Source organism: Actinokineospora xionganensis (assembly GCF_014323725.1).
GTDB classification, from domain to species: domain Bacteria; phylum Actinomycetota; class Actinomycetes; order Mycobacteriales; family Pseudonocardiaceae; genus Actinokineospora; species Actinokineospora xionganensis.
The window spans coordinates 1-57671 of the sequence record NZ_JABVED010000018.1 but is presented as its reverse complement, the minus strand read 5'-3'; the positions used below and the strand labels follow the sequence as shown (position 1 = coordinate 57671).

50 protein-coding genes (1 of these 50 running past the window's edge) are annotated in these 57671 nt (G+C 69.9%); 16 read left to right on the top strand and 34 right to left on the bottom strand.

Annotated features, from left to right (window positions below; all coding sequences use genetic code 11):
- From GPZ80_RS26065 to GPZ80_RS26035, 7 genes are all read right to left on the bottom strand, one after another.
- Positions 1-1661, bottom strand: the 5' portion of a protein-coding gene (locus tag GPZ80_RS26065) for a DEAD/DEAH box helicase (protein WP_187223732.1). It extends 1117 nt beyond the left edge of the window; the window shows 1661 of its 2778 coding nt (coding positions 1-1661); it begins with the start codon at positions 1659-1661; its stop codon lies beyond the left edge, outside the window.
- A 65-nt stretch (positions 1662-1726) separates the two neighbouring features.
- Entirely contained in the window at positions 1727-2611 is an 885-nt protein-coding gene (locus GPZ80_RS26060; protein ID WP_187223731.1) for a diacylglycerol/lipid kinase family protein, read from the bottom strand.
- A 34-nt stretch (positions 2612-2645) separates the two neighbouring features.
- On the bottom strand, positions 2646-3605 hold the full coding sequence (tatC, locus tag GPZ80_RS26055) for a twin-arginine translocase subunit TatC (protein ID WP_376771720.1): 960 nt from the start codon (positions 3603-3605) through the stop codon (positions 2646-2648).
- Positions 3606-3625: 20 nt separating this feature from the next.
- Positions 3626-3931: a Sec-independent protein translocase subunit TatA gene (gene tatA / locus GPZ80_RS26050; RefSeq protein ID WP_187223730.1), complete on the bottom strand. Its 306-nt coding sequence runs from the start codon at positions 3929-3931 to the stop codon at positions 3626-3628.
- The gene (locus GPZ80_RS26045; RefSeq protein ID WP_187223729.1) at positions 3922-4176 is read right to left on the bottom strand and encodes a bacteriophage holin; all 255 of its coding nucleotides are present in this window, start codon (positions 4174-4176) and stop codon (positions 3922-3924) included. The genes tatA and GPZ80_RS26045 overlap by 10 nt, the downstream gene beginning before the upstream one ends.
- Before the next feature lie 51 nt (positions 4177-4227).
- Positions 4228-5202 (bottom strand): helix-turn-helix transcriptional regulator, encoded by a 975-nt coding sequence (locus GPZ80_RS26040; protein ID WP_187223728.1) that lies wholly within the window; start codon positions 5200-5202, stop codon positions 4228-4230.
- On the bottom strand, positions 5199-6176 hold the full coding sequence (locus GPZ80_RS26035; protein ID WP_187223727.1) for a helix-turn-helix transcriptional regulator: 978 nt from the start codon (positions 6174-6176) through the stop codon (positions 5199-5201). The genes GPZ80_RS26040 and GPZ80_RS26035 overlap by 4 nt, the downstream gene beginning before the upstream one ends.
- A gap of 207 nt (positions 6177-6383) precedes the next feature.
- Here GPZ80_RS26035 and GPZ80_RS26030 point away from each other — a divergent pair, with 207 nt between their 5' ends.
- Complete coding sequence (locus GPZ80_RS26030) at positions 6384-6839, top strand: carboxymuconolactone decarboxylase family protein (protein WP_187223726.1); 456 nt, start codon at positions 6384-6386, stop codon at positions 6837-6839.
- Positions 6836-7702: an RNA polymerase sigma factor SigJ gene (gene sigJ / locus GPZ80_RS26025; protein WP_187223725.1), complete on the top strand. Its 867-nt coding sequence runs from the start codon at positions 6836-6838 to the stop codon at positions 7700-7702. Before GPZ80_RS26030 ends, sigJ begins: the two co-directional genes overlap by 4 nt.
- Here sigJ and GPZ80_RS26020 read toward each other — a convergent pair.
- From GPZ80_RS26020 to pafA, 3 genes are read right to left on the bottom strand one after another with little or no spacing between them, the layout of a single operon-like run.
- On the bottom strand, positions 7695-8384 hold the full coding sequence (locus GPZ80_RS26020; protein ID WP_187223724.1) for a hypothetical protein: 690 nt from the start codon (positions 8382-8384) through the stop codon (positions 7695-7697). The two genes, sigJ and GPZ80_RS26020, sit on opposite strands and share 8 nt — an antisense overlap.
- 52 nt (positions 8385-8436) lie before the next feature.
- Positions 8437-9018, bottom strand: coding sequence for a GNAT family N-acetyltransferase (locus GPZ80_RS26015; protein WP_312880580.1), 582 nt, complete (start codon positions 9016-9018; stop codon positions 8437-8439).
- Between the two features lie 23 nt (positions 9019-9041).
- The gene (gene pafA / locus GPZ80_RS26010; protein ID WP_187223723.1) at positions 9042-10400 is read right to left on the bottom strand and encodes a Pup--protein ligase; all 1359 of its coding nucleotides are present in this window, start codon (positions 10398-10400) and stop codon (positions 9042-9044) included.
- A gap of 147 nt (positions 10401-10547) precedes the next feature.
- On the opposite strand from pafA, the gene GPZ80_RS26005 reads away from it, so the two are divergent.
- Positions 10548-12035: a bifunctional phosphatase PAP2/diacylglycerol kinase family protein gene (locus tag GPZ80_RS26005; protein ID WP_187223722.1), complete on the top strand. Its 1488-nt coding sequence runs from the start codon at positions 10548-10550 to the stop codon at positions 12033-12035.
- Positions 12036-12045: 10 nt separating this feature from the next.
- Entirely contained in the window at positions 12046-12873 is an 828-nt protein-coding gene (locus GPZ80_RS26000) for an MOSC domain-containing protein (protein ID WP_187223721.1), read from the top strand.
- Between the two features lie 4 nt (positions 12874-12877).
- Here GPZ80_RS26000 and GPZ80_RS25995 read toward each other — a convergent pair whose 3' ends face one another.
- From GPZ80_RS25995 to dop, 6 genes are all read right to left on the bottom strand, one after another.
- Positions 12878-13864, bottom strand: a complete 987-nt coding sequence (locus GPZ80_RS25995) for a LysR family transcriptional regulator (RefSeq protein WP_187223720.1) — start codon at positions 13862-13864, stop codon at positions 12878-12880.
- A gap of 199 nt (positions 13865-14063) precedes the next feature.
- Entirely contained in the window at positions 14064-16988 is a 2925-nt protein-coding gene (locus GPZ80_RS33495; RefSeq protein ID WP_187223719.1) for a S8 family serine peptidase, read from the bottom strand.
- A 702-nt stretch (positions 16989-17690) separates the two neighbouring features.
- The gene (prcA, locus tag GPZ80_RS25985) at positions 17691-18476 is read right to left on the bottom strand and encodes a proteasome subunit alpha (protein WP_187223718.1); all 786 of its coding nucleotides are present in this window, start codon (positions 18474-18476) and stop codon (positions 17691-17693) included.
- Positions 18477-18509: 33 nt separating this feature from the next.
- Positions 18510-19367, bottom strand: coding sequence for a proteasome subunit beta (gene prcB, locus GPZ80_RS25980; protein ID WP_187223717.1), 858 nt, complete (start codon positions 19365-19367; stop codon positions 18510-18512).
- Between the two features lie 67 nt (positions 19368-19434).
- Positions 19435-19629: a ubiquitin-like protein Pup gene (locus GPZ80_RS25975; RefSeq protein WP_091369973.1), complete on the bottom strand. Its 195-nt coding sequence runs from the start codon at positions 19627-19629 to the stop codon at positions 19435-19437.
- 150 nt (positions 19630-19779) lie between these two features.
- Complete coding sequence (gene dop, locus GPZ80_RS25970) at positions 19780-21285, bottom strand: depupylase/deamidase Dop (protein ID WP_187223716.1); 1506 nt, start codon at positions 21283-21285, stop codon at positions 19780-19782.
- A gap of 83 nt (positions 21286-21368) precedes the next feature.
- On the opposite strand from dop, the gene GPZ80_RS25965 reads away from it, so the two are divergent.
- Positions 21369-21878, top strand: a complete 510-nt coding sequence (locus tag GPZ80_RS25965; protein WP_187223715.1) for an NUDIX hydrolase — start codon at positions 21369-21371, stop codon at positions 21876-21878.
- Between the two features lie 142 nt (positions 21879-22020).
- Here GPZ80_RS25965 and GPZ80_RS25960 read toward each other — a convergent pair whose 3' ends face one another.
- From GPZ80_RS25960 to arc, 3 genes are all read right to left on the bottom strand, one after another.
- Positions 22021-22701, bottom strand: coding sequence for a hypothetical protein (locus tag GPZ80_RS25960; RefSeq protein ID WP_187223714.1), 681 nt, complete (start codon positions 22699-22701; stop codon positions 22021-22023).
- Between the two features lie 93 nt (positions 22702-22794).
- A complete protein-coding gene (locus GPZ80_RS25955; protein ID WP_187223713.1) occupies positions 22795-23679 on the bottom strand; it encodes an aldo/keto reductase in 885 nt (294 codons plus the stop codon).
- A 54-nt stretch (positions 23680-23733) separates the two neighbouring features.
- Positions 23734-25572 carry a proteasome ATPase gene (gene arc / locus GPZ80_RS25950; RefSeq protein ID WP_187223712.1) on the bottom strand — a complete coding sequence of 613 codons (1839 nt, stop codon included), beginning with the start codon at positions 25570-25572 and terminating at the stop codon, positions 23734-23736.
- Positions 25573-26025: 453 nt separating this feature from the next.
- Here arc and GPZ80_RS25945 point away from each other — a divergent pair, with 453 nt between their 5' ends.
- Both GPZ80_RS25945 and GPZ80_RS25940 read left to right on the top strand, forming a co-directional pair.
- Positions 26026-26685, top strand: coding sequence for a flagellar basal body-associated FliL family protein (locus tag GPZ80_RS25945; protein WP_187223711.1), 660 nt, complete (start codon positions 26026-26028; stop codon positions 26683-26685).
- Positions 26686-26769: 84 nt separating this feature from the next.
- Positions 26770-27537 (top strand): flagellar basal body-associated FliL family protein, encoded by a 768-nt coding sequence (locus GPZ80_RS25940; RefSeq protein WP_187223710.1) that lies wholly within the window; start codon positions 26770-26772, stop codon positions 27535-27537.
- 58 nt (positions 27538-27595) lie between these two features.
- Here GPZ80_RS25940 and GPZ80_RS25935 read toward each other — a convergent pair whose 3' ends face one another.
- Together GPZ80_RS25935 and GPZ80_RS25930 are read right to left on the bottom strand one after the other, a co-directional pair.
- Positions 27596-28429, bottom strand: a complete 834-nt coding sequence (locus GPZ80_RS25935) for a tRNA (adenine-N1)-methyltransferase (protein ID WP_187223709.1) — start codon at positions 28427-28429, stop codon at positions 27596-27598.
- Positions 28430-28656: 227 nt separating this feature from the next.
- Positions 28657-29781, bottom strand: coding sequence for a site-2 protease family protein (locus tag GPZ80_RS25930; RefSeq protein WP_187223708.1), 1125 nt, complete (start codon positions 29779-29781; stop codon positions 28657-28659).
- A gap of 125 nt (positions 29782-29906) precedes the next feature.
- On the opposite strand from GPZ80_RS25930, the gene GPZ80_RS25925 reads away from it, so the two are divergent.
- From GPZ80_RS25925 to GPZ80_RS25915, 3 genes are all read left to right on the top strand, one after another.
- Positions 29907-30803, top strand: a complete 897-nt coding sequence (locus GPZ80_RS25925; protein ID WP_187223707.1) for a RecB family exonuclease — start codon at positions 29907-29909, stop codon at positions 30801-30803.
- The gene (locus tag GPZ80_RS25920; RefSeq protein ID WP_187223706.1) at positions 30800-31447 is read left to right on the top strand and encodes a class I SAM-dependent DNA methyltransferase; all 648 of its coding nucleotides are present in this window, start codon (positions 30800-30802) and stop codon (positions 31445-31447) included. Before GPZ80_RS25925 ends, GPZ80_RS25920 begins: the two co-directional genes overlap by 4 nt.
- Before the next feature lie 245 nt (positions 31448-31692).
- The gene (locus GPZ80_RS25915; protein WP_187223705.1) at positions 31693-32463 is read left to right on the top strand and encodes a thioesterase family protein; all 771 of its coding nucleotides are present in this window, start codon (positions 31693-31695) and stop codon (positions 32461-32463) included.
- On the opposite strand, the gene hisG is transcribed toward GPZ80_RS25915, so the two are convergent.
- Genes hisG through GPZ80_RS25900 form a run of 3 tightly spaced genes read right to left on the bottom strand, consistent with a single transcriptional unit; the run spans position 32460 to position 34087 of the window.
- On the bottom strand, positions 32460-33305 hold the full coding sequence (hisG, locus tag GPZ80_RS25910; RefSeq protein ID WP_187223704.1) for an ATP phosphoribosyltransferase: 846 nt from the start codon (positions 33303-33305) through the stop codon (positions 32460-32462). The genes GPZ80_RS25915 and hisG overlap by 4 nt on opposite strands.
- Positions 33306-33347: 42 nt before the next feature.
- A complete protein-coding gene (locus GPZ80_RS25905) occupies positions 33348-33611 on the bottom strand; it encodes a phosphoribosyl-ATP diphosphatase (protein ID WP_091370230.1) in 264 nt (87 codons plus the stop codon).
- Between the two features lie 53 nt (positions 33612-33664).
- A complete protein-coding gene (locus GPZ80_RS25900) occupies positions 33665-34087 on the bottom strand; it encodes a DUF3995 domain-containing protein (RefSeq protein WP_187223702.1) in 423 nt (140 codons plus the stop codon).
- Between the two features lie 63 nt (positions 34088-34150).
- Here GPZ80_RS25900 and GPZ80_RS25895 point away from each other — a divergent pair, with 63 nt between their 5' ends.
- Positions 34151-34723 (top strand): TetR/AcrR family transcriptional regulator, encoded by a 573-nt coding sequence (locus GPZ80_RS25895; RefSeq protein ID WP_187223701.1) that lies wholly within the window; start codon positions 34151-34153, stop codon positions 34721-34723.
- On the opposite strand, the gene GPZ80_RS25890 is transcribed toward GPZ80_RS25895, so the two are convergent.
- Together GPZ80_RS25890 and metH are read right to left on the bottom strand one after the other, a co-directional pair.
- Entirely contained in the window at positions 34715-35404 is a 690-nt protein-coding gene (locus tag GPZ80_RS25890) for an HAD family hydrolase (RefSeq protein WP_187223700.1), read from the bottom strand. The genes GPZ80_RS25895 and GPZ80_RS25890 overlap by 9 nt on opposite strands.
- A gap of 35 nt (positions 35405-35439) precedes the next feature.
- Entirely contained in the window at positions 35440-38991 is a 3552-nt protein-coding gene (metH, locus tag GPZ80_RS25885) for a methionine synthase (RefSeq protein WP_187223699.1), read from the bottom strand.
- Between the two features lie 73 nt (positions 38992-39064).
- Between metH and GPZ80_RS25880 the strand changes: the two genes are divergently transcribed.
- A complete protein-coding gene (locus GPZ80_RS25880; RefSeq protein ID WP_187223698.1) occupies positions 39065-39967 on the top strand; it encodes a PAC2 family protein in 903 nt (300 codons plus the stop codon).
- A gap of 217 nt (positions 39968-40184) precedes the next feature.
- Positions 40185-41321: an MFS transporter gene (locus GPZ80_RS25875; RefSeq protein WP_187223697.1), complete on the top strand. Its 1137-nt coding sequence runs from the start codon at positions 40185-40187 to the stop codon at positions 41319-41321.
- A gap of 446 nt (positions 41322-41767) precedes the next feature.
- Here the strand turns inward: GPZ80_RS25875 and mshC are convergent, their stop codons facing one another.
- Positions 41768-43006 carry a cysteine--1-D-myo-inosityl 2-amino-2-deoxy-alpha-D-glucopyranoside ligase gene (gene mshC / locus GPZ80_RS25870; RefSeq protein WP_187223696.1) on the bottom strand — a complete coding sequence of 413 codons (1239 nt, stop codon included), beginning with the start codon at positions 43004-43006 and terminating at the stop codon, positions 41768-41770.
- A gap of 151 nt (positions 43007-43157) precedes the next feature.
- Between mshC and GPZ80_RS25865 the strand changes: the two genes are divergently transcribed.
- Positions 43158-44345, top strand: a complete 1188-nt coding sequence (locus tag GPZ80_RS25865) for a S8 family peptidase (RefSeq protein WP_187223695.1) — start codon at positions 43158-43160, stop codon at positions 44343-44345.
- Positions 44342-44599, top strand: coding sequence for a hypothetical protein (locus GPZ80_RS25860; protein ID WP_187223694.1), 258 nt, complete (start codon positions 44342-44344; stop codon positions 44597-44599). The genes GPZ80_RS25865 and GPZ80_RS25860 overlap by 4 nt, the downstream gene beginning before the upstream one ends.
- Here the strand turns inward: GPZ80_RS25860 and GPZ80_RS25855 are convergent.
- Positions 44593-45387, bottom strand: coding sequence for an ion transporter (locus GPZ80_RS25855; RefSeq protein ID WP_187223693.1), 795 nt, complete (start codon positions 45385-45387; stop codon positions 44593-44595). The genes GPZ80_RS25860 and GPZ80_RS25855 overlap by 7 nt on opposite strands.
- A gap of 87 nt (positions 45388-45474) precedes the next feature.
- Positions 45475-46179 (bottom strand): flavodoxin family protein, encoded by a 705-nt coding sequence (locus GPZ80_RS25850; RefSeq protein WP_187223692.1) that lies wholly within the window; start codon positions 46177-46179, stop codon positions 45475-45477.
- Between the two features lie 183 nt (positions 46180-46362).
- On the opposite strand from GPZ80_RS25850, the gene GPZ80_RS25845 reads away from it, so the two are divergent.
- Positions 46363-47274: an anti-sigma factor RsbA family regulatory protein gene (locus GPZ80_RS25845; RefSeq protein WP_187223691.1), complete on the top strand. Its 912-nt coding sequence runs from the start codon at positions 46363-46365 to the stop codon at positions 47272-47274.
- 81 nt (positions 47275-47355) lie between these two features.
- Here the strand turns inward: GPZ80_RS25845 and GPZ80_RS25840 are convergent, their stop codons facing one another.
- From GPZ80_RS25840 to hrpA, 5 genes are all read right to left on the bottom strand, one after another.
- Positions 47356-48132, bottom strand: coding sequence for an enoyl-CoA hydratase/isomerase family protein (locus tag GPZ80_RS25840; protein WP_187223690.1), 777 nt, complete (start codon positions 48130-48132; stop codon positions 47356-47358).
- Complete coding sequence (locus tag GPZ80_RS25835; protein WP_187223689.1) at positions 48129-49475, bottom strand: hypothetical protein; 1347 nt, start codon at positions 49473-49475, stop codon at positions 48129-48131. Before GPZ80_RS25835 ends, GPZ80_RS25840 begins: the two co-directional genes overlap by 4 nt.
- A gap of 334 nt (positions 49476-49809) precedes the next feature.
- Entirely contained in the window at positions 49810-51246 is a 1437-nt protein-coding gene (locus tag GPZ80_RS25830) for an nSTAND1 domain-containing NTPase (protein ID WP_246477488.1), read from the bottom strand.
- Positions 51243-53315, bottom strand: a complete 2073-nt coding sequence (locus GPZ80_RS25825) for a CHAT domain-containing protein (protein ID WP_312880578.1) — start codon at positions 53313-53315, stop codon at positions 51243-51245. The genes GPZ80_RS25830 and GPZ80_RS25825 overlap by 4 nt, the downstream gene beginning before the upstream one ends.
- A 124-nt stretch (positions 53316-53439) precedes the next feature.
- Positions 53440-57348: an ATP-dependent RNA helicase HrpA gene (gene hrpA / locus GPZ80_RS25820; RefSeq protein WP_187223688.1), complete on the bottom strand. Its 3909-nt coding sequence runs from the start codon at positions 57346-57348 to the stop codon at positions 53440-53442.
- Positions 57349-57671: the final 323 nt, after the last annotated feature.

The window sequence follows — 57671 nt, the reverse complement described above, 5'->3', positions numbered from 1 at the left end:
GACAGGGCCTTCTCCCGGTCGGAGATCTGCTTGCGCAGCGCCGCGTACTGGGTGAAATCGCCCAGGTGGCACGTCATCGACGCGGCATACCCGGCCAGGGCATCGCGGTTGCGCTCGACTCGCCGCGACAGGCCCACCACCGACCGGTCGGCCTGGAACTGGGCGAACGACTGCTCGAGGATCTCGCGGGCCTGCACCGCGCCCATCCGGTCGACCAGGTTGACCGCCATGTTGTAGCCCGGGCGGAACGACGACTTCAGTGGGTACGTCCGGGTGGAGGCGAGGCCTGCCACCTGCTTCGGGTCGAGACCCGGCTGCCACACGACGACCGCGTGGCCCTCGATGTCGATCCCGCGGCGGCCCGCGCGGCCGGTGAGCTGCGTGTACTCGCCCGGGGTCAGCTCGACATGCGCCTCGCCGTTGTACTTGACCAGCTTCTCCAGCACCACCGTGCGGGCGGGCATGTTGATGCCCAGCGCCAGCGTCTCGGTCGCGAAGACCGCCTTGACCAGGCCGCGCAGGAACAGTTCCTCCACGGTCTCCTTGAACGCGGGCAGCATGCCCGCGTGGTGCCCGGCGAAACCGCGCTCCAACGCCTCTTTCCACTCCCAGAACCCGAGCACCGTCAGGTCGGCGTCGGGCAGGTCACGGGTCTTCGAGTCGACGATCCGCCGCACCTCGGCGATCTCGTCCTCGGAGTTGAGCCGCAGCCCCGACCGCACGCACTGCGACACGGCCGCCTCGCAGCCCGCGCGGCTGAACACGAACACGATCGCGGGCAGCAGACCTTGCGAGTCCAGCCGCTCGACGACCTCGACCCTGGACGGCGGCTTGAACCTTGGCCCCCCGTTGCCGCCCGAACCGCGACCGCCACGCGCGCGCGGCCCGCGCCATGGCGTGTGGAAGCGGCCGATCTCATCGGCTCGGCGCACCAGTTCGGGGTTGATCCGCAGTTCGACGCCGCTGGGCTCGGTGCCCGCGAACAGGTCGAGCATCCGGTTGCCGACCAGCATGTGCTGCCACAGCGGCACCGGGCGGTGCTCGTCGACGACGACGGCTGTGTCGCCGCGCACCGCCACGAGCCACTCGCCGAACTCCTCGGCGTTGGACACCGTGGCCGACAGCGACACCAAGTTCACCCATTCGGGCAGGTGCAGGATCACTTCCTCCCACACCGCCCCGCGGAACCTGTCGGCCAGGTAGTGGACCTCGTCCATCACCACATAGCCGAGCCCCTCCAACGCCCCGGACCGCGCATAGAGCATGTTGCGCAGCACCTCGGTGGTCATCACGACCACCGGCGCGTTGCCGTTCACCGACGTGTCGCCGGTCAGCAGACCGACCGACTTCGGCCCGTAGCGGGCGGTCAGGTCGGCGAACTTCTGGTTCGACAGCGCCTTGATCGGCGTGGTGTAGAAGCATTTGCGGCCCTCGGACAGGGCCAGATGGACCGCGAACTCGCCGACCACCGTCTTGCCCGCGCCCGTGGGGGCGCACAGCAGGACACCGTGGCCCTCCTCCAACGCGGCACACGCGTCGGTCTGGAACGGGTCGAGTTCGAAGGACAGCTCGGCGGCGAACTCAGCCAGTTTCGGGCTGCGCGCGCGACGCCGGGAGGCGGCGAACGCCTCGGCTGGGGTGCGGGATGAGCTTGCGGACACAACGCAAGGCTTTCACATCCCACCGACAGGCGTCGCCCGTTATCCACAGGGCACGCCGCGGGCACTCAGCCGACGATCTCCAGGGCGCCGGGCACGCACTCGACGGCCCGCGGCAGCGGACCAATGCGCTCACCGTCGGCATACGCGACCCAGCCGTTGTCTCCGCCGACGGAAACGCGGCGCGCGCGCAGGATGCGCACCGCCGGGTGCGCCACGTGCTTGCCGGTGCGCAGGCTAGGCAGGATCCGGATGAGGTCGAGGCGCGAGGCCTTCCCCACGATGGTCACGTCCAGCAGCCCGTCCGCCGGGTCGGCGTCGGGGCACACCGGGATCCCGCCGCCGTAGTACGCCGTGTTGCCCACCGCCACCAGCGTCGCTTCCAGCTCGACGCGGCCATCCTCGGTGTCGAGCACCAGCGGCTTGGGCCGCAGCGCCGCCAGTTCGGCCAGGATCGCCAAGTCGTAGCGGCGCGGCCCGTGCGGCCACCGCATCCGGTTGACCCGCTCGTTGACCGCCGAGTCGAACCCGGCGCACAGGACGCTGGCGAACCACTCGTCGCCGACCCGCCCGAGGTCGATCCGCCTGCGCCTGCCCGCGCCGATCGCCTCGACCAGCGCGTCGGCCGCGGAAAGGGACTCCATCGGGAATCCGAGGGCGCGCACGAGGTCGTTGCCGGTTCCCGCGGGCACCACCGCCAGCGGCACGTCGTGCTCGGCGCAGAACTGGACACCCTGGTGCGCGGACCCGTCGCCGCCCAGGACGACGAGCAGGTCCAGACCGGCGTCACGGGCCCGGACCATCAGCGCGCGGGACTCCGCCACCGAGTTCGCCTCGACCATCGTCAGGTGGTCGACCACCGAGCGGAGCTTCTCCGCGACCGCGCTGCAAGCCCGGCCCGCCGCACCATGTCCGGAAGCAGGATGAACCGCCAGCGCCGCCCGAATGCCCACGTGTTCTCCCGCGCCCAAAACCTGGCCCGGGTGGTCAGGTCACGTCGTCGAAGTCCTTGCCCAGCTTCGCCACCGGCGCGCTCGGCTCGACCGGCTCGGGAGCGTAGTTCATCGGCGTTGCCTCGTCGTCGCTCAGGTTCGCCGTCAGGTCGGCGGCTTCGCGCTTCGCCGCGCGCCTGTCGTGGATCCGGGTGATCTGCACGGCGAGTTCGAACAGCAGCCACATCGCCGCGGCCAGCACCACCATCGAGATCGGGTCGGTGCCCGGCGTCGCGAACGCCGCGAAGACGAACAGCCCGAACACGATGCCCCGCCGCCAGCGCCTCAGGTTCGCGTACGGCAGCATCCCGACCTGGTTGAGCATGACGATCAGCAGCGGCAGCTCGAAGCTCACGCCGAAGATCAGCAGCATCACCAGGACGAACGAGATGTACGACCCGGCGTCCAACGCGGTGATGAACGCGGTTCCGCCGAACCCGACGAGCACGTCCAAGCCCTGCGGGATGACGACGAAGGCGAGCACCGCGCCCGCGGCGAACAGGATCGACGCGAAGATCACGAAGGTGAACGCGAACCGGCGTTCCTTCGCGTAGAGGCCCGGGGTGATGAACGCCCACAGCTGGTAGAGCCACAGCGGCGCCGAGACGACCATGCCCGCCGCGATGCCGACCTTGAACCGCACCATGAAGCCCTCGAAGGGCTGGCGCTGGAACAGCTGGCACTGTCCGTTGGGCGAGAACCGGGCGTCCGCGGGCAGCGCGCAGTACGGCTGGAGCAGGATTTTGCTCAGCGACGGGATGGGACCGAGGTGGACATCCCACCAGATGAAGCCGAAGATGCCGCCGACCACGATGAACAACAGGCCGAGACCGAGCCGGTTGCGCAGGTCGTAGAGGTGGTCCTTCAGGGACATGGTGCCGTCGGGGTTGTGCCGACGGTTGCGGATCTTCCGCTTCTCGCGACGGCTTCCCTCCCGGCGGGGCGTATCACGCACCACCGTGCGAACCGATCCTCTCAGCTCGCGTTCTTGTGCGGCTGGCTCTTGTCGAGCTTGCTCTGCAGTTCATCGATCTGCTTCTGGAGCTGCTCGGGAGTCTGCTGAGGCGTGGCGGCGGGCAGCTGCTGCTGCGGCTCCGGCTTCACGTCTGCGGCAGCCGTCGACTCGGCTTCCTTCTCGTCAGCGCGCATGCCCTTGGTCTCCGCCTTGATGATGCGCATCGACTGTCCGAGCGAGCGTGCCATCGCTGGCATCTTCTTCGCACCGAACAGCAGAATGATCACCACAGCGATGATGAGGATTTCCCACGGTCCTAGCGGCACGGCCGTCCTCCTGTCTCACTTCGCCCTGTAGATGCTACGCGCCCGGCGGACCGCTTCCGATCGGCCAAAGCGACGCGCAAGGCAGCCGAACGGGCCCTCAGCAGGCCCGACCCGTCGTCGAACGTCGACTTGGCGGTTCCGATAACGGTCCGCACCCGACCCAGCCCACGGACAACGCGGACCAGAAAGAACCCCAACAGCGCCAGCCCCAGCAGAGCCAGCGCCGCACTAGGCAAGTACGGCACGGGCCAACCCTACCGGGTGGCGAATCGGCGACGGCGCACAACAGCCGGCCATCAGGTGTCCGCCAGGTGATGATCCATCAGCCGCAGGGCCGCCACGGCCCGCGCGCGCAGTTCCTGGGCCAGTTCCGCCGGGCGCTCGACCTTGACCTCGCCACCCAGTCCGAGGAGCAGCCGCACCATCCACGACGTGTCGGCGTAGCGCATCGTGACCCGCAGCCTGCCGCCGTCGAGTTCCTCGATGTCCTCCACCGGGTAGTACTCAGACACCCAGCGCGCGTCCGGTTCCAGCACCAGGCGCGCGACCGACTGGTCGGGGGCCGGGCGGAACAGACCGGTCGAGACGTCCGTCGGCCGCGCGTAGGGCGGCGGGGCGGCGGGCTCGTCGAGGACCTCGACCTCGTCGATGCGGTCGAGCCGGAACAGCCGAACCGCCTCGGCCCGCCTGCACCAGGCCTCCAGGTAGCCGCGACCCTCGACGATCAGCACCCGCATCGGGTCGACGGTGCGCTCGGAGATCTCGTCCTTGGAGGCCGTGTAGTACGTCATGCGCAGCGCGTGGCCCGCCTTGAGAGCGGACTGGACGGTCTCGCGGACCTTGACCGTCTCCGCGGCTTCCCGCACGCCGAGGCCGACCGCGACCCCTGCGGGCTGCGCCTGGCCTGCGGCCATCTCGATCTTCGCGACGGTCCGCCGGATCGCGTCCGCGTCGGCCACGCCCGGGGTGTCGGCGAGCGCGCGCAGGGCCACGAGCAGCGCCGTCGCCTCGGCGCCGGTGAGGCGCAGCGGCCTGCTCATGCCCGCGTCGAAGGTGACGGTGACCGTGTCCTCGTCGAACGAGATGTCGATCAGGTCGCCGGGCCCGTAGCCGGGCAGCCCGCACATCCAGAGGAGTTCGAGGTCTTTGCGCAGCTGCTTAGGCGTCACGTCGAAGTCGGCGGCGGCCTCGTCGATCGGGATGCCCGGGCGCGCGATCAGATACGGCACCAGCGCCAGCAGCCGCGGCAGCCGGTCTTGCGAAGCCGTCACAGCACGTCCCCCTCGGCGACAGCGACCAAGCGCTCCCGCACCGACTTGGCCAGCACTTCGGGTTCGAGCACGAGGACGTCGGCGCCGTACCCGGCGAGCCACCCGGCGGCCGTGTCCGGCCAGCGCAGCTCGAGTTCGAGGATGTCCCCGGCTGTCCCGCGGATGTCCCGCTCCCCCACGACCTTCGCCCGTCGGCGCACACCGGCGGCGCGACCGGAGGCCGCCCAGACCCGCACGGTCGACACCGAGGAGACCTCGCCGCCGGTGGTGGCGACGAACTGCATGAGATCGACGTTCTCGGGCCTGCGGACCTGCCCGGCCTTACCGATCTTGCGCACCTCGCCGACGATCCGGGAGAGGCGGAAGCAGCGGGGCGCGTCGCGGTCGCGGTCATGGCCGACGACGTACCAGCGGCCCCGCCACGAGACGACGCCCCAGGGTTCGAGCGTCCGCTCGCGCAACTCGGCTGGCGAGGGCCTGCGGTAGTCGAAGGACACGACCTGCCCGGCCCGCACCGCCGCCAGCAGCGGGGTGAACGCGGGCTCGGAGGTGCGCACCTTCGACTCGACGATCGCGGGCGCGGCCTGGTCGACGTCGACCCCGGCGGCGCGCAGCTTGAGCAGGGCGCCGTGGGCCGCCCCCGTCAGCTCGGGGGAGTCCCAGAGCCGCACGGCGAGCGCCACGGCGGCGGCCTCGTCGGGCTCCAGGTCGATCTCGCCCAGCTCGTAGTCCCGCCGCGCGATCCGGTAGCCGTCCACAGTGTCGAACACCGAGTTCCGGCCCACCTCCAGCGGGATCCCCAGGTCTCGCAACTCCGTCTTGTCCCGCTCGAAAGTGCGGAAGAACGCGTCGTCGGAAGGCGCGTCGGCGTAGCCGGGGACGATCCCCCGGATCCGCTCGGCGCTGAGGTACTGGCGGGTCGAGAGCAGGCACAGCACCAGGTTGACCAGTCGTTCGGCGCGTGCAACAGACACCCGCGCACCATAACGCGCCCACGGCCAGCGGGTTCACCCAACACACCGAACACCCGTGCGATCGGCTCTGCTACCACTCCCCCGAACGCCCAGGGTCCTCTGCTCCCTCAGCAGCCCCAGTGAACTGGATCACAAGCGGGCTCGGACGGTCACACCGCAGGAGGGCTGTGCCGTCTTCGCGGCGAGAACACCGAGAAAGGACTGCCCATGCAGCGCATCCAGTTGGAGAAGGTCGCGCCCGAGGCTCACCGCAAGGTGGTCGACCTGTTCCTCTACAGCCAGGCGAACATCGAGACCCCACTGCTCAACCTGATCATGCTGCGGGCCTCGGTGGTCAACGGCTGCGCCTACTGCGTCGACATGCACACCCGGGACGCCCTCAAGGCGGGCGAGTCGGTGCAGCGGTTGTTCGCGGTGTCGGTGTGGAAGGAGTCGCCGTTCTTCAGCGAAGTGGAGCGGGCCGCGCTGGCGTTGACCGACGCCGTGACGCTCATCGGCCAGGATGGCGTCTCCGACGAGGTGTGGGACGACGCGCGGGCGATCTGGTCGGAGAAGGGGGTGGCGGATCTCGTGATGGCCATCGTCATGATCAACGCCTTCAACCGGATCGCGGCGAGCACCCGCAAGACGCCGGTTCCAGCCCGACTGACGGGACACGTGTGACCACTTCGCTCGACACAGGATTCGAGCAGCATCGGCCGGTGCTGCTCGGCATCGGCTACCGCATGCTCGGCTCGTTCGCCGACGCCGAGGACGTCGTCCAGGACGCGTGGATCCGGTGGGCGGGAGTCGATCACGAGACGGTCGAGAACCCCCGGCGACTCCTGGTGACCATCGTGTCCCGGCTCGCGATCGACCGGATGCGGCTGGCGCACCGCAAGCGCGAGACCTACGTCGGCCCCTGGCTGCCCGAGCCGGTCCGCACCGACCGCGAGGAACTTGGTCCGGCGGACACCGCCCAGCAGCGCGACACGCTGTCGCTGGCGACGCTGCGGCTGATGGAGCGCCTCTCGGCGCCGGAACGCGCCGTGTTCGTGCTGCGGGAGGCCTTCGAGCTGCCCTACGAGGAGATCGGCGAGGTCCTGCACCTCACCGCCGCGAACGCGCGGCAACTGCACCGGCGCGCGGGCGCGCGGCTCACCGCCGACCGCGAGCGGTTCGCCGCCGACCCGGGCAGCCACCGCGAGTTGGTCGACCGGTTCGTCGAGGCCGCCCGCACCGGCGACCGGGACGCGCTGCAGGAGCTCTTCGCCCAGGACGTGACGCTGTGGACCGACGGCGGCGGCAGGTCCCGCGCCGCGCTGCGCCCGGTGCGCGACGCCGACCGGGTCGCACGTTTCCTCACGGGAGTGCTGGCCAAGTACGACGAGATCGACCTGACGGTCATCGAGGTCAACGGGCTGGCGGCGATGGTGCTGATCCTCGGCGAGTACCGCCAGGTGATCTCCCTGGAGACCGCCGACGGCCTGGTCACCGGGGTGCAGATGGTGAGCAACCCGGACAAGATCCGCCGAGCTCTCAGGTGATGGCCCCACCGTTGTCGCGGAACAGCGGGTTACGTCGGAACGAGAACAGCGCGTAGCCGCACAGCAGGACGAACCCCGCCGTGCCGCCGAACGCGAGCAGGCGCAGACCAGCGGACATCGGTGACGCCGTCGCGGCCAGGACGACCGACAGCACCGTGGTCCCCAGACCCGTGCCACACAACAGTCCGGTGGCCAGGTGGTAGGCGGGTCGGGAATGCAGGTTCCGCTTCCAGCGGTTGCGGCCGCGCACCCAGCTCTCCCAGTGCAGCACGTCCGCCGCAGGCAGGTCCGACTCACCCGCCACGGCGTCGGGTGTACCCAGCTGCGCGTTGATCTTCTTCTCCAGGTCCCAGAGGAACCATCTGGCGCGGCCGAGGCGCTGCACCTCGCCCCACCAGACGAACCAGATGAAGACCAGGACCAGCGGCGCGAGACCCAGGATCCCGGTGCGCAGCGCGATGTTCGACCAACTCGTCAGCAGCCCGGTGTAGATCACCGCGATCGCGGCCAGCCCGTAGTTCATCACCGCCTGCTGGGTCGTCACGGCGGCGACCAGCTCGGAGCGGATCGAGTTGTATTCGTGCTGCATGAAGACCAGCCGCGCCTGGTCCCGCTGCGCGGCCAGGTCCGCCACCACGGGCCCGGGCGGCAGGGCGGGTTTGCGTGGTCGCCAGAACGTCATCTGGGCTCACCGCCTATCCCCATACGATCAACGCTACGGATTCAGCGGCTGGTCATGGCGCGTTTTGGTGAAATTCGTCCCGGGTGAGCCGCCACCGGACGTCCACCCCGTCCTCGCCCGACGTGATCGGCTCCTGGGGCGGCGACGTGCGGGAGATCTCCGTGAACCCCAGCTTGCGCGGGATGGCCTCGCTACGGACGTTGGCCGTGTCGTGGACGATGTCGACGAACTCGATTCCCGGAAGCTCGAACGCCGCCTTGACCAGCAGGGACGTCGACTCGGTCGCGGCGCCGATGCCGACGTGGGCCGGGTGCAGCCAGTAGCCGATCTCCAGGCCGCCCTCGCCGACGCGCGACATCAGGCCGATCCGACCGGCGATCTTGCCGCCGACGGTGATCGCGTAGGTGAACTCGGTGCCCGCCTCCCACTTCGCCTCGGTCTCGGCGACGTGCTCGCGCACGGAGTCGGGGTCGAACTCACCCGCCGCCCAAGCCATCCAAGGCCGCAGGTGGGGTACTGCCTCCTCCACCACGCGCACGAGGGCCTCGACCTCGTCCGGTCGCAGGCGGCGCAGGACTACGACGTCGCCGGTGAGCATGGGCGAGGGGCGGATCATGCCGAAATCGTCCGGCACGATCCGCCCCTCGGCCAAACCATTTACAGCGAGGCGATCAGGCGTTCCACACGTTCGTCGACCGCGCGGAACGGGTCCTTGCACAGCACGGTGCGCTGCGCCTGGTCGTTGAGCTTGAGGTGGACCCAGTCGACGGTGAAGTCGCGGCCCGCCTGCTGGGCGGCGGCGATGAAGTCGCCGCGCAGCTTGGCCCGCGTGGTCTGCGGCGGGGTGTCCTTGGCGGCCTCGATCTCGCCGTCGTCGGTCACCCTGGCCACCAGGTCCTTGCGCTGCAGCAGGTCGAAGATGCCCCGGCCGCGACGAATGTCGTGGTAGGCCAGGTCGAGTTGGGCGATGCGGGCGCTGGACAGGTCGAGGTTGTGCTTGGCCTGGTAGCGCTCGAGCAGCCGGTGCTTGATCGCCCAGTCGATCTCGCGGTCGATCCGGGTGAGGTCCTGGGCCTCGACCGCGTCGAGCACCTTGCCCCACATGTCGACCACGCGCTGCGCCAGCGGGTCCGGCGAGCGGCGGGCGACGTGCTCGACCGCCTTGGAGTAGTACTCGCGCTGGATGTCGAGCGCCGAGGCCTCGCGGCCACCCGCGAGTCGGACCAGCCTGCGGCCGGTGAGGTCGTGGCTGATCTCGCGGATGGCGCGGATCGGGTTGTCGAGGCTGAAGTCCCGGAACTGGACGCCGTCCTCGATCATCTCCAGCACCAGGTTGGCGGTGCCGACCTTGAGCAGCGTGGTCGACTCGGACATGTTGGAGTCGCCGACGATGACGTGCAGGCGCCGGTAGCGCTCGGCGTCGGCGTGCGGCTCGTCGCGGGTGTTGATGATCGGGCGGGACCTGGTGGTGGCGCTGGAGACGCCCTCCCAGATGTGCTCCGCGCGCTGCGAGAGGCAGTACACGGCGCCGCGAGGGGTCTGCAGGACCTTGCCCGCGCCGCAGATCAGCTGGCGGGTGACGAGGAACGGCAGGAGCACGTCGGCGATCCGGGAGAACTCGCCTGCCCGGGTGACCAGGAAGTTCTCGTGGCAACCGTAGGAGTTGCCCGCGGAGTCGGTGTTGTTCTTGAACAGGAAGATGTCGCCGCCGATGCCCTCATCGGCGAGGCGGCGTTCGGCGTCGACGAGCAGGTCCTCGAGGATCCGCTCTCCGGCCTTGTCGTGGGTGACCAGTTGGACCAGGTCGTCGCACTCCGCCGTGGCGTACTCGGGGTGCGAACCGACATCCAGGTAGAGGCGTGACCCATTGCGCAGGAAGACGTTCGAGGAACGGCCCCACGACACCACGCGCCGAAACAAGTACCGCGCGACCTCGTCCGGGGACAGCCTGCGCTGCCCGTGGAACGTACAGGTCACGCCGAATTCGGTCTCGATTCCGAAGATCCGCCGCTGCATTCCCTAAGCCTAGGCGCAAAGACCGACAAGGACCGAGCGCCGTTCGGGGAAGGTCCACAAATTGTGTCGTCGACCTTCGGTAACCCAGTGTTCATCTGAGACGGACCGTCAAGCGGAGCACTGCGCCGTCCTGTTGAATCAAGGATCATGTTGGGACGAATCCGCCACCACTCCGTCCGCGGGGTCAACCAGGTCGACCAGGCGCTGGTCAGGCAAGTCGCGGGGCTGCCGCACACCCGCACCGATGTAGGCCTCAAGCGACTGTCGACCTCGGCGAACCACGGGAAGCTGTGGTTCGCGGTCGCCGCGGTCCTGGCGGTCGCGAAGGGCCCCACGCGGCGGGCCGCGGTGCGCGGCGTCGGCTCGATCGCGTTCGCCAGCGTCTCGGCGAACCTGGTCGCCAAGAACGTCTTCCCCCGCAGGCGGCCCGCCGCCGAGTTGCTCCCGACCTACCGCCGCCTGGTCAAGCGCCCGACCAGCTCGTCCTTCCCGTCCGGGCACGCCGCGTCGGCGGTCGCGTTCACCACGGCCGTCGCGATGGAGAGCCCGCGCACGGCCGTGGCGTTGGCGCCGCTGGCGGGCGCGGTGGCGTACTCGCGGGTGCACACCGGGGTGCACTGGCCCAGCGACATCGTCGCGGGCGCGGCGATCGGGGTCGGCGCGGCGTACGCGGTGCGGCACTGGTGGCCGGTGGCGGAGCAGGGGCCCGCGCACACCGCCCACGAGGCCAAGGTGGAGCCGCTCGGGGACGGCGAGGGGCTGTTGGTTCTGGTCAACCCGCATTCGGGGCTCGGTGAGGACCCGACCGACGAACTGCGCCTGCGCTGGCCGAAGGCCACGGTGGTCAACCCGGTCGCGGGCGCCGATCTCATCGAGGACCTCTCCGACCAGGTCAAGAAGTCGACCGAGGAAGTTCGCGCGCTCGGCGTCGCCGGTGGTGACGGGACCGTCGCCGCTGTCGCCGCGGTCGCCGCGGAGTTCGGTCTGCCGCTGGTGCTGATCCCCTCGGGCACGCTCAACCACTTCGCCCGTGACATCGGCGTGGAGACCGCGGACGACGCAGGGGACGCCGTCCGCGAGGGTCGAGGTGTGGAGATCGACCTCGCCGGGGTCAAGATCATCGAGCGCGGTGGCGGCGAGCGACACCGGTGGTTTGTCAACACCGCGAGTGTCGGCGGCTACCCGGAGATGGTGCGGATCCGGGAGAAGCTCGAAAGCAAGGGCTGGCCGAAGTGGCCCGCGGGCGCGGTGGCGATGGCCCGCACGCTGCGCCGCGCGCAGCCCATCCGGATGGCGCTCGACGGGCGGCCGCACCTGGTGTGGTGGCTGTTCGTGGGCAACGGGACGTACGACCCGAAGGGCTTCGCGCCGACCCGTCGGCCCGCGTTGGACACCGGCCTGCTCGATGTCCGATACCTGCGGGCCGACGTGCCGTTCTCCCGCGCGCGGTTCGTCCTCGCGACGGTGACCCGGACCCTGCACGCCAGCCACGTCTACCGCGAACTCGACGTGCCGCGGCTGCGGGTCGACCTGCTCGACGGCCACCGCCGGGTCGCCACCGACGGCGAGGTCGGCCCGCTGGCGAACCGGTTCGAGTTCGAATCACGACCCCGGGCGCTGTGCGTCTACAGGTAACGTCGCCCCCGTGGCGATCGTGACCGACCTGAAGTGCTTCCCCATCAAGGGATGCGCGGGCGTCCCCCTGGCGGACGCGCTGATGACGTCCGCCGGCCTGGCGCATGACCGGACGTTCATGGTCATCGGCGAGGACGGGGTGTTCCGCAGCCAGCGCCGCTCCCCCAGGCTGGCCGTCATCGAGCCGTCGGTGAGCGCGGCGGGCGACCGGATCACCCTGCGGGCCCCGGGCTTCACGCCGGTCGACGTCGAGGTCGACCTGACCCGACCGCGGCGGGACCTCACCATGTTCGGCGACCCGTACCGGGGCATCGACCTCGGCGGTGAGGCGGCGGCGTGGCTCAGCGAGGTCCTGGGCGAGCGGGTGCGCCTGGTGCGGGTGCCGCCGGAGCACGACCGGGTGACCGACGGCCAGGTCCCCGGCACCTCGGGCTACGCGGACAGCTCCGCCGTGCACCTGCTGAGCCGCTCGACGCTGGCCGAGCTGAACACGCGACTGGTGGCCGCGGGCGCCGACCCGATGCCGCTCGACCGCTTCCGGGCCAACCTCGTCATCGACGGCTGGGCGGAGCCGTCCACCGAGGACCGGGTGCGGCGGGTGCGGATCGGCGACTGCGATCTCGGGTACACCAAGCTCGCGATCCGCTGCGTGGTCACCACCGTGGACCAGGAGGCGGGGACCAAGGCCGGGCCGGAACCCCTGCGGACCCTGGCCGCCTACCGCCGGGCCGCCGCCGGCGGGGTCTCCTTCGGCGCGAAGTTCTCCGTCCTGCGCACCGGCAAACTCTCCGTCGGCGACGCGCTGACCGTCGACACGTGGGGCGAGTCGGAGTTCTGAAGGGTCAGTGGCGGACAGCCCTGGTGGCTCCGTCGGCCGGAGAGTCCTTGTGCTCGGCCCACCAGGCCGCGAACAGCGGGTTGGTGTCGACCAGCTTGGAGTAGGCCTCCAGCAGCGACGTCGGCGCCTGCTCGGCCGCGCCCGCCAGGGTGCTCTCCTCATGCCAGATCAGGACGATCTCATGGCGGAGCGGGGTGCCCGCGATGTTGCGGATCACCAGCCCGTTGCCCTCGCGCGCGACCGGCTTGGCGAGGGTCACCGCGCCTGCCTGGACCAGGGCGCGGGTGGTGGTCGAGTCGGAGACCTGGTGCTTGATCTTCGGGGTGAACCCGCTTCCCGCGCACGCGCGAAGCAGCGCGAGCTGCTCGGGGACCTCGCCGACCGGGGGCAGGACCCAGTTCTCGTCGGCGAGCTCGCGCAGGTCGATGTCGCCGACACCTGCCAGGCGGTGGGTCTCGGACAGGGCCACGAACATGGGCGCGCTGAGCATCACCCGGCTGTGCAGCTGCGCGGGCAGCGGTGTGCGGAAACCGGGGTTCTCCTCCAGCACGGCGAAGTCGAGCTTGCCGTCGAGGACCTTGCGGGCCAGCTCCACCGGGTTGGAATCGATGTCGATGGACGTCTCGGCGTTGCCGAGGCGCTCGGCGATGGCGGTGGCGAACAGCGGGACGATGAGGCCGGGCGGGCCGCCGACGCGGATCATCCCCGCGACCGTCACCGCCTGGGTGCGCTGCTTGATCCCGGCCATGAGCTCGTCGACGTCGGTGAGGACGAGCCGGGCCGCGGACAGGACGTAGCTGCCCAGGTCGGTCGGCACGACGCCGGTGCCCGAGCGGGCGAACAGCAGGCCGCCCACCCGGCGCTCGAGGCGTTGCAGCTGGGCGGTCAGCGCGGGTTGCGAAACCCCGAGTTGAACGGCGGCCTTGGACAGGCTGCCCGCGTCCGCGACAGCGATGATGACTCGAAGATGGCGAAGTTCCAGCTCGTGCACACCAAAGTTATGCCCTCTGGCGCGGCGTTATGCAAATCCCAGACCGCCTGGTGGGAGGGACCCCACAATTCTTGGGAGCGGCGTGTAGAAACAGGTCTGGCGACGTCTACCCAGACGTCGCCAGACCTGTTTATCACTCAACTATTGGTCACCGTGGCACGGCCAGGTAGTGCTGACCGCGCCACGGTCGCTTTTCTCGCTACGACACGGTCACTGCCGTGTCATCCACCGCGAACGTCGTCTGCAGCGTGACGTCCTCGTTCATCAGCCACCTGAGCCGGATCGTCTGCCCCTTGTAGGCCGACAGGTCGTACGTCTTCTGGACGTAGGACGTGCTCTTGTTCAGGTTGGACACGGTGCCGAGGGTGCTCAGCACGCTGCCGGAGCTGTTGAGGACCTGCAGCTGCAACTTGTCGTACGCCGTGTAGGCGGTCGTCTCCGCGGTGTCGATCCGGACCCAGTAGGAGACGCTCGCGCTCGTGGCGGAGGCCGGGATGCTCACCTGCTGGTACAGGTTCTCCGTGGTGGTCCGGCCGTTGCCGCCGAAATACGCCCACCAGGAACCGCCGTGCGTCGGACGCGCGGTGGAAGACGTGATCACGCCCGTGGTTCCGCTCCAGCCGGTGGTGCCGGACTCGAAGCCGGGGTTGGCCAGCAGCTGGTTGGGCTGCGTCGTGGCGGTGACGGTCCAGGTGAAGGCGGTGTTGCCGCTGCCACCCTTGCCGTCGGTGACGGTGACGGTCACGTTGGACGTGCCCGCCACGGTCGGCGTTCCGGCGATGAGGCCGTTGCTCGCGCCGATGCTCAGACCGGTCGGCAGACCCGACGCCGCGTAGGTCAGCGGGTCGTTGTTCGCGTCGGTGGCCTGGATCTGCAGGTTCACCGCGGTGTTGATCTGCGTGGTCTTGTTGCCGGGGTTGGTCACGACCGGGTTGGCGTTGGTGTCGCCGCCGGTGCCGAAGGTGCCGTCGACGACCAGGGCGAACTTCTGCGGCCCGGACGGGACGTTGTGGCCGCGGACCCGAACGGTCCACTCACCCGCGGCGGCGTTCTGGATGAAGACGTTCTCCAGGTTGTTGCGACGGTCCGCGGTGCCGCCGGTGTTCGACCAGCCACCCGCGAAGACGTTGCCCCGGTGGACGGTGCCGGTCGGCGAGACGACCTCGAGGTCGAGGTCGTTGACCAGGGTGACCGCCGCGTTGACGGCCGCTTCCTTGTCGGAGTACGCCATCGTGACCTTCAGCGGCTGACCCGCCTGGACGGTGTACTTGGTCTCGGAGACCCCGCCGGTGGCCAGGCCCGTGGTGGCCTCGTCGACGAACTTCGCGGTACCCGCGGTGGCCTTGTCCAGGTTCACCATGCCCCAGCCCTCGTGCATGTTCGGCACGGGCAGGTCGTTGTCGTTGACGCCGTCCTCGTTCTCGTCGAGGAGGTCGGTCGCGGAGTTGATCAGGGTGCCCTTGACCAGCGCCGCGGTGGCGTTGACCGAGTGCTTCTTGCTGTAGAAGTCGCGGACCACGGTGGCGCCACCGGCGGCCAGCGGGTTCGACATCGACGTGCCGCTGAAGTACTTGTAGTCGTCGTTCAGCGGGAACCCGTAGCCGTCGTTCTGCGGCTTGCCGTTCTTCGGGTTGTTCGCGGCGGCGCCGTCGTACTGCTGCTGGTGCTTGTCCGAGTAACCGGACAGGATCCAGGAGCCGGGTGCCACGATGTCGGGCTTGATCCGGCCGTCGTCGGTCGGGCCGCGGCTGGAGAAGGCGGTCACCTGCTGCGGGTTACCGGTCTGCGAGTCGGACTTGATCGGCTCGGCCGGGTAGTCGTTGGGCCACCAGTCACCCCAGCTGGGAATGACGTTGACGCCGTTGACGTCCTTGCAGGTGCGGTTGTTGAAGGTCGCCTGCTCCTTGGCGGTCTGCGCCTGGTAGGTCAGGGTCGAGTCGCAGGGCGACTGGGCCTTGCCGTTCTCCGAGGCGCCGACCGTCAGGACGTTCTTGGCCGTGGCCGGGGCGCCGATGGAGTCGTTGTCGATGACACCGTCGCTGTTGGCGTCGGTGCCCGAGTTGCCCGCACTGAAGGTGATCAGCATGTCGCGGTGGGTGTTGATGAACTTGTCCGCACCCTGCGAGGTGTCGGTGTAGCTGCCGTTCGCGTCCGAGCCCCACGAGTTGGCGTGGATCCGGGCGCCGTCGTCGTAGGCCTGCTGGAACAGCGTGGTGAGGTCGTCGGGCAGACCCAGCAGGTAGTACCCGTCCGCGTACTGCGCGGCGCAGTTGCCCGTCATGTCGACGTAGTCCTCGACGGCCTGGAAGACCAGCCGGGCGCCGTAGGCGGCGGCCTTGCCGGTGCCGTCGGCCATGCCGTCGCCGACGACGGAGACCGCGACGTGCGTGCCGTGGCCGCTGTCGACGTCGACGGCGCCGTCGGGCTGGACGTCATAGCACCCGATCGCGTCGGCGCCCGCCCAGGCGCGCACGGCCTGGATGCGGGTCGCCGGGATGTCCGGGTGGGCGGTGGCGGCGGTGCCGCCACCAAGGCCGGTGTCGGCGACCGCGACGGTCTGCGAGGAACCGTCGTAACCGCGGGCGTTGGCCTGCGCGCCCCGCATGATGGTGCCCGCGGCGTGCTCGTTGTGCTTCTCGTGGACGCGGAACTTGTCGATGAACGACACGTCCTCGATGCCCGCGATCTGGCTGGCCTGACCGGGCTCGGCCGCGACGAGCAGCGTGCCGTCGGACTGCTTGGTGACGACGGCGCCGGTGCCCTCGGCGGCGCGGCGGACCGCGGTCAGGTCGACACCGTTCTCGGCGCGCACCTTGTAGATGCCTGCCTTGCCCTCGTCGATCTTCGCCTTGGCTTCCTGCGTGACCTTCCACGCCGACTGGAAGCGACCCACGTAGTGCACGCCTGCCAGCTTGCTCGCGCGCTGCGCCTGGCCCGGGTTCATCCGGACCTTGAACGCGTTGTCGGGGATGTACTCGACGATCGTCGCGCCCAGGGCGGTCAGGCCTGCCTTCCAGTCCTCGCGGACCGGGCCCTGGAACTGGACGAGGTAGCTGCCGCGCTCGCTCGTACCGAGCGTCCGGGCCTCAAGTCCATGCGGGACGGCGGCCAGTGAGCTGGTCAAGAACTCACCTGTCACCAGACGGATGGGAGCTTCTGCGGGGGATGCGGCGTTGGCGAGTCCGGGGACTGCGATAGCGGCACCGACCAGCACTGTCGAGACAGCGAGCGTGACGGCCCGTCGTCTCCGTGTGGCACCGAACATGGGTTGTCCTCACGAATGCAGGGGTTGGGACACGACCCTTCCGGCCTGCGGACGCCTAGCCCTCACTTGGCATCCACGATCCTCACGATCGCCGGCCGGAAATTGGTCGTTGAGGGACTATGACTCGCCAAATACCGGTTCGGCCTATCCCGGAAGCCCATAACATGCGCGTGAACAGGGGTTATCGCGTTGGGTTGACGTAGTTGCAACCGGGGGCAACGGGGTGGTGGCGTCCTGATGGATCAGTGTTCACGGGCGGACGGCCCACGCTGGTGCGGCATTGGTCCAACTCGCTCACTGGCTGCGACTCGATGCTCAGGTGCTCGCGGCTTGGGTGCTCGGTGTTCGCGGCTTGATGCCGGGGGTGTCTGCGGCTGCATGCGGGGGTGCCTGTATGGGTGGTGGACGGATCATCCGAGCAGGCCGATCGGTCCGGCCCGCCTGCGTTAGGGACGCCGGGTGATGAGCGGGCTTCAGCGGCAGGGCATTCGGCCTCACCAAAGAGTGCAGCCCGGTGGCGGCCTCTCAGGCCTCCACCGGGCTGCTCCCATTCGCCTGGAGTTATTCGCCCTCAGTGGGCGGTAGTTCGACGTCCTCGATCGGCTTCGCGGGGGATTCCGGGGTGGACTCCGCAGGGCGTTCGTCGGCCGGGAGCAGCGCTGTGAGGGCCGCTCCGGTGATGCGGCGGAAGGCGCGGGTGGGCCTGCCGCGGTCGAGGACCGCCACCTCGAGCTTGTCCAGCGTGGTCTCCCCCGCGGTCTTCGCCGCGCTGTTCGCCGCGCCTGCCGCCAGGGCCTTGAGGGCCAGTCGGACCGCGTCGCTCAGGGGGATGCCGTCCTCGAAGGTTTCCTTGAGGAGGGCGGCGATCGGGTCGGTTTGGCCGCCCATCACCAGGAACTGCGGTTCGTCGACGATGGAGCCGTCGTACGTCAGGCGGTAAAGCTGGTCCTGCCTTGCCGTGGCACCCACCTCGGCGACGCAGATCTCGACCTCCATCGGCTTGACCTGCTCGGTGAAGATCGTGCCGAGGGTCTGGGCGTAGACGTTCGCCAGTTGCCGGGCCGAGACGTCGCGTCGGTCGTAGGAGTAGCCCCACAGGTCGACGTGGCGGATGCCGCCGCGGCGCAGGCTCTCATATTCGCTGTAGCGGCCCGCGGCGGCGAAGCCGATGCGGTCGTAGATCTCCGAGACCTTGTGCAGGGTCGCCGACGGGTTCTCGGCGACGAACAGCACGCCGTCGGCGTACTTCAGCGCGACGACGCTGCGGCCCCGGGCGATACCCTTGCGGGCGTACTCCGAGCGGTCGCGCATCAGCTGCTCGGGCGAGGCGTACAACGGCATCGTCACGGGGCAGGCTCCTTAACTCGGCGGGGATGTCGGTCAGCCGCGGGGGCGTTCGGACCGGTCGTTCACCACGGCTTCGGCCACGGAGGCCGTGTCCGCCTCCGACAGGCGCTGGGCGCCGTCGTCGGCGGTGATGGTGACGATGCTGGGGTAGATCCGGCGGGCCAAGTCCGGTCCGCCGGTGGCGGAGTCGTCGTCGGCGGCGTCGAATAGGGCCTCGACGGCCGCGCGGACGGCGGTCGCCTTGTCGCCCTCGGGGTCGTAGAGCTTCTTGAGTGCGGACTTGGCGAACATCGAGCCGGAGCCGATGGCGTGGAAGCCCGCGCGCTCCTCGTAGCGGCCGCCGGTGACGTCGAAGGACACGATCCGGCCCGCGGTGGCCGGGTCGTCGGCGTCGATGTCGTAGCCGACGAACAGCGGCAGCACCGCGAGGCCCGCCATGGCCACGTCGAGGTTGCCGCGGACCATGCTGGCCAGCTTGTTGGTCTTGCCGTCGAGCGAGAGGCCGACGCCCTCGATCTTCTCGTAGTGGCGCAGTTCGACCGTGTAGAGCCGGACCAGCTCCACCGCGAGGCCCGCGGTGCCCGCGATGCCCACCGACGAGTACTCGTCGGTGACGTAGACCTTCTCGATGTCGCGCTGGGCGATCAGGTTGCCCGCGGTGGCCCGGCGGTCGCCCGCGATGAGCACACCGCCGGCGAAGGTGACCGCCACGATGGTCGTGCCGTGCGGGATGTCCGCGCGGCTCACGGCGGGCGCGTCGGCGACGCGGCGCCCAGGAAGGAGTTCGGGCGCCTGGGAGCGCAGGAAGTCGGTGAACGACGACGAACCGGCTGACAGGTGGGCAGGCGAGAGCGAGGCTCCTCGCGGCCCTCGGGACGAGGTGTGTTCCATGCCTTCTTTCAATTCCTGTTTTCGGCGTCGCCGGGGGGTTGGGCTGGTGACCGCGCGGGCGGGGGGCTTACTCGCCGCCCTTTTGCACGTACGCGCGGACGAAGTCCTCGGCGTTCTCCTCGAGCACGTCGTCGATCTCGTCGAGGATCGCGTCGGTGTCGTCGCCGAGCTTCTCGCGTCGTTCCTGACCCGCCGCGGTGGTGTCCTCGGCGCCGTCGTCGCCGTCACCGCCACCCTGCCGCTGTGTCTGCTCCTGGGACATTGAGACCTCCTGTTCCGCCTCCCCGGAATTTACCCAGTTGTGGCGGTCCGTAGGTAACTTCCGAAAATGCGGTCACCGTGGAGACTGCCGTCACGGTCCCCTTGGGTCACGGTTGGTTGTCGTCTTCACACTACTTGTGATCATTCTAGCTCAGCGTTTCGTGCCGGTGAGCTTGTCCACGAGCTGTTCGGCGGTGTCGGCGGCGTCGAGCAGGTCCCCGACGTGGGCTTTGGTGCCGCGCAGCGGCTCCAGGGTCGGGATGCGCACCAGCGACTCCCGGCCGAGGTCGAAGATGACCGAATCCCACGATGCGGCCGCGATGGAGTTCGGGTAGCGCTCCAGGCAGCGGCCGCGGAAGTAGGCGCGGGTGTCCGACGGCGGGGTGTAGACGGCCGTGCGGACCTCGTCCTCGGTCACCAGGCGCTTCATCGAGCCGCGGGCGACAAGGCGGTTGTAGAGGCCCTTGTCGAGGCGCACGTCGGAGTACTGCAGGTCGACCAGGTGCAGCCGAGGGGAGTTCCAGTTGAGGCCGTCGCGGGCCCGGAAGCCCTCCAGCAGCCGCAGCTTCGCGGGCCAGTCGAGCCGGTCGGCGCACTCCATCGGGTCGCGCGCGAGGGCGTCGAGGATCTCGCCCCAGGTGCGCAGGACGTCGCGGCCGACGGCGTCGGCCTCGATCCGGTCGACGTGCGCGGCGATCATCTCGTGGTAGGCGTTCTGCAGGTCCAAACCGGTGAACTTGCGGCCGTTGGTCAGCTCGACCGTCGCCTTGAGTGTCGGGTCGTGGCTGAGCACGTGCACCGCGCGGACCGGGTCGGCGAGCTTGAGGTGGTCGAACCGGATACCGGACTCGATCATGTCGAGGACCAGGGCGGTGGTGCCGACCTTGAGGTACGTCGAGGTCTCGGCCAGGTTCGCGTCGCCGATGATCACGTGCAGGCGGCGGTACTTGTCGGCGTCGGCGTGCGGCTCGTCGCGGGTGTTGATGATGCCGCGCTTGAGCGTGGTCTCCAGGCCGACCTCGACCTCGATGTAGTCCGAGCGCTGGGAGAGCTGGAAGCCCGCCTCCTCCCCCGCGACGCCGAGGCCGACGCGGCCGGAGCCGCAGACGACCTGGCGCGAGGCGAAGAACGGGGTGAGGCCCGCGATGATCGACGTGAACGGGGTGTTGCGGGCCATCAGGTAGTTCTCGTGGGTGCCGTAGCTGGCGCCCTTGCCGTCGACGTTGTTCTTGTAGAGCTGAAGCCGCGGCTGTCCGGGGACGGTGGCCGCGCGCATCGCGGCCTCCTCCATCACCCGCTCGCCCGCCTTGTCCCAGATGACGGCGTCGCGCGCGTTGGTGACCTCAGGCGCGGAGTACTCGGGGTGGGCGTGGTCGACGTAGAGGCGCGCGCCGTTGGTGAGGATGACGTTGGCCGCGCCCAGGTCCTCCACGTCGGGGTCCGACGGGGCCATGCCGGGCGCCCCCAGGTCGAACCCGCGCGCGTCGCGCAGCGGCGATTCCACCTCGTAGTCCCACCGCGCCCGGCGGGCCCGCGGGATGTCGGCCGCGGCCGCGTACGCCAGGACGACCTGAGTCGATGTCAACACCGGGTTGGCCGTGGGGTCGCCCGGCACGGAGATGCCGTACTCGACCTCGGTTCCCATGATCCGCCGCATGTCTTCCACCCTACGGGTCCGCACCGACGACACGGACGTGAGCCGCGCCGGGCAGTGGGGGGATCTGATGGGACGATCACACCATGGGCGGCGACGAACTGGTGGCGGTGTACTCGGCGGACGGCGAGGTGGTGGGCTCGGCGACCCGCCGCAGGATGCGCGCGGAGGGCCTGTGGCACGCCGCGAGCGCGATCCTGGTCCGCTCCGGCAACCGGGTGTTCGTCCACCGCCGCACGGACGACAAGGACGTCTTCCCGGGCGTGCACGACTGCTGGGCGGGCGGTGTGGTCGGGGCGGGCGAGACGCCGTGGGACTGCGCGGAGCGGGAACTGGCGGAGGAACTCGGCATCACGGGAGTGCCCTTGGTGCCTTTGTTCACCACGAGCGCCGACGTCGACGGCACCCGGATCCACCTCTACGCCTACGAGGCGTGGTGGGACGGCGAGGTCGTCATCCAGGAGTCGGAGATCGCCTCGGGCGGCTGGATGGACCTCGACGAACTGCGCGTGCGGCTGGCGGACCCGGCGTGGCCGTTCGTCCCCGACGGCCGGATCGCCATCGAGGAGTTCTTCCGCCGCGAACTCGACCGTTGAGATCGGCACACGTGCGCGCCGCCGGTGGTAGCGCACGGCAGCTGACCGAGGAACTGATGTACCTGGTGCTCAGAGCCCGGGGTCAGCGGCCTCGGCCGGCCCGGACGTGCCGGTCCCGTCGGTGCTTCGCGGCCGGTGACCGCTAGTCGTTCAGGCTGGTCAGCTTGCCCGCGGCGACCGGGGCCAGCCGTGCGATCGCGGCCTGGGCGCGGGCCAGGGTCGAGGCCTCCACGCTGACGACGCTCAGCACGTCCGCGCTCGCCAGCGCCAGGGTGCAGGTCGAGCGGCGGGGGTTGGTGGCACACCAACTGTGCCCGGCGTCGACGCCGGGAGGGACCGCTGCCTTGGCCGCGCTGTCGATCTCGTAGCGCAGGCCGTCGACGGTGAAGGCGCCGCAGGTGAGGGCCCCCTTGATGGTGTCGACGGCCGCGGCGGCGCCGTGGACGGCCACGTACTGGCGCAGGACGGATCCGCTCGCGTACCGCCAGGTCGACGCCACGGCATCCGTCGCGGACGGCAGCGGGGCGGCGCAGTCGGGCAGGGCCGCGAGGACAGCGGTCGTCGGGGTGCCATCGGGCTGGACCTCTTCGGCCGCGAGGTCGACGGCGCTCAGCGCGGCCGCTGCCGGGTCGGACACGCGCTTGGCGGTAGTGGTCGTGACCCGCGCGGTGGTGGCCGCCGTGGGGCTCGGGGCGACCTGCGTGGTCACCTCCGGCGAAGGGTCGTCGTAGTACGTGTAGAGGTCGTTCGGGCGGTCAGAGCAAGCCGTGGCCAGGAGAACGGGGAGCACGGCGGCGCCTGCCAGCGCCTGCACACGACGCACGAGCGTCCTTTCGGGAAAGGGACCTGTCGATCAAAACCTACCGGCCCATGGCGGGCGGTCCCGTCAAGGGGTTCGGTGCCGCGCGCGGCCCGCTCAGGTCCACGGCAGCCGCGACCGGGTCGCCCAGTACTCGGCGGCGGGTTCGGCGAGGTCGGGCGGGTCCACCGGGTCCAGCGAGGCGGCGCGCAGGTTCGAGGCGAGTTGGGCGCGGGTGACCGGGCCGATCAGGACCGTGTCGGCCCACGGCTGGGCCAGGGCGGCAGCCAAGGCGACCGCGTCGGCGGGTTCGGGCAGCGTGGGCGGCGGTTCGACGGCGAGTCTGCCGTTGGCCAGGGCTTCCTTGATCGCGACGTGGGCGCCCGCCGCGTGGGCTTCAGCCAGGGCTGGGGCCGCCGAGGGTTCCAGGAGGTTCCACGTGGACTGGACGGCGGTGAAGATCGTCACTCCCCCGCGCCGCAGGGCCAGGCCCCGGCGGACGGCGTCGGCCTGGGCGGGACCCGAGGTGGAGAAGCCCAGGCGCTGACCCGAATCCGCCAGTTCGGCGAGAGCGTCGAGGAGCGGCTCGTCGGCGAACAATGGACTGTCCACGGTCAGCGAGTGCACTTGGTAGAGCGCGATCCGCGAGCCGAGCAGGGCGCGGGATTCGGCCCACTGGGCCCGGAAGCGGGGCAGCGTGTGTTCCTTGACCTCGTGCACCGTGGCGTCCACGCGCCAGTCGCCGACGTAGGTGTAGCCCCACTTGGAGGACACGGTGACGTCGTCGTGACCGCGGGCGTCCAGCCAGCCTGCAAGGAACTCCTCGGCCCGGCCATAGGACCGCGCGGTGTCCACCCGCCGCACGCCCGCCGCGTAGGCGGCGTCGAGGATGGCCCAAGTGGTCGATCGAAGGGTCTCGACGCCGCGGTCTTCGGGGAGGTCGCGGCCGAGGTTGAGGTAGGCGGGCCTGCCCAGCGCGGCAAGGCCGAGAGTGAATCGCACCCCCCGAGTATGGATGGGGCCCCGCGTGCGCGCGGGGCCCCACACCGAACTCGACTAGAGGTACTGGCCGGTGTTCGTGGCCGTGTCGATCGCCCGACCCGAATCCTGGTTCTTGCCGGTCACCAGGGTGCGGATGTAGACGATGCGCTCGCCCTTCTTGCCCGAGATCCGTGCCCAGTCGTCCGGGTTGGTCGTGTTGGGCAGGTCCTCGTTCTCGGCGAACTCGTCGACGATCGCGTCGAGCAGGTGCTGCACGCGCAAGCCGCGCTGCTGGGTCTCCAGCACCGACTTGATCGCCGCCTTCTTGGACCGGTCGACGATGTTCTGGATCATCGCGCCGGAGTTGAAGTCGCGGAAGTAGAGCACTTCCTTGTCTCCGTTGGCGTAGGTGACCTCGAGGAAGCGGTTCTCCTCGGTCTCCTCGTACATGCGCTCGACGGTGTGCTGGATCATGGCGTCGAGGCAGGCGCGCTTGTCGCCCGCGAACTCCGCCAGATCCTCTTCGTGGATCGGGAGGCTGGTGGTGAGGTACTTGGAGAAGATGTCCTTCGCCGCCTCCGCGTCCGGCCGCTCGATCTTGATCTTCACGTCGAGCCTGCCGGGTCGCAGGATCGCCGGGTCGATCATGTCCTCGCGGTTGGACGCGCCGATGACGATGACGTTCTCCAGGCCCTCCACACCGTCGATCTCACTGAGCAACTGAGGCACGATCGTGGTCTCCACGTCGGAGGACACACCACTGCCTCGGGTTCGGAAGATCGAGTCCATCTCATCGAAGAACACGATCACCGGGGTGCCTTCGGACGCCTTCTCACGCGCCCGCTGGAAGATCATCCGGATGTGCCGCTCGGTCTCGCCGACGAACTTGTTGAGCAGCTCCGGACCCTTGATGTTCAGGAAGTAGGACTTGGCTTCCGACGGCTGCGGCGCACCCGACGGGTCCTTGCTGGCCCGGGCCGCCGCGACCTGCTTGGCCAGGGAGTTCGCCACCGCTTTCGCGATGAGCGTCTTCCCGCAGCCGGGCGGGCCGTAGAGCAGCACGCCCTTGGGTGGGCGCAGCTCGTACTCGGCGAACAGGTCCTTGTGCAGGAAGGGCAGCTCCACGGCGTCGCGGATCTGCTCGATCTGCCGGAACAGGCCACCGATGTCGGAGTAGTCGACGTCCGGGACCTCCTCGAGCACGAGGTCCTCGACCTCGGCCTTGGGGACCCGTTCGTACGCGTAGCCGGATTTGGTGTCGACCAACAGTGAGTCGCCGGGTTTGAGCGGGGAGTCCATCAGCGGATCGGCGAGCCAGACCACTCGCTCCTCGTCGGCGTGCCCGACGACGAGCGCGCGGCTCGGCTTCTCCTCCTCGAGGCCGGTGAGCAGCTCACGCAGCGTCGAGACCTCGCCGATGCGTTCGTATCCACCGCCCTCGACCACGGTCAGCGCCTCGTTGAGCCGCACTGACTGACCGCGGCGCAGTGTGTCCGCCTCGACCGCGGGCGAGACCGAGACCCGCATCCGCCGACCCGCCGTGAACACGTCGACGGTGCCGTCGTCGTGCACGGTCAGGAACACGCCGTAACCACTGGGTGGCTGGGCTAGTCGATCGACCTCCTCACGCAACGCGAGCAACTGGCTGCGCGCCTCACGCAGCGTGTCGACCAATTTGGCGTTGCGCTCAGTGAGCTGACTCACGCGCTCCGACGCCTCGGCCAACCGTTGCTCGAGCAGCCGCGAATGCCGCGGCGATTCCGTCAGTTTCCGGCGCAGCAGGGAGACTTCCTCTTCAAGGAATCGGATCTGCGCGGCCTCCGAGCGCGACTCGCGCTCCTCTGGCTGGCCGGGCGTGTCACCGTGCTCATCGTCGGCTTCTTCTGGCCGACTGCCGGGACGATCGTGCTGCATGTCGGCACCTCCTCCCGAACTCGTACCTTCTACGGTACCGGCGATCACCGACAACAACAGAGCATCCAGCTGTCGGAACCCGCGTGTCATACCTCAGCAATACCCACTCGGCGGCACTTGATCCACCAAGCCGGGCATCCGGAGGCCTGCCACGGCGCTACGTTGCGTCGGTGTATTACGCCAACCGCGCGCCACGTTGGCAACCCCATTTGGCCACGATGTGGACACTCTCCTGTCGCCACGCGCCCGGGTCCACTCCGGACGGGCCGGGTGGGACTCGGAACCCGTCGGCCCGTCCTGGGTTCCCCGGGGCCGTATACCACCCGCGGGGCCAATAGGGTGGCCATACCACGAAGGTCACCCTCACGGGATACCTTCCGAAGGGAACGAGACGGCTCCCGAGCCGTCCTATGAAACGTTGTCGAAAGCAGCCACGAGGAGTCAGGGGCGAGCATGACCTACCCACCGCAGCAGCCCGGCCCGTTCGGCCCGCAGGGGCCTCAGGGGCCATATGGGCAGCAGCCTGACCCCTTCGCGGCGCAACCCCCGTACCAGGGCCTCGGTGGATACCCCGGCGGCGGCGAACCACCGGCGCCCAAGAACACCGGCAAGATCGTCGCGATCGTCGCCATCGCCGTGCTGGTGCTCGGCGGGGCGGGCGTGGGCGTCTTCTTCCTGACCAAGGGCGGCGACAAGCCCCCGGCGGCCGCTCCGGCGACCTCGGAGGCGAATCCCGACCCGTCGGAGACCGACAAGCCCTCGGGGACGAAGTCGACCAAGCCCGCCGATGGTCCCGCGAGCTCGCCCGGCGACATCGTCGACGCCTACGTCACCGCGTACGAGGAGAAGGACTTCGCGGCGGTCACCGCCCAGGCGTGCGCGCCCTACAAGAACAAGTACGGGACCGACACGAGCACGCTCGAAGAGAAGCTGAGCAAGTACGAGGTCAAGGGCACGGCGAAGGGCGAGCCCGAGGTCAAGGGCTCCGTCGCCACCGCGGAGATCGACCTCACGCTGACCCCGGAGACCGGCGAGGCCAAGGACGCCCACATCCGCATCAAGATCGTCAAGGAAGACGGCGTCTGGCGGTTCTGCGGAGAAGAACCCGCCTGATCACGATCGACCCCGCGGCACCGCCCTTCGGGCGGCGATTGATCAACGAGCGTTCCCACATGAACCGAGGAGTCGGGTCCGGAGATGACCTACCCACCGCAGCAGCCCGGCCCGTACGGCCAAGACCCGCACGGTCAGCCCGACCCCTACGGCCAGCAGCCCTATGGCCAGCCGCCTACGTGGGGGCAGCCGCAGGGCTACGACCAGACCCAGCAGTACGGCCAGGTCCCGCCGGACCCGTACAACGCCCCGGATCCGTACTCCCAGCAGCAGCAACAGCAGTATGGCGGCTACGGGCCCGGCGGTGAGCCGCCCAAGAGCAACACGGGCAAGATCGTGGCGATCGTCGCGATCGCGCTGCTGGTGCTCGGCGGCGCGGGCACCGGCGTGTATTTCCTGAACAAGAGTTCCGACAAGCCCAGCACCACGGCCGGGACGGACCAGTCCACTTCGGCGAAGCCGAGGCCCACGACGACCGAGGACGAGCCCACCGAGACCACCGAGGAAACGACGACGACCACCACCACGAAGAAGGCAGGCGGCGGTGGCGGGGCAGGCACGGCGGACATCGCGGCCTTGGCCGAGAAGTACGCCGACGCCGTCAACGCCAAGGATGAGGCCGCGGCCACGGCGCTGACCTGCTCCGGGACCGACCCCGGCATCCTCTACACGTCGGTGGCCGACGCGGGCGCCGAGGACGTCGAGGTCAAGGCGACGGTGGCGGGCGAGCCCTCGCTCATCGGCGCGGAGAACGCCAAGGTCGACATTGATGTCGTGATCGGGGGCAGCTCGCCGCTCAAGTTCCCGATCGTGTTGGAGAAGCGGCCCAAGGGCTGGTGCGTCTCGATCTGACGTTCCGACGAAACCGGGTGGCCGGGGCGACAGGCCCTGACCACCCGGTTTCTCCGTTCTAGCCTTTGCTGGGACGGCGCTGCGGGCGGGGCGCGACGACGCCGTCGGCGAGCCTGCGCGCGGTCAGCAGGAACGCGGTGTGCCCGATCATCCGGTGCTCGGGGCGCACGGCCAGCCCGACGACGTGCCACGGCCGGATGAGCGTCTCCCAGGCCTGCGGTTCGGTCCAGCAGGTCTGCTCGCGCAGCGCCTCGGTGACCTTTGACAGCTGGGTCGTGGTCGCCACATAGACGACCAGGACGCCCCCGGGGATGAGGTTCTCCGCGACCACGCCGAGTTGCTCCCAGGGAGCCAGCATGTCGAGGATGACCCGGTCGACCTCGCCGGAGTGCTCGGCCAGGTCGGACACGGTCAGCGTCCAGTTCTCGGGGTGCTCCCCGTAGAACTGGACCACGTTGCGCTCGGCGTGGTCGGCGTGGTCCTGGCGGATCTCGTAGGACGTGACGCTGCCCGTGGGGCCGACCGCGCGCAGCAGCGAGCAGGTCAGCGCGCCGGATCCCGCCCCGGCCTCCAGCACGCGCGCCCCCGGGAAGATGTCGCCCTGCATGACGATCTGGGCGGCGTCCTTCGGGTAGATCACTTGGGCGCCGCGCGGCATCGACAGCACGTAGTCCGACAGCAGCGGGCGCAGCGCCAGGTAGGACGTGCCCGCGGCGGAGCTGACCACGGACCCCTCGGGCTGCCCGATGATGTCGTCGTGGGCGAGCGCGCCGCGGTGGGTGTGGTACTTCTCGCCCGTCTCGAGGATCAGGGTGTAGTGCCTGCCCTTGGGGTCGGTGAGCTGTACCCGGTCCCCTGCCTCGAAGGGACCGCTGACCTTGCGTGCCGACACCGACGCCTCGCTTCCGTCCTGCTGTGAACCAACCGGTGGCGCGTGGTCGAGGGTTCGTGCCCGTCCCGGTGATCCACGTGGTTCCTGGCAACGCGGAGGAAGGTCCTCGTACCGGGGTTGTACGTGGGCCTTCCGACAACGCGGCCAGGGGCCGCGTGGGGCGCCGGGACGGGCACGAACCCTCGTCCGCGCGACACTGGATGGTCGCAGAAGGTGAAGTGGGCCGGTCAGTCAACCCCTCGGTCGAGGGCGGCGCGGAGATCGTCGCGGTGCAGAACGCCGCTCGGTCGGCCCTCGTCGTCGACGACGAGGAACTGCCAGGAGGCGGTCTCGTGGACGCGGTCGATGATGTCCTCGCCCGATTCGGCGGCCAGCAGGACCGACTCGGGGCGGATCGGCTCGGCGGCGAGTTCGGCGGGCGCGTGCGGGGAGCGCTCAGCAAGTTCGCGGGCGGCGATCTCGTCGAGCAAGCCCGCGGCGACCCCGTCGGCACGCACGAGCACGACCCCGCGACCCGCCGCGGCGATGAGCGCGTCGGCCACGGGGCTCTCAGCGGGCAGTTGCAGAATGGGACGGACCAGGTCGCTGAGCCGCAGCCCGGCAGGCCAGGTGCGGAGCCGCTCGTGGGCCAGTTCTCCACCCGCGCCCGCGCCGACGAACCAGGCGGTCAGCAGGCACACACCCAGGCGCAGCCAGCGGTCCGGCGCCTCGGTGGCCAGGCCCCACAGCGCCCAGAGGACGAGCAGGGCGGCCACAGCCCAGCCACCCACCACCGCGGCGCGGGTGCCGGTCGCGCGTTTGCCGGTGAGCGCCCAGACCCCCGCGCGCAGCATCCGGCCACCGTCGAGCGGCAGCCCGGGCAGGAGGTTGAAGATCGAGACGGCGGCGTTGGCCAGCGCGCACTCCAGGACCAGCACCCACACCGGACCGGACGCGGGCATCACGGCGGCGGCGAGACCGAACACGGCGGCCAGCAGCACCGACACGGCGGGCCCGGCGACGGCGATGGCGCCTTCGTGGCCGGGCTTGCTGGGGGTGCGGACGATCTCCGACAGCCCGCCGAGCAGGAACAGCCGAAGCCTGCGCACGGGCAGGCCGAGGCGCAGCGCGACAACGCAGTGTCCGAGTTCGTGCGCGAGCACCGAAAGCCCGAGCAGGACGGCGAACGCGGCGGCCAGCAGCACCGAGGTGAGCATGGTCGCGCCGGGCAGCAGCCTGCCGACAAGTGGGGTGTAGAAGACGACCACGGCGGCCGCGCCGAGCCACCACGACGGCGCTAGGACGACCGGGACACCGCTGTAGCGGAACAGGAGCAGGCCGCCGGGCGCGCGGGGTGCCGTGGTGCTCGCCATTGGGACACCTTAGGCCCGGCGGGTGTGACCTCGTTGATCGCCACTGTGATCGCCTTCGTGACGCGCCACAGAACACGCTCGGCGTCCTCACCGGAACTGTCGGTGCCCGACACTATGGTCTGGGCATGTTCTCCGGACCAGGAACGGAACCCGGCTTGACGCCCGACGCGGCGGCGGCGCCGCGGCGACCGGCGCTGTCACCGTCACGCGCGGGCGACTTCAAGCAATGCCCGCTGCTCTACCGGTTCCGCGCGGTGGACCGGCTGCCGGAGACCCCGACGAAGGCACAGGTCCGCGGCACGGTCGTGCACGCGGTTCTGGAGCAGCTCTATGCCCTGCCCGCCGACGAGCGGCAGCCCGACCGGGCCCACGCGATGATCGCGCCGACCTGGGAGCGGCTCTCGACGGAGGAGCCCGGACTGACCGCGATCTTCGACGGTGAGTGCGTCGAGGAGCAGCTGACGGCCTGGCTGGAGTCCGCGGGCGGTCTGGTCGATGGGTACTTCGAGCTGGAGGACCCGCGCAGGCTGCAGCCCGAGGCGTGCGAGTTGCTGGTCGAGACCGAACTCGACTCGGGTGTCCTGCTGCGCGGCTACATCGACCGCCTCGACGTCGCTCCGACCGGCGAGATCCGGGTGGTCGACTACAAGACGGGCGTCGCCCCGCGCGAGATCGGCGAGGCGAAGGCCTTGTTCCAGATGAAGTTCTACGCCTTGGCCCTGTGGCGGTTGCGTGGCGTGGTCCCCCGCCAGCTGCGGCTGATGTACCTGGCCGACCGCCAGTCCCTGGCCTACACCCCGGACGAAGCCGAGCTGTCCCGCTTCGAACGCACCCTCGACGCCATCTGGACGGCGATTCTGCGTGCGGCACCGACAGGTGATTTCCGCCCGAACAAGACGAAACTCTGCGACTGGTGTTCGCACCAGGCGATCTGCCCGGCGTTCGGGGGCACGCCACCGCCGTACCCGGGCTGGCCGGAGCCGGACTCGGGCGACGAGACAATCCTGGAGCGAGCCGATTGACCGAGCCCGCGCACCTGACAGTGACCCGCGCGGCCTACGACACCGTCGCCGCCGACTACGCCATCCAACTGCGCGATTCGCTCGCGGCCAGCCCTTTCGACCGCGCGATGCTCTCCGCGTTCGCCGAACAGGTGGGGACAGGGCCGGTGGCGGATCTCGGCTGCGGACCTGGTCGGATCACCGCGCATCTGCGGTCCCTTGGCGTGGACGCCTTCGGAGTCGACCTGTCGCCTGGGATGATCTCGGTAGCCCGTGCGTCCTACCCGGACATCCGGTTCGACGAGGGGACGATCACCGCGTTGGATCTGCCGTCCGGCGGACTCCGCGGGGTGGTGGCCTGGTACTCGATCATCCACACCCCTCGCCCGCTGTTGCCGGTGGTGTTCGCGGCGTTCCACCGGGTGCTTGCCCCTGGCGGACAGGTGTTGCTCGCGTTCCAGGTCGGAGACGAGCGCAAGACGATCACCTCGGCGTACGGCCACGCGGTGACGTGTGAGGCCTATCGGCTGCCTGTGGATCTTGTCGAGGAGTTGCTGGTGGAGGCTGGGTTCGAGCTGCGGGCTCGGATGATTCGAGAGGCCGCGGGCAAGGAGACGACTCCACAGGCATATCTCTTCGGCCAACGGACGGCCCAGAGGCTGTGAAGACCTGCCCCATTGCCTGAGGCGAGGCAAACACCCCCTGCAGCTTCGGGTGGTCGGGCTTTATTCGGGGCGGAGTTGGCCCTACCCTCGCGGGGGTCGGGGGTTCCCTTTCCCCACCTTCTCGACCGACAGGGCCATCTCACGGGTCCCCGAATCAAGCCCAACCACCCGACGGTGCACCCCCAAGTCCGGGGAACCAGGCGCGAAGCGGGCTGGTAAAACCGAACACGACCGAGGGGGATCAGATGGCGTTCTACATACCGCTGACAGACAACAGCTTCGAGTCCACAGAGCACACCGCGGGCCCATGGTCCCCCGACAGCCAACACTTCGGTCCCCCGACCGCCCTGCTCGGGCGCGCATTGGAAGCCCTTCCCGCAGCGCAGCCGTCGATGATCGCCCGGATCACCGTGGAAATCCTCGGCCCCCTTCCACTCGCGACTGTCCACGTTCACGCGGACGTGGAGCGGCCAGGAAAGTCCGTTGAACTCCTGGCGGCCGAGTTGAGCGCCGAGGGTCGCGTGGTGGCACGGGCGCGGGCATGGCGAATGGCCACATCGGACTCGGGGTCGGTGCGGACCGAGGACGGGGAACCGCTGAAAGCACCGGAGGAAGGCATTCCTCTGAGCAGGCCCGAGGGGTGGGGAGGCGGCTACCTCGACGCCATGCAGATGCGGGCGCTAAGTGGGTCGCTGGCCGAGCCCGGGCCCGCGACGGTGTGGGCGCGGCAGCGGGTGGCGTTGGTCAAGGGTGAGGAGCCCACCGGGCTGCAGCGGCTGCTGGTGCTCGCCGACTCCGGGAACGGTGTCTCAAGCCTGCTCGACCCACGCCGGTGGTACTTCATCAACACCGAGCTGACCGTCCACTTGCGCAGGCAGCCCGAGGGCGAGTGGATCGGGATGGACGCGCACACCGAGGTCGGGGACCACGGCGTCGGGACGGCTTTCACCGTCATGCACGACCGCCGCGGCCCCCTCGCCCGTGGTGCTCAGGCGCTGCTGATCAAACCCCGTTAAAGCCTGCAGGCCCGGATGTCGGACGCGAGGACCGCCTTGGCGCCCAGCGCCGCGAGCCGGTCCATGATCGCGTTGACTTCCTTGCGCGGGACCATCGCGCGCACGGCGACCCAGTCCGCGCTGGCCAGCGGCGCCACGGTGGGCGACTCCAGGCCGGGGGTGATCTCGATGGCCGCTTCGAGCAGCGACCGGTGGCAGTCGTAGTCGAGCATCATGTACTGCTGGGCGAAGACGACACCCTGCAGCCGCGCCGCGAGCTGGTCGCGGGCCGGTGAGGGCTCCGCGGTGGCCCGCTGCACGAGGATGGCCTCGGAGACGCAGATGGCGTCGCCGAAGGCCACCAGGTTGTGCTGGCGCAGCGTGCGGCCTGAGCCGACGACGTCGGCGACCGCGTCGGCCAGGCCGAGCTGGATGGAGATCTCGACCGCCCCGTCGAGGCGGATGACGTCGGCGGTCACGCCGTGCCGGGCGAGGTCGTCGACGACCAGGTTCGGGTACGACGTGGCCAGCCGCTTGCCGTCGAGGTCGCCGACCTTCCAGTCGCGGCCCGCGGGCGCGGCGTAGCGGAAGGTGGAGCCGCCGAAGCCGAGGGCGAGCTTCTCCACCACCGGCGCGCGCGAGTCGAGCGACAGGTCGCGGCCGGTGATGCCGAGGTCGAGCTCGCCGGACCCGACGTAGATCGCGATGTCCTTCGGGCGGAGGAAGAAGAACTCCACCTCGTTGGCCGGGTCGATGACGGTCAGGTCACGGGACTCGTGGCGCTGCCGGTAGCCCGCTTCGGTGAGCATCTCGGACGCGGCGACAGCCAGCGCCCCTTTGTTCGGTACTGCGACGCGCAGCATGGGGGAACTCCTGGGATCGAGGGTGCGGTGACGGCCTACCGGTCACAGATGTCGGTAGACGTCTTCCAGCGTCAGGCCCCGGCCGATCATCAGGACCTGCACCCGGTAGAGGAGTTGCGACACTTCCTCCGCCAGCTCGTCGTCGGTCTCGTGTTCGGCGGCGATCCACACCTCGCCCGCCTCTTCGAGAACCTTCTTGCCTTGCGCGTGCACACCGGCGTCCAGCGCCGCGACCGTTCCCGAGCCCTCAGGCCGGGTCTTCGCCCGTTCGCTGAGTTCGGCGAACAGTTCGTCGAACGTCTTCACGAGCGACGATCCTTCCATCCCGACGCCGGACGCATGCAACAAGGGGACCGAGGTCACCCGGTAGCGCCCACCGCGACGGCCAGACAGGCCCCGCCGAGCACCACGCAGAGCGGTGCGTACACCCGCAGATCCCAGTAGGCGAACTCCGTGTTCTTGCGCGCGGAAGTGACGAAACCGGCCACCCCACGCAGCAAGAGCACGCCGGCGACGATCGCGACGCCCACCGGCACCCCCCACTCCGGCCCCACCACTGCGACAAGTCCGGCACGGGCGGCGACCAGGTAGGCCGCCGCGAACAGCGCGATCGCCACCAGCGCCGTCAGGAATCGGTTCGGCAGGTCGTCGGCCTCCACACCCACCACCTTGCTGGCGAATTCCTCGCGGGTCCGCACCGGCCACGGGCTGAACATCCACACCACGTGCAAGGCCCCCACCAGCACCAACATCGTCGCCGCGAGACCTCCGAGCACCATCATGAGCCACTCCCCTCCGTCGTCCGTACAGCACTGTATGGACGTTCCGTACAGTACTGTACGGGGGTGACGAAGCCCAGACTCGGCCGTGCGGACTGGATCACAGCGGCCCTCGCCGCCCTGGCCAACGGCGGCGTGGCGGCGGTGGCCGTCGACCCCATCGCCACGGCGCTCGGCGTGACCCGGGGCAGCTTCTACTGGCATTTCGAGAACCGCGCCGACCTGCTGAGGGCGGCGCTGGAATGGTGGGAGCAGGAGGGCACCCAGACGGTCATCGACCAGGTGCGCCACATCGCCGACCCCTACGAGCGGCTGCGGTCGCTGTTCCGCATCGCCCTGACCGAAGACCCGACCGAGGGACTCGAACCCGCACTGGTGGCCCACGCGAACGATCCGATCGTGGCCCCGATCCTGAACCGCGTGACCGCCCGCCGGATCGATTTCCTCACCGAGGCGTACACCGAAGCGGGCCTGCCGCGGCAGCGGGCGCGAATGCAGGCCCTGGTCACCTACTCGGCCTACGTCGGCTGGACGGAGTTGCGCCACGCGACGCCGGAGGTCGCCCACGAAACGGTCGACGACCCCGCGGCGCTGACCTACCTGATCGAGACCCTGGTGGAAGCGGGCCGATCAGCCTGACCCGGAGACCAAGGCGCGCAGCACCTCGGGGCCGAGCCCGACCAGCGAGTCCCGCAGGACCCGCCGCTCCCCCGCCGCCACCGGCACGTCACAGGGAACCACGAGAACGAGACAGCCCGCCGCGACCGCCGACGCCGTCCCGGTGGGCGAGTCCTCGATCGCCACACAGTCCGCCGCGTCCACCCCGAGCAGCCTGGCGGCCTTCAGATACGGGTCCGGCAGCGGCTTGTTGAGCCCGCCCACCTCGTCGCCGCACACCGTCACGTCGAAGAAGTCGCGGCCGACGGTGTCGAGGGCGACCTCGGCCAACGCGCGCTCGGTCGAGGTGACCAGCGCCGTCGGCAGCCCGGTCTCACGCACGGCCCGCAGCGCTTCCATCGCCCCCGGACGGAAAGTGGCCTTGGTGGCGAACAACTCCGCCATCCGTGAGTCCACATAGGCCACAGCGTCGAGAACCTGCTCCGGGCTCGGCGAGATCCCCGCCGAGCCGAAGAGCAGGCCCATCGTCGTCGGGATGTTCGTGCCGACCATCGCGCGCCGGGTCTCGACGGACAGAGGCGCGCCGAGCCGTTCGCCGAGTTCGTAGAGCGGGATGTCCCACAGCTTCTCGGAGTCGAGCAAGGTGCCGTCGAGGTCCCAGAGCACGGCGGCGGGCAGGCCGTCCGATTCCACTGAGTCCATTTCACAACCGGACGGGCTGATCACCAGCTCCCCTATCAGGTGTTGAAGTACTTGGCTTCCGGGTGGTGCAGCACGATGGCGTCGGTCGACTGCTCCGGGTGGAGTTGGAACTCCTCCGACAGCTTCACGCCGATCCGCTCCGGGTCGAGCAGGTCGACGATCTTCGCGCGGTCCTCCAGGTTCGGGCAGGCGCCGTAGCCCAGCGAGAACCGAGCGCCGCGGTAGCCCAGGGAGAAGTAGTCGATGATGTCGGCCGGGTCCTCGTCGGCGACGGCCTTGCCGCCCGCGAAGGTCAGCTCCTCGCGGATGCGGCGGTGCCAGTACTCGGCGAGAGCCTCCGCGAGCTGCACACCCAGGCCGTGGACTTCCAGGTAGTCACGGTAGGCGTTCGCGGTGAACAGCTCGTTGGCGAAGTCCGCGATGGGCTGGCCCATCGTCACCAGGCTGAACCCGACGACGTCGACCACACCGGACTCGCGCGGGCGGAAGAAGTCGGCCAGGCAGAGCCTGCGCTCCTTGCGCTGGCGCGGGAAGGTGAACCGGGTGCGCTCCGGCGCGTCGACGCTCGGCTCGGCGAGGATCACCAGGTCGTCGCCCTCGGACACGCACGGGAAGTAGCCGTAGACCACGGCCGCGTGCGCCAGCACGCCCTCGGTGGCGAGACGGTCGAGCCAGTAGCGCAGCCGCGGACGACCCTCGGTCTCCACCAGTTCCTCATAGGACGGCCCCGCGCCGCCGCGCACACCCTTGAGGCCCCACTGGCCCATGAAGGTCGCGCGCTCGTCGAGCATCGCGGAGTAGTCCGCCACCGGGACGCCCTTGATGATCCGGTTGCCCCAGAACGGCGGCGCGGGAACAGGAACGTCAGTGGACACATCGGACCGCGCGGGAAGAACCTCGGACTCGGCCGCAGCATCTTCGCGCGCCTTGCGGGCTTCCGCGATGCGCAGGGACCGCTCGCGGCGGGCCCGCCGCTCGGCGGCCTTGGCCTTCATGTCCTCGTCGACCAGCGGCGACTCGCCCCGCTTCGCGGCCATGATCGCGTCCATCAGCCGCAGGCCCTCGAACGCGTCGCGGGCGTAGCGGACGTCGCCGAGGTACATGTCGGTGAGGTCGTTCTCCACGTAGGCGCGGGTCAGCGCCGCCCCGCCGAGCATCACCGGCCACTTGGCGGCGACGTTGCGGGAGTTCATCTCCTCCAGGTTCTCCTTCATGATCACCGTGGATTTGACGAGCAGCCCGGACATGCCGATGACATCGGCGCGGTGTTCCTCGGCGGCGTCGAGGATGGTGGTGATGGGCTGCTTGATACCCAGGTTCACCACGTCGTAGCCGTTGTTGGACAAGATGATGTCGACGAGGTTCTTGCCGATGTCGTGCACGTCGCCCTTGACCGTGGCGAGCACGATCCGGCCCTTGCCGTCGTCGTCGGACTTCTCCATGTGCGGCTCGAGGTGCGCCACGGCGGCCTTCATCACCTCCGCGGACTGCAGCACGAACGGCAGCTGCATCTGCCCGGACCCGAACAGCTCGCCGACGGTCTTCATCCCGGCCAGCAGGGTGTCGTTGATGATCTGCAGGGCGGGCCGCTCCTTGAGGGCCTCGTCCAGGTCGGCGCCGAGGCCCTTGCGCTCGCCGTCGACGATGCGCCGCTCCAGCCGCTCGAACAGCGGCAGCGCCGCGAGTTCCTGGGCGCGGGTGGCCTTCGAGGAGGCCACGGTGGCGCCCTCGAAGAGCTCCATCAGCTTCTGCAGCGGGTCGTAGCCCTCGCGGCGGCGGTCATAGACCAGGTCCAGCGCCACGGCCCGACGCTCGTCGGGGATGCGGGCCATCGGGACGATCTTCGACGCGTGCACGATCGCGGTGTCGAGGCCCGCCTGCACGCACTCGTGCAGGAACACGCTGTTGAGGACCTGCCGGGCGGCCGCGTTGAGCCCGAAGGACACATTGGACACGCCGAGAGTGGTCTTGACCTCTGGGTAGCGCTGCTTGAGCTGGCGGATGGCCTCGATCGTCTCGATCGCGTCCTTGCGGACCTCCTCCTGCCCTGTGGTGATCGGGAAGGTCAGGCAGTCCACGATGATGTCGCCGACCCGCATGCCCCAGTCGTCGACCAGGGCGTCGATCGTGCGCGCGGCGATGCGGACCTTGTCCGTGGCGGTGCGGGCCTGGCCCTCCTCGTCGATGCACATGACGACGACGGCGGCGCCGTGCTCGCGCACCAGCTCCATCATCCGGTAGTAGCGCGACGTGGGGCCGTCGCCGTCCTCGAAGTTGACCGAGTTGACCGCACAGCGGCCGCCCAGGCGCTCCAGGCCCGCGCGGACGACCTCGGGCTCGGTGGAGTCGAGCATGATCGGCAGCGTCGACGCGGTGGCCAGCCTGCCGGCCAGCTCGGCCATGTCGACGGCGCCGTCGCGGCCGACGTAGTCGACGCACAGGTCGAGCATGTGCGCGCCGTCGCGGGTCTGGGCGCGGGCGATCTCGATGCAGTCGTCGAACTTGCCGTTGAGCATGGCCTCGCGGAACGCCTTCGACCCGTTGGCGTTGGTTCGCTCGCCGATGACCAGGACCGACGCGTCCTGTTGGAACGGCACGGCCTGGTAGAGCGAGGACACGCCCGGCTCGGGGCGGGGCTTGCGCGCGGCGGGGGTCAGGTCGCGCACGGCGGCGACGACCTGGCGGATGTGCTCACCGGTCGTGCCGCAACAGCCGCCCACGAGCCGGGTGCCGAAGTCGGTGACGAACGCGCTCAGCGCCACCGCGAGTTCGTCGGGGTTGAGCGGGTACACCGCGCCGTTCGGGCCCAGCTCGGGCAGGCCGGCGTTGGGCATCACCGACAGCGGGATGCGGGCGTGCTTGGACAGCGTCCGCAGGTGCTCGCTCATCTCCGCGGGCCCGGTGGCGCAGTTCAGGCCGATCAGGTCGATGCCCAGGGGCTCCAGCGCGGTGAGCGCCGCGCCGATCTCCGTGCCGAGCAGCATGGTGCCGGTGGTCTCGACGGTGACCTGGGTGATGATCGGGACGATCCGGCCCTCAGCGGCCATGGCGCGCTTGGCGCCGATGATCGACGCCTTGGTCTGCAGCAGGTCCTGCGAGGTCTCCACGATGACGGCGTCGATCCCGCCGACCAGCATGCCCCGCACCTGCTCCTGGTACGCGTCGCGCAGGGTCGCATAGGGAGCGTGGCCGAGCGTGGGGAGCTTGGTGCCGGGGCCGACCGAACCCAGGACGAACCGGGGGAGCTCGGGGGTGCTGAACTCGTCCGCGACCTCACGGGCCAGGCGCGCGCCCGACTCGGAGAGCTCGAAGATCCTCTCTGGGATGTCGTACTCGGCGAGGTTCGCGAGATTCGCCCCGAACGTGTTGGTCTCGACGGCGTCGGACCCCGCCTCGAAGTACTCGCGGTGCACCTGGCGCACCACGTCGGGTCGGGTCACGTTCAAGATCTCGTTGCAGCCCTCGAGACCCGCGAAATCATCAAGTGTGAGGTCGACACCTTGCAGCATTGTGCCCATGGCCCCGTCAGCGACGAGGACACGGTCGTTGAGGGCTGCGATGAAGGGCGACACGACGCTATCCGGCATGTCGACCAGCCTACGATCTCCGTCCACCCGCACAGGGTCGTAGTCTTGCGCAGTGACAGATCCGGACCCGCACATGACTGCCGACGCAGAGCCCAAGGTCGAGCCGCAGGACCTCGTCGACCCCGTAATGGTGGCGGCGTTCGAGGGCTGGAATGACGCGGGAGACGCCGCCAGCACGGCAATCGAGCATTTGCAGCTCACTTGGGACGCGACGCCGCTGCTCGAGATCGACCCGGACGACTACTACGATTTCCAGGTGACGAGACCCACAGTCCGCATGGTGGAAGGGGTCACTCGTCGGGTGGAATGGCCGACGACACGCCTGTACGTGTGCCGTCCGCCGGGGTCCAACCGGGACGTGGTGCTCGTGCACGGCATCGAGCCGAACATGCGCTGGCGCAAGTTCTGCGCCGAGCTGCTGCAGCACGTCGACGACCTCGGGGTGAGCACCGTGGTGACCCTCGGCGCGCTCCTCGCCGACACACCGCACACCCGGCCGGTCCCCGTGACCGGCACGGCCTACGACGCCAACTCGGCCGCCCAGTTCGGCCTCGAACGGTCTCGCTACGAGGGCCCGACCGGCATCGTCGGGGTGTTGCAGGACGCGTGTGTGCAGGTGGGAGTGCCCGCGATCTCGATCTGGGCGGCGGTTCCGCACTACGTGTCGCAGCCGCCCTCGCCCAAGGCCACGCTGGCGCTGCTGCACCGGGTCGAGGAGGTCCTCGACGTGGAGGTGCCTCTGGGCACGCTGCCGGAGCAGGCCGAGGAGTGGCAGCGGACCGTCAGCGAGATGGCCGAGGAGGACGAGGACGTCCGCAACTACGTCCGGGCGCTGGAGGAACGCGGCGACGCCGAGAACACCCTGAACGAGACCAGCGGCGACGCGATCGCCGCGGAGTTCGAGCGCTACCTGCGCAGGCGCAGGCCGGGCGGTTCGGGACGAGGCAGCTCGGGGCCTGGGCCGACCGGGGTGTGACCCCTCGCGGGCCGGGTGGCGGCGGACCGATTGGGGTCCGCCGCGCCTGGGACGGTCAGGCGGGATCCGTGGGCACCAAAGGCGTTCCGGGCACGCCAAGTGGTCGCAAAGCAGCCGACCTCGGCCGACTCCATCGCTCCATATCGGACAAAACGGGCCGTCCTCGCTGCGTCGCCGATGGGGTGCGGGTTCGCGTCGGAAAGGCCGGCGGCTCACGGTGACCGGACGAGTGCGCGCGGCGGCGCTCTACGCGGGCGGCTTTCTCGGTCCGTTCGCGGGAGCGGTGCCGACCGCGATGTTCCCCGAGCTGGGGCGCGAGTTCGGGGTGGCCGACCACACCGCCTCCCTCTCGCTCACCGCCTACCTCATCCCGTTCGCGGCGCTGATGCTGTTCTCCGGGACGCTCGGCGCCCGGTGGGGCGCCTGCCGCAGTGTGCGGGTCGCCTACCTGGTCTATGTGGTCGCTTCCGCGGCCTGCGTGTTCGCCGGGTCGTTCGAGCTCTTCCTGGTGGCGCGGGCGGTCCAGGGCGGGGCCAACGCGTTCACCACTCCCCTGCTGCTCGCCGCCATCGGCGAGGTCACGCCCCGCGCGCGGCTCGGGCGGGCGCTCGGGCTGTTCGGCGCGCTGCAGGCGGCAGGGACGACAAGCGCGCCGCTGCTCGGCGGGCTGGCGGCCGAAGTGGACTGGGCGTGGGCGTTCGTCGTGGTCGGGGCCACCGCGGGGGTGTTGGCGGTGGTGGGGCTGCCGTCGTCGCTACGCGGACCGTCCGGTGAGTCGCACCGGCTGCGGTCGGTGTGGCGGGCGGACGTTCTGCGGCCCGCCGCGGTGGCGCTCGTGGGCTGGGCGTGCCTGGGCGGGATGGCGTTCATGGTGGCGCTGCGGGCGGTGGACGAGTTCGGCCTGGGCGCCGCGCAGCGTGGCGCGCTGTTGACCGGTTTCGGGGTGTTCGGGCTGCTCAGCGCGCACGCGGTGGGGCGGTCGATCGACCGGCTCGGGCCACGGCGGGCGATCGCGCTCGGGGCGGCGGCGGGCGCGGTGCCGGTGGTGCTGGTCGGGGTGGTGCCGTGGATCCCCATGATGGCGGCCGTGTGGGCGCTGGCCGGGATGACGACCCAGTTCGTCCAGGTGGGACTCAACACCCTGATCCTGTCAGACCCCGGGCCGAACCGGGCGGGCGCGCTGTCGGTGGTGCTTGCGTTCCGCTTCTTCGGCGGCGCGGCGGCCCCGCCCGCGTTCACCCCGATCTACCAGGCCGATCCGGTCGCGGGGTTCGCCATCCCGGCCGCGCTGCTGGTGCTCGTGGTTCCGGTCGCGATGCGCCGCCCACATCAGGCTCACCGAAACACTCTTTAGGGGAATTGTTGATCCCGCATGACCTGGCCTTTCCGGCCGCTCGTCGGCGCCGGTGAACTGGACCTTTTCCTCGGCCTGGCCTACTTGCTTGTTCGACCACGAACTGGCCGACGACCTCGCGGCGGGCCAGGCGCGGGCCCGAGTGGATGTGGGTCGCGCTGCGCGGCGACCGAGTACTCGCGGAGAGTGGGGTGCCGCGGGCCCGGGCTGCTACCGATGTGTGGAATGTTCCGATGGCTCGGGCGTTTGAGCGGGCTGGGTATGTGAACTTCGAGCGGGCGCTTCATATGACCTGGTCGTAGGCCCTTGTCCGCGCCGGCTTCCGCTGGTGGTGCCCGTTCGGGATCGGCCCCTTCGATTCGGGGGTGTTTGAGATGCTCGGGGGGCTCGTTCGTAGCAGCCGGTGGCGAGGCGTGGCGGGCCCACGCGGGGTGGGCCCGCCACGGTCAGAGTGCGATTCCCAGTAGGGCGTCGATCGCGGTCTTCGCCTCGGCGGGGGCGTTGTCCTCGGTACCCTCGCCCAGTCGGGTCCGCTCCGCCCACGCGTCGATCGCGGCGATCGCGGCGGGGGTGTCCAGGTCGTTGGACAGGTGTTCGCGGATTTCGGCGATCAGGGGGGCCACGTCGACGCTCGTGGCCGCGTTGACCGCCTCCCGCCAGCGGGACATGCGGGCGATGGCCTCGTCGAGGACGTTCTGGGTCCAGGTGCGGTCTTCGCGGTAGTGGCCGGAGAGCAGGCCCAGCCGCACCGCCATCATGTCGACGTTGTCGGCGCGCAGTCTGGAGACGAACACCAAGTTCCCGCGGGACTTCGACATCTTCTCCCCGTCCAGGCCGATCATCGCGGCGTGGGCGTAGTGCTGGGCGAAGGGATGCCTGCCGGTCAGGCCCTCCGCGTGGGCCGCGCTGAACTCGTGGTGGGGGAAGATCAGGTCCGACCCGCCGCCCTGCAGGTCGAAACCCATGCCCAGGCGGTTGAGGGCGATGGCGCTGCACTCGATGTGCCAGCCGGGCCTGCCTGCGCCCAGTTCGCTGTCCCAGCTCGGCTCGCCGGGACGGGCGACGCGCCACAGGAGGGCGTCCAGGGGGTGGCGCTTGCCCTTGCGGTCCGGGTCGCCGCCGCGTTCGGCGAAGTACTTGGCCATGGTGGCCTCGTCGTAGCGGGACTCCGCGCCGAACTGGCCGCTGGACTGGTGGTCGAAGTAGATGTCCGGATACTCCGGGTCGTCGGCGTGGTAGGCGGCGCCGTTGGCGAGGAGCTTGGCCACGGCCTCGACGACCTCGGGGATGGACTCGACGGCCCCGATGTACTCGCGCGGCGGCAGCACCCGCAGCGCGGTCATGTCCTCGCGGAACAGCGCCGTCTCCCGCATCCCCAGCACGACCCAGTCGTCCTGGTCACGTTCGGCGCGCTCCAGTAGCGGGTCGTCGATGTCGGTGACGTTCTGGACGTAGTGCACCTGGTGGCCGTTGTCCAGCCACACGCGGTGGACCAGGTCGAACGCGAGGTAGGTCGCCGCGTGCCCGAGGTGCGTGGCGTCGTACGGGGTGATCCCGCAGACGTACATGGTCGCGGTCGGCCCCGGGGTGGTCAGGCGGATCTCGCCCGCGCTGGTGTCATGGAGCCGAAGCGGGCGCGGCGTGCCGGGCACCCGCGGCACCGGATGGGATTGCCAGGTCTGCATGACTCCGACATTAATCGCACCTACTTCGGCGACCGGGTGAATTCAGTGTGTGGGCGGCCCATGCGACCAATTGTGTGACCTCCGTTACATATCCTGGTAGTGGGCCGATCACATAAGCAGGTGGGAGCACGCTGGGAGAGGGGCCGCAACCATGACGGAGCCGCAGGACACACAACATGGCGGGACGACCGGGCGCTATCTGGTGCTGATGGAGGACCACGCGGTCGACGCGGGGACGCGCCAGATGGGCGACGTGGCGGGAATCCGCGCCGCCAGCAACGCCGACACCGAGGACGCGGAAGTCGACTTCCAGGACACCGACGGGCTGGTGCTGCGCGAACTCGGCATCGCCGTCGTCAACGCCGACCCAGACCAACTGGCCGCGCTGGACCGCGCGGTGCACGAGCCGGGCCCGCTGTCGCTGGTGGAGCCCGAGCGGCGGGTGTACGCGATCAGCGCACTGCCCGCCGACGAGCCACTCGCTGTCGACGAGAGCCAGTTCACCTGGGGCATGCAGGCGGTGCGCGCGCAGCTGAGCCAGGCGACCGGCGAGGGCATCCGGGTGGCCGTGCTGGACACCGGTTTTGACGTCAACCATCCCGACTTCGCCGGGCGCTCGGTCACGACCAGCTCGTTCATCCAGGGCGAGGACGTGCAGGACGGCCACGGTCACGGCACGCACTGCATCGGCACCGCCTGCGGCCCACGCGACCCGGCGCAGAAGCCCGGCTACGGCATGGCCTACAAGTCGGAGATCTTCGCGGGCAAGGTGCTGAGCAACCGCGGGTCCGGCACCGACGGCGGCATCCTCGCCGGCATCGCATGGGCGATCACCAACGGCTGCCCGATCGTGTCGATGTCGCTGGGCGCGGCCACGCGCCCGGGCGACCCGTACTCCCGCACCTACGAGAGCGCCGCCAACCGCGCGATGGCCCAGGGCACGCTGATCATCGCGGCCGCGGGCAACGAGTCGCGGCGGCAGAACGGCCGGATCAACCCGGTCGGGCACCCGGCGAACTGCCCGTCGATCATGGCGGTCGGCGCGGTGGACGTGAACATGGCGATGGCGTGGTTCTCGTGCGGCACGGTCGACGAGATCGGCCAGGTCGACATCGTCGGACCGGGCGTGGACGTCTACTCGTCGTGGCCCGCTCCGCTGGGGCACAACAGGATCAGCGGCACCAGCATGGCCACCCCGCACGTCGCGGGCATCGCGGCGCTCATCGCGCAGGCGACCGGGGCGCGGGCGTGGGAACTGTGGGCGCGGCTCTCGCAGATCGCGCGTAGGCTGCCATTGCCGTCGACCGACGTGGGATCGGGGTTGGTGCAGGCGCCATGAACGATATCGATGAACCGCTCGAGCGGGTGATGGTGACCCTCGACGACGCGGGCCTGTCCCGGGTCGACGAGGTCGTCGCCGAGCTACGCCAGGCCGGGATGGAAGTCGAGGAGGTCATCGCGCCGGTGGGCACCATCACCGGCTCGGTGCCGCCCGAATCCCTCGACGCCGTGCAGGGCGTGCCCGGTGTCGACTTCGTAGAGGCGCAGATCGCGGCGTTCCAGATCCCCGACCCGGACGAGGACCTTCAGTAGGCGCGCTTTGGGGCGTCCGCGGGGGCGAACTCGGGCAGGTCCTTGTGGGCACCCGCGCGGACGGCCTGCCGGATCTGCTCGATGTTCTCGCGCAGCATGTCGGAGATCAGCTCGTCAGTGCGCGGGTCGGCGAGCATCTCCAAGACAACCCGCAGGGTGGCGTCGGTGACCGAGCCGACGATCTCGTCGTGGAACGGCAGCACCCGCAGCCTGCCGACCTGCCGGTCGTGCTTGAGCTTCTCCAGCACCATCTCCCGGATCTCCACCCGGTTCTCCTCCAGCGCCCCCGCGACGTTGCGGGCGTAGTGCCCGGTGCGCAGGACGGAGACGACCTCTTCGAGCACGGCGACGGTGAGCGGTTTCTTCACCACGTCGATGAGCAGGCCGCCGAAACGCCCCATGGCCCGGTGGGCCAGTTCCTCGCTGACCGAGCGGTCCACCGGCATGTGCAGCCGGGTCAGGATCACCGCGATCCGCCACACCCGCAGCAACCGGAACACGCGGAACGCCAGGTGCGAGACCGGGATCATGCCGATCACGTCGTACCAGTTCAGCCGCAGGAAACGCCGGGTGAAGCCCGCTGACCGCCACCGCCAGACGAACTCCACGGCGAACACCCCGCACAGCGCCCAATCGATCCGGGTGATCAGGGTGGCGACGTCGGGGGCGGGCTTCCAGAACGTCCGGTAGGTCAGCAGGCCGACGGCGAACAGTGCCAGCAGCAGCATCAGCCAGTCGTCCGGACTGACCCGATGCTTCTTGGGCGACGCCGCCAGTGAGATGACCATGGAGATAAACATGTCATGGCGGACGGGAGCTGACCACCTAGGTCCTAGTGGCCCGCCCGGGAACGTTGACCGGGTCTCGACGAGCCACTAGCGGTACTCCGGGTTGTGGAAGTCGAAGCGGGCGCCCGCGTCCCACTTGGTGCGCTGGTTGCCCTGCGCGGGGAAGCCACCCGCGTCACGGAGCATCCGGGCCAGGTGCATGAGGTTCCACGTCATGAAGGTGGTGTTGCGGTTGGTGAAGTCGTTCTCCGGGCCACCCGACCCCTTGTCCAAATAGGAGGGTCCAGGCCCCGCCTCGCCGATCCAGCCCGCGTCGGCCTGCGGCGGGATCGCGTAGCCGATGTGCTGCAGGCTGTAGAGGATGTTCTGCGAACAGTGCTTGATCCCGTCCTCGTTGCCGGTGATCAGAGCGCCTGCGACCCGCCCGTAGTAGGCGTACTGGCCCACGTCGTTGAGGACACCGGAGAGGGCGTAGAGGCGCTCGATCACCCGTTTGGTGACCGAGCTGTTGTCACCGAGCCAGATCGGCCCGGCGATGACCAGGATGTCGGCGGCCATCACCCGCTCAGTGAGCGCGGGCCACTCGTCGCTCTCCCAGCCGTGCTCGGTCATGTCCGGGTAGACCCCGGTGGCGATGTCGTGGTCGACCGCCCGGAACTGGTCGACCGTCACCCCGTTGGTGGACATGATCCCGGCGCTGGCGTCGACCAGGCCCTGGGTGTGGCTCAGCTCGGGTGACCGCTTGAGAGTGCAGTTGATGTACAGGGCGCGCAGGCCGTCGAAGTCCGTCACCGGTGTCTCTCTCCTTCACGTCGACGCCTCAGTGTCGCGGCCGGTGCCATGCCTCGCCGCTCGAGCTTCCCGCGAGTACCCTTTCGCAGTGCCTGGCGGGACGGGCAACTCGCGTGCGCCCGTCGCGTCCTGGGAGACAGGACAACGCCCCGCATGAACCGGCCCGGAGGACGTGACAACCGAATGACCGCACCCGGTTTCGCACACGAGGCACTCGTGTACCGCGATGAGGCCGGCTACCTCGAAGGCACCAGCGCCTTCCTGCGCGCCGGGGTCGCCGCGGGTGAGGTGGTGTTCGCGCTGGTCCGACCGGGTGCGATCGAAGCCCTGCGAGACGCCCTCGACGGCGACGCCGACCGCGTGCGGTTCCTCGACATGACCGAGGTCGGGCGCAACCCGGCCCGCATCATCCCGACCCTGCGCGCCCTGATCGACCAGGCGGGCAACCGGCCCGCGCGGGCGGTCACCGAGCACACCTGGCCGGGCCGCACCGAAGAGGAGACCGCGGAGACCCGGCTGCACGAGGCACTGGTCAACATCGCTTTCGAGAACACCGACCTGCGCCTGCTGTGCCCCACCCACCCGGCGTTCCTGGCCGACGCCGAACACAGCCACCCGGTCCTCGTCGAGGGCGCCCTGCGCAGGCAGAGCGACCGGTTCGACCCGAAACTCGCCGACACCGAGTTCGCCGCCGAACTCCCCGCCCCCGAGACGGTCTCCGACGTCGCCCACTTCAACCTCGACGACCTGCCGGAGCTGCGGGATCTGGTCACCATCCGAGCCAGCGGCTTCGGGCTGCCGCGTGCCCGGGCGTTGGACCTGACGCTGGCGACGAACGAGATCGTCACGAACAGCATCTGCCATGGCGGCGAACGCGGGACGCTGCGGGTGTGGGACGAACAGGACGCCGTGGTGTGCGAGGTCAGCGACGGCGGGCAGATCACGGACCCGCTGGTGGGACGGATCGTGCCGACGCCTTCGGTGCCTGGTGGGCGTGGGGTGTGGCTGGCGAATCAGCTTTGTGATCTGGTTCGGATCCGGTCTACGGCTGTGGGGACTGTTGTGCGGTTGCACATGGCGAAGTCACGCGTTTGAGGGCTTGGGCTGCCGGGCTGGCTTGATCTTGTGGTGCCTGTCCTGTTCCGCCCCTTTTGCGATAGGGGTGGGTTGGGCAGATCAATCGGCGCGGCGGATCCAGCGGCCGCCCGAGTGCTGAACTCGCGACTGGCGCAGCGTCTCCAAATAGTCGGCGATATTCGAAAGCGCCTTGGGTGACTGCCACAATGCCGTCACCTTCGGGTCGTCCACTCCCCTGGCCGCCTCGATTCGGCTTCGGGCGGGACGATGCAGCTGTCGCTTTGTCAGGGCGAAAGCGGCGGGCGGAATTCGGGACAGGGCCGTCGCGCGGGTCAGAGCCCGGTCGAGGAGGTCGTCCGGGCTCACCACCTCATCGATCAAGCCCACCGACAGCGCGGTCTGGGCATCGAGCACCGCGCCGGTGTTGATCAGGCGTTGGGCGTGGTGGCCGACGGCGTGGCGGATGATTTCCAGTGCCGCCACCGGGAACGGGACGCCGACCAGCAGTTCGGTGAGCCCTATCCGGCCGGCTGACATGATCCGGTAGTCGGCTGCGGCGGCGATGACGCATCCTCCGGCTATCGCTGCCCCGCCGACGGCGGCGATGACTGGGCGGGGGCAGTCGAAGATGGCCAAGAACGCCTTGCTGAGTGCGGGCAGGAAATCGGCGACGTAGTTCGCGCCGCCCTCCACGACGCGGCGCAGGTCTACGCCCGCGCTGAAGGCCTGGCCCGCGCCGGTGATGATCAGGCCGTCGGCCACCAGACTGCTGACGGTGCGGCTGATGGCCTCGCACAGTTGCAGGTCGAGTGCGTTGACCTTGCCGTGGTCGAGCCGCAGGACAGCTAGGTCGCCGTGCGCTTCGACGGTGATCATGGCCCCTTCCCGGCACCCAGCCGGACCGCCGGGTCTCCGAGAACAATGTAATTCCGCGCGTCGTTGTTGGCCGTCCAGAGCGCGGCCAGGGTCTCGTCGTCGATCTTGCGGCCGAGTCTGCGCAGGGCGTCGAGACGGGTGACCAGTTCGGTCGCGATAGCCGCATAGCGCTGGTTGAGGTATTCCATGGCCGCGCCGAGACGCCGGCCTGCCAGGAGTGCGCGCAGGGTGCTGGCCATGGTGCCGATCTGCGGGTCGACGCCCTTCCACAGGAACGAGCAGCTCCACACCCGGTCCACGTGCCCGACGAACCCGAGCACCCCGGCCGCCAGCAGCCGCTGCGGCAGCCGTGCGACGAACGCCTGACCCGCGTCGTGCCCGCGGGGGAAGTCCGCGGCGCCGGGCGTCCCGGCGCCGTAGCAGGCGAAGGAGAACACGACGTCCGGTGTCGGCGTCCCGGTGACGTCGGCGCCGGCGAAGTACTGGTCTGCGGTCAACGGTATCGCCGCCATCGGGCCGGGCCAGTCCTGACAGAGCAGGGCGCCCTGGATCTCACGCATCTCCGGCTTGGCCGAGCCGATGCCGTGCGAGGCGGTGAACAGCACCCGGGCCGCGTGCGGCTCCGCGAGCAGCGTCGACAGCCGGGCCTTGGTGGCCTGCTCCGCGACGTCGACCCCCACGGTGACGCCGTGCCCGGTCAGTTCCGCGCGCAGCGGCTCGATCAGCTTCGACGTGCTCAGCGTGGTGGCCCGGTCGTCGGGATTCCGAACGCCGAAAAGGTGGATGCCCGGCGAGTCGAGGGCCGCCCCTTCGGCCGCCACAGCGGCCGCGGCGTAGCGGGCGTAGTCGTCGAGGGTGTCGAAGTGCAGCCTGCCCACCGCGTACTGCACGTCGAGTTGGTACTGCAGGCTGAACGGCAGCTCCGCCGGGTCGCCCGCCAGGAGCAGGTAGTACGGCACCCTCGTGGGCTCGGCGGGACCGGGACCGGCGCCGTAGCGGCGCAGGAACGCGGCGTCGTCCTCCCCTGGTTCCACGACCAGCTCCCGGTAGAGTGCGCCCGCCTGGGTGCGGCGCAGGTCCAGCAGCGGCCGCAGCGCGTCGAGCGCCGGGCTCGCCGGGGTGGTGACCACCGCCCAGCCGACCGACGCCAGGTCCTGCGGGTCGAACCCGTACTGGGTGCCGAACGTCGGCTCCCGCGCCTGGTCGCGCTTGCGCAACGCGCGGACGTGCCGCTCCGGTGGGCTCTCGCCGCGGGCGAGTGCCGCCAAGTCCTCGACGGTCTCCGGCGCGAACATGTACCCGCCGGTGTCCGCGTCGACGCCGTTGACCGGCAGCTCGGTCATCTGGATCTCCCGTCGATTTGCAGGCGTTCATGCCGAGGCGGAATTGGGAACCGGTGCGCCGGCACGGCCGGGATATGCGCTGACATGTCGGACTCAGTCGGAGCGCCCAGGTTGGTCGAGCAGGCTCGGCAGTCGACCGAGGCGCGTGGGGCGAGCCCGTGGTTGGCCTCCGGTTCGGCGATCGTGCGGCAGCAGGCGCCGCGGGACCACGCATGCTGTGACCGCACGGGGAGGCCCACCGTCGGGTGGGCCCGAGAACCGTGAACCTCAACGTGACCTCCCCCTCCTGCGGTAGTCGCTGTCGGAATCCCCCGCTCGGGCTGGGGGGAGGGTGTCAAGTCAGCACCACCAGCAGCACCGTGAGCACCACGATCACCACCGCCTCGGCCGCGGCCAGCAGCGCGAGTCGGCTGGTGGCGCCACGCGCGCTCGCCAGCCCGGCCTCGTCGAACGAGCGGAGCAGGAACTCACGTTCCACGTCGGCCAACCCGGTCGCCGCGGGCCGCGGGGCCAGCCTCAGGGCGTCGCCGGTGAGCAGGAACGCGCTCTGCCGGTGGTTGCGGTGCCAGTCGTAAGCCGCCACCTGCCAGGGCTCGAGGGTGGCGTGCCGCCACGCCTGGTTCGCGTCGATGACCGCGGTGATCAGCCGGTCGTGCGCCAGTTCGTACCACGTCGTGCCCGCACGGGTGTCCGCGCGGATCAGGTACGCGTCCTCCAAGGCGTCGAGTACCCGCACCCCGAGCTCACCCGGCACCGGCGGGTCGGTCGTCTGCGCCCGGAACCTGCGGGCGGTGATCAGCTCGTCCTCGAACCACTCACGCACCGCCCGCTGGTCGACCCCCAGTTCGCGTTCCAGCTCCGCCAAGGCGTTGCCGTAGTAGCGGCTCAGCGCCCGGTCGATGTCGACGCGCTCGACGTCACCCATGCCGATCTCGTCGAAGTTCTCGCACTGCGCGGCGGTGATCCGCCACAGCGTGCGGCACACGACCTGCAGCTGAAACGGCTCCACATAAGGGGATCGCAGCCAGTGGTCGGACCCGTCCGGGCGGTCGACCCTGGCCCGGGCGAGCCGGTCGACCAGCTTCTCCGCCGCGCCATCCACAAAGGACACCCGTTGCTCGGCGGCGGGCCTGCGCACGGCTGCGAGCGCTTCGTCGTGGTCGAGGAAGTCGAGCCGGAACCGGGCCCGCAGCCTGCCGGGCAGGAACCGCAGATACCGGTCCAGTCCGCCCATGTAGTCCTCGCGCACCGCCAACAGCGCGAACAGCGTGCCGTCCGATAGCGCCGCGCCGAGCTGGCGGAAGAACTCCTCCGTGGCGTCGCGGTCGGTCGGGTCCAGGGTGAGGATCTCCTCGAGCTGGTCGATCACCAGCACGCGGGCGGTGCCCTCGAGCAGCGGCGGCTCCAGGCGCTCGACGATCTCCCCGACGGTGAGGTCGTCAAGCCCTGGTGTCTCCGCGCCGAGCAGGTCCACGCCGATGCTGTGCACATACCGATTGCCGCGCGCGGGAGCCGGTTTGTCGACCCGCGCGGGCGTGGTCGGCAGGAAGCCGTCGGAGCGCAGCATCCGCGCGACGGCGGCCTGGATCAGCGACGTCTTGCCCGCGCCGGACGGCGCGTGCAGCAGCACGATCCGCTCGGCGATGACCAGGTCGGCGAGTTCGCGGGCCACGTGCTGACGGTTGGGCAGGTGCTCGTCGCGGCGGAACGCGCGCGGCCCGACGTACGGGTTCTCGGCGGGCAGCACGATCGGCGCGGTGTCGGCGCTCATGGCCCGCCGTCCCCGGCGTTGGCGCGCAGCTCGCGGAGGAAGTCCTTGGTGGCCGACCAGAACAGGCTGACCCGGTCCTCTCCGAAGTACGACTCCAGGTACCGCTGCGCGGCCTCGGGTTCGATGGTCTGGCTCTCCGGGCGCACCTGGACTCCGACGTGGGTGTTGGCGCGCAGCCGGGAGCTGCCGCCGAAGCTCTTGATCCCCTGGAACACCACCCGGAAGTCCCAGTCGTCGAGCCGGTATCCCAGGAACATCAGGGAGTTCTTCATCAGCGACGCCGACACCGCGGGTGGGATCGACGGCCGCTGCTCGATCCACGCGGTGAGCCACTCGAAGTGGTCGTCCTCGGTCAGCACGACGGAGTCGGGATTGTCGAGCCTGCCGAACAGGTGGTAGACCCACGGCTTCGCGACGGTCGGCGGTTCCAGCGTGTGCGGGTCGACCTGCTCGACCGTGTCGTTCCACGGGAAGCACAGCGTGACCGGGTCCTTGGGCTGCTCGTTCGCCCGCAGCGCCTGCTGCAGCAGGTCGGTCCACCCGGTGGTGACGTAGACCTTCACGGGCAGCGCCGCGGCCGCCCGGTAGGGCTCGTCCGGGTCGCGCTCGCGCAGCAGCCTGCCGAGTTCCAGGATCACCGGCTCGGGGTCGTTGCCTTCGAGGAGGTGCTGCGGGACCTCGGCGATCAGGTCGTGCTTGCCCGCCCGGCGGCGCTTCTCGCGCAGGTCGCTCATCAGGTAGTCCATGAGGAAGGCGCGGACCTCGCCGGGTGAGCGGCCGACCCGCAGGTACTGGGCGACCTGGGCGAAGTTGCCCTTCCCGGACGGCGCGATCGGCATCTGCCAGCGGCGCGCCCAGCGGCGGGCGATCTCCACCCGCGACCCGACGATGCCGTCGGCGAACCCCGGACCCAGGACCGGGGTGAACCGGCCGGTGCGCATCATCAGCGCCAGCGAACTCCACGTCTCGCCGCCGACCTCGGTGCGGTAGTAGGTGCGCCCGGATCGCAGCCGGGAGAACAGCACCGGCACCCACCAGTCGGGCCGGTCCCGGACCGCGGCCCGGGCGATGGCGACGGCCCGGTCGACCACGCCGTCGTCGGCGAACTCGGCGAAGAACTTCTGCGCGAAGGTCTGCGCGGTGGTGATGGTGACATCGCCCTGCATCGCGATGACCGCGGCGATCCCGGCGCCCGCCAGGCGTGGCCCGAGCCCCGCGAGGGCGCCACCGTCGTCGGACGCGGTCCCGGCGCCCGCCGAGCGGCACGACATGAGGACCGCCAGCATCGGCTTGGTCTCCAGGTGCTGGAACGCCTCGACGAGCCTGCGCGCGTCGACCGGGTCGGCCCTGCCGTCGGCGGCCTCGAGGAACAGCAGCGGCACGTCCTCGGTGAGGGCGCCGTGGGCGACCAGGTAGAGCACGTCGATCGGGTCGTCTCGGTCCTGCAGGCGGGCGGTGATCGCGGCCAGGGTCGCGGTGCCGCCCCCGCCGATGACCTCGGTGCGGTACCCCTTGAGCGCGTCGCGGGCCCGGTCGCGTTCGCCGATCAGGTCGACCGGCGCGAGTTCGCGCCCGCCCGGGGCGTACTCCCCCACGTCGTCCGGCGCGGCCACCACGACGAGCGCGACCTGCTCGCTCGCCTTGCGCACCGGGATCGGGCGCCAGTCGGCGCTGGACAGGTACCGGGAGAACAGCACGGTCGAGTCGGTGGCGATCGGGTGGTTCGACATCGGGTCCCGCAGCAGCTCCCACCGGACCGAGTGGAATCTCGACGGACCGTCCACGTGCAACCGGACGTGCACCGCCGCGGTGTGCGCGGCGGCCATCGCCTTCTCGTAGAAGCGGGCGATCTCGGTGTTCCCGAAGACCATCCGGGTCAGCGCCTCGGCGTAGGCGTCGTCGTCGTCGATCAGGTCGGCGAGCCCGGGCAGGTCGATCCGCAGCAGATCGGCCGGGTGCTCCGGCCAGTCCACTGTGTCCACGCCGGTGTACCGCAGGCTCACGTCGAACGCGTCCTGCTCCGTGTCGTACACCAGGCCGAATTCGAGGTCGGCATATTCGCCCGCCACGCCGGTCACCTCCGTCCTACATGGCAGAGGCGCGGACCAAGGCTCCAGATACGCGTTCTTCAGATTCACCCTCTTGTGGTGAATGCACAAGAGGCCGACGGAGTGTGTTTTGGCCGGTCAGCCGCTATGGGATGAGCTGCTGGACGGCCTTGAGAACGCGTTTGTCGGAAATGGGGCCCGCGGTGCCGAGCATCTGCGCGAAGTAGCTGACCCGCAGTTCCTCGATCATCCACTGCACCTCGCGCGCCTTAGCGGAGTCGCGGGCCGCGGGGCGGAGCTGGTTGAGCGCCTCGTGGTAGGCGTCTTCGAGGTCCTGAACCTGATGCATCCAGGAGGTATCGCGGTCCGGGCGCTCGGGAAGCTTGTCCAGCCTGCGTTCGATCCCCCGCAGGTAGCGCTCCACATCGGACAACCGGGACAGTCCGGTGGCGGTGATGAAGCCGGGGTAGATCAGCCCGTTGAGCTGCTCGCGGATGTCGGCCAGGGCCTCGACGAAGATCGGGCCGGACGTGCGGTCCAGCCGGGCCCGCACGTCGGTCCAGGCCATGACGACCTTGCGGGCCGCGTCGAGCACGTCGAGGGTGGCGCCGATCAGGCCGACGCGGACGTGCTCGCGCAGCTTCTCGAAGCCCGCCACGTCCCAGGCCGGGCCGCCGCCGGAGGCGATCAGGTGGTCGGCGGCGCAGTCGACGCAGTCGGCGAGCAGGGCAGGGACGCCGCCGTGCGGGTTGTGCGACAGGGCGAGTTTCGCCTGGTTGGACAGGGTGCGCACGACCTGCTTGACCGGCGAGGGCACGCCCAGCAGCACCAGCCGCCGGGTGCCCAGCCACATCGCGTGCCGCTGGTCGGTCTCGGTGTCGAGCATCCGCACCGCGACGGTGTCGCCCTCGTCGACCAGCGCCGGGTAGGCGGTGACGACCAGGCCGTTCTGCTCGGTGCGCTGGACCTTGGGCAGGGTGCCGATCGTCCAGGCGGTCAGCCCGCGCCGCTCCAGGTCGACCGACGCGGCCGCGAGGGACTGGCGAAGCTTGGACTTGAGCTGGTCCTTCAAGGCGATGAGGTCTTTGCCCGTGGCGAGAGTCTTCTCGCCGTCGACGACCTGGAACGTGGTCCGCAGGTGCGCGGGGACGGCGTCGATCTGCCAGGCGTCACGGGGAATGACCACCCCGGTCAGCTTGCGCAGCTCGCGGCCCACCGCCTCGGGCAGCGACTCCTCCTCGGCGCCGAGGCGGGCGACGACGGCCTTGGCGAAGTCCGGGACGGGGACGAAGTTGCGGCGCAGCGGCTTGGGCAGCGACCGGATCAGCGCGGTCACGATCTCCTCGCGCAGACCCGGGACCTGCAAGGAGAAGCCGTCGCCATGGAGCTGGTTGAGGACCGCGATCGGAACCTTCGCGGTGACACCGTCGTCGTTGCGGCCCGGCTCGAAGCGGTAGGTCAGTGGGAGCGCGAGGCCGTGCTGCCGCAGCGTGTCCGGGAAGTCCTGCTCGTTGATGTCCTTGGCCGAATCGTTGACCAGCATGGACTTCGAGTAGTTCAGCAGGTCCGGCTGCTCGTGCCGGGTCTTCTTCCACCAGGTGTCGAAGTGCCGTCCGGAGACGACCTCGGCGGGGATTCGCTGGTCGTAGAAGGCGAACAGCGTCTCCTCGTCCACCATGATGTCGCGGCGGCGGGCCCGGTGTTCGAGCTCCTCCACCTCGGCGAGCAGCTTGCGGTTGTCGTGGAAGAAGTGGTGCCGGGTCTGCCAGTCGCCCTCGACCAGGGCGTTGCGGATGAACAGGTCCCGCGACATCTCCGGGTCGATCCGGCCGTACTGGACCTTGCGGGACACCACGATCGGCAGCCCGAACAGAGTGACCTTCTCCATCGCCACGACCGAGCCCTGCTTGGCTTCCCAGTGCGGCTCGCTGTAGGTGCGCTTCACGAGGTGCTCGGCCATCGGCTCGACCCACTCCGGCTCGATGCGCGCCGCGATACGGCCCCACAGCCGGGAGGTCTCCACCAGCTCGGCGGCCATCACCCAGCGCGGCGGCTTCTTCGCCAGCGTCGAACCGGGGAAGATCGCGAAGCGGGCGTTGCGCGCGCCGACGTAGTCCTTGCCGTCCTTCGCCGCCGGGTCGCGGAAACCGATGTGGGACAACAGACCTGACAACAGTGCCATGTGGACGTTGCGCGGCTCGGCCCTGGTGTCGTTCGGCGTGATGCCAAGCTGGCGCACGACCTGGCGCAGCTGGCTGTGGATGTCCTGCCACTCGCGCACCCGCAGGTAGTTCAGGAACTCCGCCTTGCACAGCCTGCGGAACCGGTTGCCCGACATGTCCTTCTGCTGCTCGCGCAGGTAGTCCCACAGCGCGAGGTAAGTCATGAAGTCGGAGTCCGGGTCGGCGAAACGGGCATGCATCTGCTGCGCGGCCTGCTGCTTCTCCTGTGGACGCTCGCGCGGGTCCTGAATGGACAGCGCGGCGGCGATGACCATGACCTCGCTGACACAGCCCGCCTTGTCCGCCTCGATCACCATGCGGGCCAGCCGCGGATCGACCGGGAGCTGGGCGAGCTTGCGGCCCAGCGGGGTCAGCTTCTTGCGGGTGTCGGTCTCGGTCGGGTTGATCGCGCCGAGTTCGTGCAGCAGGTTGACACCGTCGGCGATGTGGCGCTTGTCCGGCGGCTCGATGAACGGGAAGTCCGCCATCTCGCCAAGGTCGGCCGCGCTCATCTGCAGGATGACCGAGGCCAGGTTGGTGCGCAGGATCTCCGGATCGGTGAACTCCGGGCGGGCGAGAAAGTCGTCCTCGCTGAACAGGCGGACGCAGATGCCGTCGCTGGTGCGGCCGCAGCGGCCCTTGCGCTGGTTCGCCGAGGCCTGCGACACCGGCTCGATCGGCAGCCGCTGCACCTTGAGCCGGTTGCTGTAGCGGGAGATGCGGGCGGTGCCCGGGTCGACGACGTACTTGATGCCCGGCACGGTCAGGGAGGTCTCCGCGACGTTGGTCGCGAGCACCACCCGGCGGTTGGAGTGCTGCTGGAACACCCGGTGCTGCTCGGCGCTCGACAGCCGGGCGTAGAGCGGGAGGATCTCGGTGTCGCGCAGGTTCCTGGCGGCCAGCGCGTCGGCGGTGTCGCGGATCTCCCGCTCGCCGGAGAGGAACACCAGGATGTCGCCCGGGCCCTCCGCGCACAGCTCGTCGACGGCGTCGAGGATGCCCTGGGTCTGGTCGCGGTCCGGGTCGGCGTCGGGGTCCTCGGGGTCGACCAGCGGGCGGTAGCGGACCTCGACCGGGAAGGTGCGGCCGGAGACCTCGATGATCGGGGCGTCGCCGAAGTGCCGGGAGAACCGCTCCGGGTCGATCGTCGCCGAGGTGATGATCACCTTGAGATCGGGGCGCTTGGGCAGCAGCCGGGAGAGATAGCCCAGCAGGAAGTCGATGTTGAGGCTGCGCTCGTGCGCTTCGTCGATGATCAGGGTGTCGTACTGGCTGAGGTTCCGGTCGTTCTGGATCTCGGCCAGCAGGATGCCGTCGGTCATGACCTTGACCAGGGTGCGCTCGCCGACCTGGTCGGTGAACCGGACCTTCCAGCCGATGCTCTCCCCCAGCGGCGTCCCCACCTCCTCGGCGACCCGCTCGGCCACGGTGCGCGCGGCGAGCCTGCGGGGCTGGGTGTGACCGACCATGCCGGTGATACCGCGGCCTAGCTCGAGGCAGATCTTGGGCAGCTGCGTCGTCTTGCCGGACCCGGTCTCGCCGGCGACGATCACGACCTGGTGGTCCCGGATGGCTTCGAGGATGTCGGCCCGCCGCCGGCTGATCGGCAGTTCCTCGGGATATTTCAGCTTCGGCACCGAAGCCCGCCGCGCCACCACCCGCCGCGCGGCGGTCTCGATCTCCGCGCCGACCTTGGCCAACAGCGCCTGGCGCTTCTTCTCGTCGCGCATGCCGCGGAGCCCGTCGAGCCTGCGCCCCAGTCGGTGCTGGTCGCGCACCATCAGCTCGGGCAGGCGCTCACGCAGGTCGGAGAGAGAAACGGCGGTGGTCATCGAGACACAAGCCTAGGCAATGGCGCGAGCGGGTTTCACCCGGTTATCCGAACGCCCCCGCCGGACCCGGCCCGACTGGTTCGATGGCGAGGGTGAAATCGCGAATTTCCCGTACCCATCTCGGATTGGCGGCCGCCGCGCTGTCGACCATCGGCATGCTGACAGTTCCGGCAGCGAGGACGGCCGCGCAGGCGGCGGCCACCACGACGCTCACCTTCGTCGCGCACCCGGCGACCTGTTGTCCATGAACCCGGACATCGCCGTCGACGTCCAGGCCGGATACAACGTCTAGGTGTACTGACCCGTGAGGTTGGGGACGCGGC

Coding starts and splice junctions, on each gene's coding strand:
- GPZ80_RS26030 (WP_187223726.1), top strand. CDS start 6,384: ATGCAGCGCATCCAGTTGGAGAAGGTCGCGCCCGAGGCTCACCGCAAG.
- GPZ80_RS26020 (WP_187223724.1), bottom strand. CDS start 8,384: ATGACGTTCTGGCGACCACGCAAACCCGCCCTGCCGCCCGGGCCCGTG.
- pafA (WP_187223723.1), bottom strand. CDS start 10,400: ATGCAGCGGCGGATCTTCGGAATCGAGACCGAATTCGGCGTGACCTGT.
- GPZ80_RS26005 (WP_187223722.1), top strand. CDS start 10,548: ATGTTGGGACGAATCCGCCACCACTCCGTCCGCGGGGTCAACCAGGTC.
- prcB (WP_187223717.1), bottom strand. CDS start 19,367: ATGGAACACACCTCGTCCCGAGGGCCGCGAGGAGCCTCGCTCTCGCCT.
- GPZ80_RS25975 (WP_091369973.1), bottom strand. CDS start 19,629: ATGTCCCAGGAGCAGACACAGCGGCAGGGTGGCGGTGACGGCGACGAC.
- dop (WP_187223716.1), bottom strand. CDS start 21,285: ATGCGGCGGATCATGGGAACCGAGGTCGAGTACGGCATCTCCGTGCCG.
- GPZ80_RS25965 (WP_187223715.1), top strand. CDS start 21,369: ATGGGCGGCGACGAACTGGTGGCGGTGTACTCGGCGGACGGCGAGGTG.
- arc (WP_187223712.1), bottom strand. CDS start 25,572: ATGCAGCACGATCGTCCCGGCAGTCGGCCAGAAGAAGCCGACGATGAG.
- GPZ80_RS25945 (WP_187223711.1), top strand. CDS start 26,026: ATGACCTACCCACCGCAGCAGCCCGGCCCGTTCGGCCCGCAGGGGCCT.
- GPZ80_RS25940 (WP_187223710.1), top strand. CDS start 26,770: ATGACCTACCCACCGCAGCAGCCCGGCCCGTACGGCCAAGACCCGCAC.
- GPZ80_RS25930 (WP_187223708.1), bottom strand. CDS start 29,781: ATGGCGAGCACCACGGCACCCCGCGCGCCCGGCGGCCTGCTCCTGTTC.
- GPZ80_RS25925 (WP_187223707.1), top strand. CDS start 29,907: ATGTTCTCCGGACCAGGAACGGAACCCGGCTTGACGCCCGACGCGGCG.
- GPZ80_RS25915 (WP_187223705.1), top strand. CDS start 31,693: ATGGCGTTCTACATACCGCTGACAGACAACAGCTTCGAGTCCACAGAG.
- hisG (WP_187223704.1), bottom strand. CDS start 33,305: ATGCTGCGCGTCGCAGTACCGAACAAAGGGGCGCTGGCTGTCGCCGCG.
- GPZ80_RS25900 (WP_187223702.1), bottom strand. CDS start 34,087: ATGATGGTGCTCGGAGGTCTCGCGGCGACGATGTTGGTGCTGGTGGGG.
- GPZ80_RS25890 (WP_187223700.1), bottom strand. CDS start 35,404: ATGGACTCAGTGGAATCGGACGGCCTGCCCGCCGCCGTGCTCTGGGAC.
- metH (WP_187223699.1), bottom strand. CDS start 38,991: ATGCCGGATAGCGTCGTGTCGCCCTTCATCGCAGCCCTCAACGACCGT.
- GPZ80_RS25880 (WP_187223698.1), top strand. CDS start 39,065: ATGACTGCCGACGCAGAGCCCAAGGTCGAGCCGCAGGACCTCGTCGAC.
- mshC (WP_187223696.1), bottom strand. CDS start 43,006: ATGCAGACCTGGCAATCCCATCCGGTGCCGCGGGTGCCCGGCACGCCG.
- GPZ80_RS25865 (WP_187223695.1), top strand. CDS start 43,158: ATGACGGAGCCGCAGGACACACAACATGGCGGGACGACCGGGCGCTAT.
- GPZ80_RS25860 (WP_187223694.1), top strand. CDS start 44,342: ATGAACGATATCGATGAACCGCTCGAGCGGGTGATGGTGACCCTCGAC.
- GPZ80_RS25855 (WP_187223693.1), bottom strand. CDS start 45,387: ATGGTCATCTCACTGGCGGCGTCGCCCAAGAAGCATCGGGTCAGTCCG.
- GPZ80_RS25845 (WP_187223691.1), top strand. CDS start 46,363: ATGACCGCACCCGGTTTCGCACACGAGGCACTCGTGTACCGCGATGAG.
- GPZ80_RS25840 (WP_187223690.1), bottom strand. CDS start 48,132: ATGATCACCGTCGAAGCGCACGGCGACCTAGCTGTCCTGCGGCTCGAC.
- GPZ80_RS25835 (WP_187223689.1), bottom strand. CDS start 49,475: ATGACCGAGCTGCCGGTCAACGGCGTCGACGCGGACACCGGCGGGTAC.
- GPZ80_RS25830 (WP_246477488.1), bottom strand. CDS start 51,246: ATGAGCGCCGACACCGCGCCGATCGTGCTGCCCGCCGAGAACCCGTAC.
- hrpA (WP_187223688.1), bottom strand. CDS start 57,348: ATGACCACCGCCGTTTCTCTCTCCGACCTGCGTGAGCGCCTGCCCGAG.